Here is a 57,671-nt window from a genome sequence, read left to right as displayed (position 1 = left end):
TATCAGGTACGAATGTAGATATCACTGACTACTACGCTTTTCAAAGCCCTGAAAACAACGACAATCTAGTTTTTGTAGCTAACACTCAAGGACTTCTTTCACCATCTGCTACAGGCGATGCAAACTTCAATTCAAACACCATGATTCAATTTAATATTGATAACAGTGGTGACAATATTGAAGACTTAGTTATTCAAGTAATCTTCGCAGACGGTAAGGCATATGCTTACGGTCCAGTTCAACCATCTTTAACTGGTTTAACCAGTGGTGTTGAATTTGATGCTGTAAATCAGATTTCTGTTGATATCACTCCGTACGGTAGTGAAGCAAATATTGCCTCTGAAAGTGGAATGAAGCTTTTCGCAGGACCAAGAGACGATCCGTTCTTCATGGATTTTGCTCAGTACAATGAAATTATTGCAGGTAATGCCTCTGGTTTCAACAATCCAGGCGATGACACTTTCGCTGGTACAAATGTTATGAGTGTTGTGGTAGAAGTACCTAAATCAGCACTTGGTAGCAGCAGCACGATTAATACATGGGTTTCTTCGAAAACACGTATTAACTAAGCAATCGCACATTTAAGAATTTTAAAATAATATAGACATGAAGATTACAAGACTATTTACCCTTTTATTGCTGAGTGGCCTTACTGCCATGGCATGTAGCACCAGCAGCAACGACGATGACGCTCCAATGACGCCCATCGATGAAAACGCACAATTTTCAACTTCTGACCAAATGGGACGCCCGGCTATAAACACCGTGTTCGTTTCAGCAGATAACAAAAATACATTTAACACAACGTTGCCATCAGAGCAATCAGCCGCATTTTCAAGCGCATTTTTAGCAAAGCTGAATGCCTTAACCGCTGATAAGTACACAACTAATGCATTGGGACAAGATGCTGCAACCTTTACAGGTTTATTAGCAACCGATGTTCTTAATGTATCATTAAACGGTACAACTACTTTCTTTGATGGTCAGAATGTACTAACGGGTCGTGCTTTAGCCGATGACGTTATTAGTGTGGAATTACTACTGATTTTCGGTGGTCCTGCAGGTGATGGAATGCAAGAAGATGGCACAGACTTTTCTGCGCTAACAGATGATAATGTAAGCTCGAACGATAAAGAGTTTCTATCCACATTTCCTTACCTAGCTAGTCCTTGGTAAGCCTGAATTGTTAATCATATAAGAGCCCTTTCGAGGGCTCTTTTTATAAAGAGGAATATTATGAAAAACCTGATACTAACATCCTTACTAACTATAGGCTTATTGACGGCTTGTTCAGTTAGCGATGAATCAAAGAATATTGTAAGCGAGCAAGAAATAAAGCCTTTTCTATCTAGTGAACTATGGGTTCAAAATAGTGGCTTAGATCAAGCAAAAGAAGAAGTTGAGTTCTGGCAAGAGAAATTAGATAAGAACGAGACCCCCGTATACCGAATGAAGTTGGCTTCAGCATATCAGGCACTATTTGGTATAACAAGAGATGTAGAATATTTAGCGAAAGCTGATGCTCAGCTTATGAAGAGCAATGAATTTTATAAAGGCGAAAATGCTGAAGTACTGCAAGCATTAGCTCAAATATCTATTACCAAGCACGATTTTCAGACAGCCATTGATTATGCTGAACAAGCCTTAGTTGTTAAAAAAGACGATTTATATAGCAAAATGATCATTTTTGATGCTAGTATGGAAACGGGCGATTACGAACATGCCCGCCATATTTTAGAAAATGAAATAACCAACAAAGCTTCTTTCAATTTTTTAATCCGAAATACTCAGTTTCAAGATCATATAGGCGATTCTGAAGCTTCATTAAATGCACTAAGAGCTGCACAAGACCGTGTAGATTATAGTAAGAGCTTAGTGGCGTGGACCAGCAGTAATTTAGGAGATAGACTAGGCCACAATGGTGAAGTGAAGGCTTCATACGATATGTTCAAATACGCATTAAATCAGGAATCTTCGAAAGCCTCATATTTACATTCTCTAAAAGGAATCGCTTATATCGCATATGCACATGACGGAAATGTGGCTTTTGCGAAAGAGATTTTAAGCTTTATAGAGCAAAATGTAAGTGCTCCTGATGTTAAATTATTGCAAGCTGAAATAGCTGAGTACGAAGGGAATGATGCCTTGAAAACATCCTATTTAAAAGCCTTTTATGAAGAAGCTTCAAAGGAGAAGTACTATCGCATGTATGATGTTGAACTCATTAAATTAGCTGCTACTGAGTTTGGCGATTATACTTTTGCAGCTTCATTATTAGATAAAGAAATTTCAAATAGACCAAATCCTACCACTTATAGTACTCAAGCATGGATTTTACACCATCAAGGTGAAACTGAAAAAGCTCAAAAAATTATTGAGGAAAAAGTAATAGGCAAAACTTTTGAGCCCGAACCTACTTATATCGCTGGTATAGTATTAGCTAGCAATGGTGATAATGAGAAAGGAACCCAACTCATGAAAGAAGCACTAGAAAGTGAGTTTGAGTTAGGCCCTGTAACAGCGAAAATGATTCGCTCTCATATCCAATAAATCTTAGAAATATGCAGTCAATTTAAGGTAAGTAAATGAATTGGCTGCATAATCTTTAAAGCTGAAATGTCCATAAAGGCGCTCAGTTTCCTCTCCTCCAAATAGATGAAAGCCAAAAGTGGCATCTAATCCATCTTGAATAGCATAGCTAGCTCTAGGGTTTATCCAGAAATCATTTCCTGAATAGTTATATCTACCAAAACTATATAGTGTTAGCTTTTCACGGAGTAAGCTTTTTTGAAGTAAAAGCGTGCTATACACGAAATCTTGTTTCTGTAGAATATCTTCATCATACCCATAGATATGCTCCCAAAATAACTGCGAGCTAACGGTGATTCCAGCAATGGAAGTTTGAAGCCCAATCATGCTAATGCTCCATGGCTTATCCATTAAGTACCCATCATCGTTTGAAGAAAGCTCTACGAATAGCGCTTGTTGCTCAGCAGGGGGTAAGGTTGAGGGATCACCTTCACTAAATTGCTCAGGGAAGTAGTCGAATTGTTTCTCGAAATGAAAGGCCGATTCTGATTTAAGTAACCACGAATCCGAGATTACATAGTTTCCAGAATATGCAAGAATGGGTATTCTCTTATATGATTTGGTTACAATAAAACCAGGTTGAGTTGCAACGGGTTCACCTACCAAAGTGAACTCCTTTTCATAAGCAGGGGAGCTGTTCGCCCACCACATTGCATATATATCCAAATCCCATTTCAGGCTTGAGCGAAGTCCCCATTTAATAGAAGACTGAAATAAGGCTTTAGTATCATCCATGCTTGAGTCGGCATAAACTACATTCGTATTACGATCTAATTCTTTGAATGGGAACCATCGGCTCTCAGGCCTTGCTATCATATCTGATTGAAAGATGGGGGTAGCAATAACCTCTAAAAAGTTATTCCCATAGTATCGAGTATACTTAACTGCAGGTATGCCTCCTTTGATATCTTCTACCTGTTGTGTGAGAAACTCACTCAAATCAATAGGGGAGTGAATGTCGGTGATAAACGCTCCATCTGTTCGGCCTTGGTTAATCACTTGCTTTCCCACTCTCAAATCGCTCTTCGAAAAGTACATATCTATGTAGCCTTCAGAGAAATCGTAGGCATAATTATTCGCGTTAGTGGTATAAGTGTTCAGTATTTCGTTGGATAAAAAAAGCGTTCCGTAGCTTGTTTCGTAGGAGAGGTCGAAGCCCAAACGGTTGCGTCCTACTAGATAATCTTGCCCGTTGGTAGTTAAAAATGCATTATAGTTTCTAAGAAAGCCTGATGTTTGTTGAGCCTGAGCTGTAGGGATCAGTAAAGAGAGAGAAAATAAAAGTGAGATAGCCGAAGTTATTCTCTTTATTTGATATAAAGGCATAAAAATGATTAATTATTAAATTTTGTATGTAAAGAAGATTGAGGCTTAAGCAATTTATCCGTATTTTTGGAGCATAATGGTTAAGTCCTACCTGTATCCGTGAAATTCGGTTCAATAAAAAGATTTTAATCTCAAACGAACACAAGTACTAAGTAATCTATTATGGCGCACGAAAGAATCGAAATTGATTTACCTCTTGCCAAAGTGTATGAGCTATTAAGCAATCCAGTTGAATTCCCTAAGTTCTTGAGTCGTATCGACTCAGTTACTCGAATAAACTCACAAACTTTCGAGTACAAAACCAAGATAGGAAACGAAGAGTTTCAATGGACAACTAATTTGATCGATAATTTACGCAACACTCGTTTTGCGTGGATTACTATCAACGGTAATTTAAACCAAACAGGAACTATTCGTTTTACTCCTCTGGATAACGGCGAGCGCACTCGCGTTGAGTTCTCATTAGACTACCGTACCTTCTTTGGAGAGCCTAGCGAAGACGTGGCTTCTTTCATCGAAGATTCTCCTGCACAATTGGCTAAAGATCTTGAAACATTCAAGAAACTGGCTGAGTCTGGAACTTTTAAAGAGACTGAAATTGAGTCTAAAGAAGAAAGTGAAGAGGTAACTGCGTAGTTATTTTTTAAATACGTATTTTCGATGCGCATCTTTTTAAGGTGCGCATTTTTTTTGTCCAAAAATCTAAGATTTTGAATTTCAGAACATTTCTTGAATCCGAACGAAGTAAACTTTCTCATTACTTACTCATCGGTAATCCTATAAGTCATAGTCTTTCTCCGTTAATGCACAACACGGCATTAGCTCATAATAAAATTGGGGGAGAGTATATCTCAGTTTCAGTGGCAGCAAGTGATATCACCAGCTTAATTGCTCACTGTAATCAACCTGCATTTTTAGGGGCTAATGTTACCATCCCTCATAAAGAGTTACTCTATGAGACGGTAGATGCCCTAAGTGAAGAAGCTATGGAAATAGGCGCTGTAAATACCATTGTAAAAGAGCAGGGTAAATTAGTTGGCTACAATACCGATGCCTATGGATTTATTGAGCCTATCAGGTCTTATGTAGATGACTTATCTGGCGAAAGAGTTATCATATTTGGATCGGGTGGGGCAACCAAAGCAATTGTATATGCTCTTAGTGCAATCGGTGTTCAAGAAATCATTTTAGTATCTCGAAGACCTGAAAACTTTGATGATCATTATGACAACCGAGTTTCCCGTTGTAGCTATGATGAATGGCAAAGTTTTGCGGAAGACGCAACAATGATCGTGAATGCTACTCCTTTAGGTATGACACCCAACACAGAGGCTTCTCCGGTGAAAGACAATGAAGTGGATTTATTAGAAGGAAAAATATGCTACGATGTAGTGTATAATCCTAGAATCACTAAATTTTTACGCCAAGCTGAAGAAGCAGGAGGAACTCCCATTGAAGGTATTGATATGCTCATACATCAAGGGGATAAATCTTTTAATCTGTGGACGGGGTTTAACTTTCCGATTGATATAATTAGATCCAAAATTAATGAAGTCTTACCAGCTTGAAGTTTTATCACCAAAAAAGCTCAACAATCAAAGCATTCAATCATGGTTTACTCTAAAAGGTAAACTTGTTCGTGAAGATGCAAGCATCCATGGCCTAAATCTGGGGTATAACACCGAAGAGAATCCTGATATAATTCGCGATAATCGTGATTTATTAGCTGAATTCATTAATACTCCGAAGCTGAACATTGCATTTGCTAAACAAGTGCATAGCAATGAAATTAGGAATGTAGAGCAAGGCGGCATATATCTAAATGTTGATGGGTTTGTGAGTAAGACGCCTGGTATCGCATTAGCCATTCAGGTAGCCGACTGTGCCGCTGTTTTATTTGCCGATGAGGAAAATGGCGTGATTGGAGCTTGCCATGCTGGGTGGAGAGGAGCTGTAGCAGATATCGTTCTGAATACCATAAAGGAAATGGAAGTTATAGGGGCTACTAAGAACACAATTAGTGTATATATCAGCCCGTGTATTTCTTCTGCGAAATTTGAAGTGGGTGAAGAAGTAGCAAGTCAATTTCCAGATGAGTTCGTGATACGAGAAGGGAGTCGAAAGCCACATATTGATTTAAAAGCTTTTCTGATCCATCAATTAGAAAATGCGGGTATAGCCAATGAACGCATCGAAGCAAATAAGGATTGTACCTACTTAGATTCACAGGCATATTATTCCTATCGCCGCGAGGGTAAAAGAAGCGGTAGAATGATGGGGATAATCAAACTAAATGATTAATGAATAAGGCGGTTTGAGAGTTAGTTACAGTCCGGGTTATTACGCAACCATACCCAATGAGCATATCTTCCCAATGAAGAAATTTCAAGGGTTGCATAGGTACTTACTAGATCAACACATTATTACCGAAAGTGAGGTCATTGAACCCTCTATGGTTGATTTTGTGCATTTGTTTACCGCTCACACTCAACGATATGCCAAAGCTGTTTGGGATGGGGCTTTAGATCGAAAAGAGATTAGAAGGATGGGGCTGCCTTGGTCGAAGAGTTTGGCTATTCGTTCTCGTTTGGCCGTTCAAGGCACCATCAATGCAAGTATCATTGCCTTACAAGATGGGATGGCTGGAAACTTAGCCGGTGGCACTCACCATGCCATGCCTGATCACGGTGAGGGTTTCTGTGTATATAATGATGTGGCCGTAGCTATTAAAATGCTGAAGCAAACCAAGTGGATTAATAACGCCATGGTTATAGATTGCGATGTGCATCAAGGGAATGGAACAGCTGAAATTTTTAAAGACGACGACACGGTATTCACATACTCCATTCATGGTGAGAAGAACTATCCCTTTGTTAAACCACCTTCTACTATGGATGTAGGTCTAGAAGATGGCACCACTGATGAACTGTATATCCGCTCGCTCATTCAAAGTTTAGACCAAGCATACAACCAATTTAAGCCAGATTTAGTGTATTACCTCGGAGGTATAGATATTCTAGAAACCGATCACTTTGGGCGACTATCAATGACATTAGCGGGCTTGAGAGAACGAGATCGAGTGGTAATTGAACTAGCTCACCAAAATGGCATTCCCTTGGTGCTTTTATTATCAGGGGGATATGCACCCTCTTTGAATGAAACAGTAGTAGCGCATTCTCAGATGTTTGAAATAGCCAAAGAATTGGGTTTCTAATTAACCGAATCGAGCTCTATATTCATGCTTCTAAATAAGAGGTTTTAAGATTTGAAATTACAAAGACTGGCGTTACTTGGTTCAACGGGTTCGATTGGAACACAGGTTTTAGAAGTTGTACGCCAACATCCGAATAAATTTACTATTCATACACTTACTGCTAACAGAAACTGGGAAGCACTAGCAGATCAAATCAATGAATTTTCACCCGAATACGGGGTTATTTGTGATTCCTCACATATTGATGATTTAAAGAAGGCTGTTCAAACGAATACAAAAATTCTTTCAGCTAAGGATGCATTGGTTGAGATTGTTCGAATGAATGAAGTTGATACCGTGTTAAATAGCTTAGTAGGTTTTGCTGGTTTTATACCTACCATTGAAGCGCTTAAAGCGGGCAAAAAAGTAGCACTGGCAAATAAAGAATCACTTGTTGTTGGTGGCGAGATTATTCGAGACATCTTAAATGAATATGAAGGTACTTTATTACCTGTTGACTCTGAGCATAGTGCGATGCTACAAAGTATAGTTGGTGAACGGCCTGAAAACATTGAAGAGATTATTATTACGGCGAGTGGCGGACCATTTAAAGATTTCACAGCAGAGCAGATGAAAAGTGTTACGGTTGAACAGGCACTGAAGCATCCGAACTGGGATATGGGAGCCAAGATAACTATCGATTCGGCCACCATGATGAATAAAGGCTTGGAGATTATTGAAGCTAAATGGCTATTCGACATTCCCGTTTCAAAGATTACTCCGGTGATTCATCCTCAAAGTATTATTCATTCAATAGTCACTTTTGTTGATGGTTCTAGCAAAGCACAACTAGGTCCACCCGATATGAAAGTGCCTATTATTTATGCTCTGAGTTATCCGGATCGTTTAGAGCTTGACACTCCTCGAATGAATTGGGGACACACACACGATTTAACCTTTGCGCCCGTTGATTATGCGCGCTTTCCATGTGTGAAATTAGCGATCGATGCTATAGCGGATGGAGGGACTTCGCCAGCTATCTTAAACGCAGCAAATGAAGTGGCGGTAAAGCGCTTTTTGAATAAAGAAATTAATTATATTGACATCCCAAAAGTTGTGGATGTTAGCCTCAATAAATGGGCATCAAATATTGAATTAACAATAGATAATCTGTTAGCGGTAGACAAAGAGACGCGAGCCTACGCCGCACAAATAAATTAATATGGAATTTTTCGACATTTTAAAGACGATCGGCATCTTTGTGGGTGCGCTTATGATCTTAGTATTTATACACGAACTGGGTCATTTCTTGGCAGCCAAATTTTTTGGGATGCGTGTTGAGCGTTTTTCAGTAGGATTCCCACCACGTATATGGGGATTCAAAAAAGGCGATACTGATTATTGTATTGGTGCCACTCCACTTGGTGGATATGTGAAGATATCAGGTATGGTAGATGAAAGTATGGATACCGAACATCTAGAAGCTGAGCCACAACCCTGGGAATATAGAAGTAAACCCGTTTGGCAGAGGATGATCGTGATTACAGCGGGTGTGATATTCAATATGATTTTAGCCTTCTTTATTTTCTCTGGCTTAGTTATGACCAATGGTAAATTGGTAGTACCTGTTGAAAACATTGATGGTATTTATGTTACAGAAGAGTCGATTTTACATGAGATTGGATTCCGAAATAATGACAAGATCATTGGAGTGAATGGGGAAGAGGTTGTGTACTTCAATGACTTAGTTGCCTCTTCAGTGCTTACAGCAGAAGATTTAAGCTACATTGTTATTCGTGATGGTGAGCAAATAACCGTTCCAGTTTCTTCCAATTTCTTGGATAGCTTACAAACTAGAGGATTTATCTCTCCTGAGTTGATACTCCCTAGCATACCTTCCGGTATTGTTGAAGGCTCGCCTGCTTCAGAAGCGGGGCTTCAACGAGGTGATAAAATTATTGCTGTAAATGGTGCCGAGGTTGGGTATTGGATTCAGTTAACATCGTTGATTGAATCGAATCCTGAGAATACGCCAATGGAATTGGAGATTCTAAGAGATGGTGAAGTTCGCACAGTGAGTGTGACTCCATCTAGTGACAACACCTTAGGAATCTACCCACCTGATTTGGATATAGCTGGTGGTATTCGCATTGACTATGGTTTTGGTGAATCATTGGCCGCAGGTTGGGATGAAACTGCAGAACAAACCACTGGTATTCTTCAGGGTTTTGCAAGAATGATTTCAGGTGATATTTCCGTTAAACAAAACTTAGGCGGACCGATTGCCATCGCCAATATGACTCGTCAAGCCACCGACTCTAACGGATGGATTGGATTCTGGACTATCACTGCTTTATTGAGTATTACTTTAGCTATAATGAATATCCTACCAATTCCTGCCCTCGATGGAGGTCATTTGGTATTCTTAATTTATGAAGGTATTACACGTAGGGAACCAACCGAGAAAGTGAAAATCATTGCTCAAAATATTGGGTTCTTCGTATTGGTTTCCTTAATGCTTTTTGTAGTCTTTAATGACGTTATAAAACTATTTTAATTTATGTTCGCACGCGACGGTTATTTTACAATGGCTGCTGCCACCGTAATTACGGCAACAGTCTGTGCCCTTACTTACACTTACGTTGATCATTGGATAGCATACCTTCTGTATGCCGTGGTGTTAGTTTCCTGGGGGATTGTTATTTATTTTTTCAGAGATCCAGAACGAACTACACCTGAGGGAGATAATTTAATTATTTCACCAGCTGATGGGGTAGTAGTTCAGATAAAAGAATACGAGGAAGATGTTTACATCAAAGGTAAGGCTACTCAAATTAGTATCTTTTTATCTCCGTTGGATGTTCATGTAAACAGAAATCCAGTGGATGGTAAACTGGAGTATTTGAAATACCATCCTGGAAAGTATTTAATGGCATGGAACGAACATGCTTCTGAGTTAAATGAGCGGGCAGATTTTGGTGTACTTCACCCAACGGGTACTAAGTTTTTCTTTAAACAAATTACCGGTTTCTTAGCTCGCCGAATTGTATATCATATCAAAGAAGGCGACCAGCTTAAAGCAGGCGAGCGTTTTGGAATGATGAAGTTCGGTTCACGTATGGATGTGATTGTACCTAATAATGTGGTAATCAAAGTTAGAGAGGGCGATCGTACTGTTGCAGGTGAATCTGTAATTGGGGAGATTCTCCTATGAAATACCCTATCCAAAAAAAGTACGGTTCATTCAAAGAAAAGCGAGAGCGACAAAGGCGGAATAAACCTCCTGTAAATCGCAGGATAGCAGTGCCTAGCTTCTTCACCTTGATGAACTTATTTAGTGGTTTCCTAGCTATCATATCTATTGCAAATGGAGAGTTAGAGCGTGGAGCATGGTTGATTGCAGTAGCAGGCCTCTTCGACGTTTTAGATGGCCTTATGGCTCGACTAGCGGACGCTACCAGCGACTTTGGTATAGAACTCGACTCATTAAGTGATATGGTCTCATTTGGGGTAGCTCCTGGTTTTCTAATCTATACGTTCAGCTTACATGAATTAGGAACACTAGGAATTCTAATTAGTGCTATTCCACCATTATGTGGTGCAGTAAGATTGGCGCGTTTCAATGTAAATGCACGCTTATCACCTAAAGCTGATTATTTTATTGGTCTACCAATTCCAGCTCAAGCCATTATTCTTGGTTCGTTTTTCCTCACTTTTAAAGATGAGTTAGATTTATTTCAAGGACTTGATCAAGGGGTAAACTCGGTACTTGTACCAGTTGTTATACTGATCTCATTTCTGATGGTAAGCACGATTCATTTTGATAAAATTCCTCGCTTTGATCGTCGATCTATAAAAGAGAAAAGAGGTCGAATTTTACTGTTAGTGGCCTATTTAATACTGATCATATTCTTCAAAGAATATGGCCTCATGATCGTTTTTATAGTGTTCATCACTAAAGGACTTGTTCTAGGAGCGATTCACTATTTCAGTAATGATTTTGATGTGGACGGAGAAGAGCATTTCCAAGATTACAGCTGATACTTAGCTATCTAGTTAGTAAGTGATCAACAATTTTTTTAGCTGTATTCCCATCTCCATAAACGGATAAGGGCATTTTTTTGGATGCATTCGAAAGAACACGATGTGTAGCTTCAACAATCTTTTTGGGATCTGTACCAAGTAATTCAGTAAAGTCTGAATCTAGAAGCTCCTGACGTTCCGTCTTGGTTCGCAATACCAATAACTTTTTCCCAAGTGCTGCGGCTTCCTCTTGAAGTCCACCTGAGTCAGTTAATATTAAATCACAACGATCTAATAAGTGCTGAAATTCAACATATCCAAGCGGTGATAGAATTTTGAACCGTTCGTTGTTCACTGAAAAGGCTTCAATGCTCTCCTGTAATTTCGGGTTAGGATGTGCAGGGAATAACACGATAATGTTTGGTTCTACTACCAACAATTGATGAATCGCTTTCAATACCTGAATGAATGGCTTCCCGATGTTTTCACGACGGTGAAGTGTAAGGAGCACCAGTTTATCTTCCTGTGAAATGGATGATAAAAGGGAAGGGGTTGAGTTTTGGTAATTAGAAAGAGCACGAATTGTCTTTAGGGCATCAACAACAGTGTTGCCAGTTAGCGTAATGGCATCTTCTGAAATTCCCTCATTCACTAGATTATGTATTGCTTGCGTAGTTGGTGCAAAATGATGGGTTGCAATGGCACTAATTTGTTTTCGATTTAATTCTTCAGGAAATGGATTATGCATATCAAAAGATCGAAGTCCAGCTTCCACGTGATATACAGGTATCTTTAAATAAAACGCCGCTAAGGCACCAACATAAGCAGAAGTGGTATCGCCTTGAACAATGAGCGCATCTAATTTAATCGTACGCAATAGCTTGGAAAGGTGATGAAGTAAATACTCGGTTAGAGCTGCTAATCCCGGTGCATGGTGCATGCTCTTCAGGTTGTAGTCTACCTTAATCTGAAATAGATCCAACATACTTGATGCTAATTCTTCATGTTGCCCAGTGTGAATGACCGTAGTGGGAATTGCTCTGTTTTGTAATTCCTTATAAACTGGAGCTAGCTTAATTATTTCAGGACGGGTACCAAAGAGTATTCCGATATTCATGAGTTCAATACTTTTTGGTATACCGTTAATGTTTGTTTAGCCACTTCAGACCATAGATATCGGGATTGGATATGGTCTCTTAATTGATTGTTTTTCCCTTTCATTTGTGAGGATTCAAGAGCTTCAGAAATGGATGAAGTAGATGTAGGATCAATATATATCGCAAAATCTTTGAAATACTCTTGGGTCCCACCTTTTTCCGTAATTACAATATTTGCACCTGCTAAAGCAGCTTCCATAGCCGCAATGCCAGGCGTTTCAAACAAAGAAGGAAGTACAAAGGTTTTACATGCAGCATATGCAGATGCGAGCATTTCAGAGTCGTGTGGCAATGCATCAATGATAGTAACATGAGCTAAGCTTTCAGCTAGTTGAGTACACTGTTTACTGTATTCGGATTGATCAAAAGATCCTATAATCACCACGGGATGGTTTATGCTTTTACTCGCTTCAAGTAATGAGTATACATTTTTCCTTTTTGAAGAAGCATGACCAACAAAGAGTATGAAGTCTTTAATACCATAGGTATCCTCAAACAAAGTAAGAGAGGCATCCTTGAATCGTTCTTCTACGCCATTGGGAATAGGATCTATTTTATGACTCGGAATGGATAATCCTTCAATAATTAAAGATGCTTCTGCTAAGGTATTAGGAACTAAATGAGTAGCTAAAGTACAAGCTTGCTGTTTGATTCTAAACTCTGAAAACATGCCCTCATGGAGTTTCCCAACCAGGTTTTCTCCTTTCAATATCGACTTTACCGTAGAGGAGGATCGATTGGAATACATCACCGGAGATAGCACTATTTTCTTATCGAGGGCATTTAATTGTCGAAGAATACCAATATTCTCGATGCTCGCACTAAATACGTGGTATAGATCTATATCAAGTTCATTGAGTTGATCCCACGGTGAGACTAAAACAACCTCAACGCCTAGATTTTTCAGATGCTGGGCGGTCATAAGTGCTTGAGTACGAACGCCACCGTTCACCGCAGCAATGGATTGAGGGGCAATGAAACCAACTTTCATAATCGCTCCCTGTTTTTCCAATCTATGATACTAGTTTTAAGTAAAGCCAAACGATTCCCTTTTAATTTGCTTAGCTGTTGTTCTGTAAATGCCTTTTGCGTGGATAAGGTAATCAATTCTCCAGATTCAGTGCTATGCTGTTGTTTAGTCTGAGGCATCACTAGAATGCTATCAACTTTAGATTGAACGCCAAAAAGGAATTTAGAGTCAGATTGAGTGGAAATTGTTAGAGCTCCATTGTGTAGATACGCTTCAAAACTTAGTGAAGCTCGTTCTTGGCAGAATGATGTAATCTCACTAAAACTAAGGGAGGGTAATTTCTTTTCATTTACCCATTTAAATATACTTTTCAGTGCCTCAAGTCCTTTTTGCATAGGATGATGATAGAGCATGAGTGGCTTCTGTAGTCCGATTTGTTGTTCAGCATAGTTGAGAAAATATTCCTCCATCATTGAAGAGGAATATCGTTTTCTACTTAAGCTACCCGTGCAGATAGGGTGAATAGGAATTTGTAAGAACTCACGCTTTTCAATGGAAAGAGTATGCGGTAAGGCGTCATAGCTAATTGAGAAATCGGATAAATAGTGCAGGTCAAAATCTTTGATAGTATCCCACATGGCTTGATTCCAGATACCATAGGGAGCGCAATAACCATTGGGCTTTATCCCATGATCAGATAAAACATCCATACCTCTATTTAAATTAATAGATGTTTTTGCAGGCGAAGAAGAGGTGCCGTGTTCATACCCATGAAATGCTAGCTCTTGGTTTTCGTAGCTTTTTAGGTGATCTAAATATTCCTCATGCTGCTTAACGTGTAAAAACCAGGTCCCCTTTATCTTTTCCGCTTTTAAAAGGTGGTAAAGCTCATCAAGCTTTTCCTTTGTACCAAAATCTGAATCAATTCTAAACCCAAAGTAGGGCTTAGTAGAGGGGGAAGTCCATTTTGTTACTAAGGGTAGATCTTGATTTAAGTGAAGTTGTAGTAAACAGCGGTATACTATGTCTTGCAATACACCTAGAGATAGATTCGCAACAAGTTCATCAGGGTTGGGTTCAATGTGACTTGAAAAGTACTTCCGTGTACTCTGAGCTGTATATTCAATGTTGGAAGCATCGATTCCGATAAAGCCAACATTTGGTTCTTCGAAATGTATTAGTCCACCAAACAAATCTGAATTCGAACATAGAGCAACCGTTTGATACACATCCATATATGGAATGTGATGGAATAACGGATGACTTTCGGTATTCCAAATGCGTTTTACAAAGCGTTGGGTGAGTTTACTCGTAAGAATTTGGCTTTTGGTGGCTATTTGAAGGATGGCTCCATGGTTCGCCTTATACCTATCTATATTCTGAAGCTGTTCGGGGGAGAAATGAGAATCATTTTCAATAATTATAGCCGAATAATGCGACTCCAAATCTTCAAAACTAGAGATCTCTTGGTACCAAACTCCCAAACTGTTTAAGAGCTCTCTTAGAACTACTGAAGGACTGTGAACACCTATGCAGAGTCGTTTTTTCATCGAATGAGCTTTTCTCTTAACCAGTTTAATTCACCAATCTTAATCACTTTAGAATACCAACTGCCCAATGGGATGGTTACCAAAATCAAAAGGTTTGCGATAATGAGATGTGGGTTAAGTAACTCAATAGCAGTAAAGAGTATTCCCCCTAAAACCAGCATGATAAATATTGGGAGTAGGGGCTTGATGAAGATCACTTTTCGGAACCAAAAATAAGAACATAACATTAGGAAACATTCAGCCACAACAACACCTATGGCTGCGGTCATGGTATTGCCAATAAATGCACCGATAATGATAACTAGAGTAGCTAAAACACCACCCAGCACAGTGCTATTGAAATAGGCTTTGTCGTTGCTCGTAGCAAGTAACCCAAATGAAAATAGACTGTTCAAAAAGGTGAAGAAGACAAATAGTGATAAAATCTGAAGTATTGGTGCACTTTCTATATACTCGGTTCCAAATAGGGTTTGAACAATTGGTTTAGCATTTACAATCATCAATAGTGCTATAAGTGTTCCCCCAACAATGATGATGTTAAGCACCATTCGAACTCGCTGTTCTGCTAATTTTTTATCGGAAGTCCAGATTGCAGAAAGGTTAGGTAATAGAAGGTTTACAAAAATCCGATCTAGTAACATGGCTATTAACACTACTCGAAATGCGGCCCCATAGATACCCACATCATGCATGGATAAACTCGCTGCAATGAGGATAGGCGGAAGCAACTGCACTACTTGAGCAAATATACCCCCCACACCAATTAAAGAGCTTTTTTTCAAGAGCTCAGGATAAATACTAGTACCCTTTGATGGCGTAACGAAGGGTTTATCAATGAGAGCAAAGGTGGCCAGTATAACAACGGCGGTAGTTACCCCAAAGGTGTACAATATGGGTAGAAAAGTGACGTCCTCAGGACGTTTAATAAGTAACACTACGAGTATGAAATAGAATATGCCATTCATGAATTTCGAGAATGCCACTTTACCAAACTGCTGCTTCCCATTAAAGAACCATTCAATCATCAATGAATAAGGAATAAGGGAATAGAGATACCCCAATATCACCTGCTTCTGTATGCTTTCAAGTGGTAAAATACTAGTAACAATAGTCGCGATAACTAAAACAGCAGCGCCTAGAAGTACTTTTAAGTTAAAGATGTCTTTGACGCTGAATGCCCTTTGCGCTGGATCTTTGGCTACTTCACGAACACCAATATGAACCAAGCCTAAATCTGCCGCCCAAGTGGTATAACCCAAAACAGCTATAGCTACGGTAATTAACCCATAGTATTCCGCACCTAACACCCGCGCTAAATAAATAGAGGCTAGAAAAGCGAGTCCTCTGGAGCTTAAATCTCCAAAAGCTATTAATGATGCTTTTTGTTTAATTCGAGTCATTTACTTCCTTTAAAAGCTGCTGAATAAGCGCCCACTTTTGCTCTTCATTATCAAAAAGATAAACGTGTTCATCTTCTTCATGTGCTTGCATACAACCTTGTTTTGGCGCAACCACAGGAACCTTCATAGTTCGTGCTAAATGAAAGACCCCAGAATTTAATACCTCTTTGTTATTGATAACGACAAGGTCACTGGCACTAAAAAACGTTTCTACTCCTTGGTCGTCAACAAAATGAGGGTAGATAAAAACTTGATCATGATCATGGGCAAAGGCCTGAATGGTTTTAGCTATTTCTCCATTTCCTTTTTTAATATTTCCAGCAACTACTACTTGAGATTGAGGAGTTTTTGAACTCCACTCTTCTAAAAATGTATCGATTTTCTTGTAATGTGAAATTTGCCCAAAGAGTAGAATAGTGGGTTTGGCTGAATCAAGATTTATCAAATATTCAGTTCGAAGTGTTTGAGTAGCTTTATTTCTTGGCTTTAGATGTACCAAGTACTTTGGGTGCTCGAATACTCGGAATTTGTTGGGGGATACTTTATAAAATTCACTAAGGTCAACTATTACTTGTGCACAATGCACATGGATGTTTGTAGCAAGTTTTGCAAACCATCGATGTATAGATGCATGTAGATTTAAAAACTTTCGGTCGTGGGGAATCTTATTGTGGATCGTCCAGATGATAGGCCCGCCAAACAAGTGGAAGAGGTATAAGCACACAAGTTTCCACGGCATGCCCAATAGTGCTTTAGCATCCTGAAATTCTAGCCAGTGATAGTGCCAGATTACAGGTTTTCGTTTCATTAATGCCCATAACGGACGGAAATGTTCAAATACAGATAAACTCCGCACGGAATAAGTTTCACCGTCTAAGATGAGTTCTTGGTATAAGCAGTATAGGTAGTCTGTACGATAGTGATTGAAATCTATTTTAGGGGTTACGAATACCTTAGCCCCGCTAGGGTATATAGATGAATAAAGCTCTCGTATGGAGTTTAATCGTACCAATAGATTAAAATTTATATTGAAGTCCGATAGAATGTAGGGTGCCGAAGCCTAATTCATATGGTACTAATGCATAATGAACAGACAGTTGATCTAGCAGAAAGCCGGCCCCGAATGAAGTTGAACGAGCTGAATCATCAGTTCTGTATCCACCTGTTAGTTGAACGGATTCGGCAATTAGAAACTGAATACTCATGTTGAAATAATCGGGTAACTCATTCACTACATCACTTCCATTGTTGTTTGAATCAGATTCTAATGGATGTACGAAATCTAAAGATGCAGATAACTCAATGGGTAAATCGGGGCTTTTAGGATGGGTATAACTAAACAAGTCGAAGGCCACACCCGTTCTAAGTTCTTTTGGAAGGGCGGAAGCCGTTTCGTTGAGTTCTTCCATTTCGCCCAAGTTAATTACAGACAGGCCTGCACGTATTTTGTCTTCAGCAAATGAGGTAGCGATTCCAAGATTGAAAGCGAAGCCATTCGCTTGGTAGATATAAGAATCTTCATTTAAATACTGAGCCGTAGCACCAATCGAGAAGTAGTTGAAGTCGTATGCAATTGCACCACTCAAGGAGAGGTAGTTCACGGAGAACTCACCATTGGGGTCGCCAGGGTTATTCCGTTGTTCAAAGCCACTGCTACTATTGTTATACACACCGAATGATATTGCTCGGTTACCCTTCACGAAGTTAATTCCGCCAAATAGGTAATTGGTATCATCAATCCAATGAGAGTAGCTGAGGTCGATGGTAGAGGAAGTATTTAATGACAACAAAGCTGGATTCATATAGCTTGATGCTGCACCTTGTGGGGTTGCTGTAGAAGCCCCAGAGATACCAATTGCAGCCGTATTTGGCGCTTGCTTCAGGAAATTGAATCCTGAGTTTTGGGACTGAGCTATTATTGGGAATACACTCAGAATACATACGAATAAAATCGATTTCATAACTTCAGATTAATTGAAAACATATGCATGTTTGATACTTGATAAGGCTCGGTGATAAAGGCATAGTCGATGGATGGTGAAAATTTATCAAATGGAAGATGTACTGAAAAACCAGTGGATAGACCATTACTATTCTTCTCGGAAAGGTCGTGCACTTGATAGCCGCCGTAGATGGTAACGCGTTCGTGTGCCAACCAAGATCCACCGAATCGTAATTGCTTAGCTGAAGAGCTTATGGTCTCAATAGTTTCAATAAATGTAACTTCACCATTACTTACAAAAGGCTCCTCGCTGTCAACTTCCGATTTCATTGACTGAAGCTCATATTCCACCGATAATGTGTACTTTTCTACTTGGTAAGCCACTGCCCATTTATAGCGTACAGGAAATTTATTAATGACATTTCGAGCATTAGATGAGTTGTATAATTCGGCTGAATTCCATTGGTATTCAGCTAATAAATCTTGAATTACGAACGCGATATTAATTTCCTCATTCAGGTGATAGAGAGTCCCAATATCAATTCCTACCGTTGATGCTGCTTCTAGATCAGGATGGAGGCTAGAATAATTGAGTTTGAATCCAATTCCGGCATTAAACTTAGAACTCAATCGAAGACCGAATGCAGCTAACAACTGATATTCACCAGAATCATAATCTTGCGATGGATACCCACTTTGACTTCGTCCATCAATGTTTGAAACACCTGCATGCAATAGGTTAAAGCTTAAACCAGCGGTAGGAGGTAGATCAAATTTAATCCCAGCCGATTGAAGATTTCGGTCAAAGGCTAATGCAGCTACACTTAAATCTAATTGAGTATAATCGGCTTTAATTGCAGAAAGAGCGGGGTTATAGAATGCATAGCTACCATGTTTTGTATGGGCACTCGATGCATTTCCCATAGCCATACTCTTAGGACCAAAGCCTAACCGAAAGGATGCACCTGCAAAACCACCACTTTGTGCATGAGCCATAGTTGAGGCTACGAGAACTAGTAGTGTTAGTATAGGTATGACGCGTAGTTTCATTCTATCACCGAAATTTTACCATGAACTGTTTGCCCATCAAATTCGATGATATATATATAAGTGCCGTTTGCCACTCTTCGTCCGAAGCGATCTTTACCATCCCAAGTAGTTTCATAATCACCAGGCGTATAATCTTGGTTGGTTAGTTCACTTATTAAGTTCATTCCGAAATCAAATACACGAATGCGTACGGTGCTATTCTTATCTACTTCATATCGAATGCGAGTTAATCCACTTTGGGAAGGCGAAAAAGGGTTCGGGTATGCATAAGTATTTACGGATTTAGCATTGGGTTCATGAATATTTCCACCCTCAAGCGGGAAATTAACCCGATGTACTTCCCATGTAACACCAAGATCATTGGTTGAAGCAATTCCGTCGTTAGTTCCAACCCATAATCGATCGGATGTGGTTGCTAATGAAAGGAATCGAGCACCCTCGCGAATAAATGCATTGGCACTTTTAATAGAAGGGAGCTTTGTCCAACTAGTGCCTCCATTTTCTGAGATATATAATCCATTATCACCGGCGGCTATAATCGCACCATCTTTAAACTCAATACTGTTGATCTTTATACCTTTCAGATATTGGTTGAAGCTTTGCCCACCGTTATCTGTGGATACAATTCCAAACTGCTCGCCTGCGGCACTGTTCACTAACCAGTTTGTCATCCAAACACGATTTGTACCTGGTTCTTGCTCAATTTCTATAATCCAACTCCCGAGCAATCCATCGTCGGCTCCGTTAAATACAATGTGGCGCCATTCAATAGAGTCTGTAGGCGCTGTTAACGCATTGTCTGAAATGTTGATGCCAGCTGCAGTTCCAAGCCACACACGTTGTTGATCATCAATGTGTAAACCGAATGCTTTGAGGTTGTCATCAAAAATGGGGTTGTATTTATTTTCACTTTCAACACATCGGCCATTTTGAGTGCTGTTGCATGTAAACCAAAAATAGTCTTGTTGAGTAGGGGTTAAAACCGAAGCGTTTTCAGGTGGAAGTATTACACGTTCCCAAGAATTGCCAAAATCTGTGCTTCGTAATAAACCTGAGGCCCAATTAGCCGAGAACACAACATTGGATCGGAATGCCACATCATAAGGGGGTGACTGTTCCTTAACGGTGATTCTAGTACGAGTATATGTTTCACCACCATATACAAAAGTGGTATCACAGCTATTGCTTGATGAACACCCTGTTTCTGGCCGGGCATCGAGGAGAAATTCAGAAAATCGCCAAGTATCACCACCATCAATACTAAAATAGTATCCCATTGCAGCGGGGAAATTCCCGTCAGGGGTTTCAGAAGTAAATCCCAGTCCAGCTACTAGGGTATCGGGGGCTAAATCGATTGAGAAAACCGAGCCACGTCCATTAACAAGACTATCTGCGTTTTCGGTTAAATACCAATCGTAGGCATTCCCAATATTTCGATTTAATATAGGACTGATCCATAATGTATCTCCGATGCCTTCCATTGAAGAGACAGAGTTTTGACGTATGGAATTAAATTTTGAATCAACGATATAGGCTTTTTGTGCCCACAATTGCGTCGTAATGAAGAGGCTAGCACCGAAAATAAGTAATGACTTAATGCTCATTTAATTACTAATGATGTTAAAAGGTGCTGTTAAGGTATCGCTACTTAAACCGGCTTTATCTATCGCCCAATAGAGAGCCGTTCGGTTATTAGGGGTGTTACTACTGTCTATAATAAAGGTGCGAGTATACACGGAATCGGCAGCTGTTTCATCACCACTGGTTGAACCACCATCATCTAGTAAGTCGAAGGGAGTAGCGCTTAATAAACTTCCATCTTCATTCCTGAAATTCAAATACACATGATCGATGTTTGATTGTCCATCTAAGTCTTCAACTTTGGCTATAAATTTAACCGTGGTGGTATTACTTCCAGAAGGGATAACTACTTGATTTGGGTTATCAACGAACAAAATTTCAGGGGCATTTACAGGAACGCCTATTTGAGGAAGTGTAGCTAGCGTATAAGATGAATTTTCAGATATACGTTTAGGAAATACAATCACGGTATATTCATCAAAATCGATGGTATTAGTGGGAATATTAATGGAAGTGCTAAATTGGGTTATAGGACTGAAATTAGCAGGGAAACTACCTGTAAGTATGGCTTCTTCATTATCTGAACTAAATACAAGGTAGTTCGGTACAGAATCGACTTCGAAATTATATCCATCAACTTGAAGGGAAATAGTTAATAGTGTGTCCTTTTGGCCATCACTGAGTTCAAATCGAATAGTATCTGGATTAACTTCTAAATTCCGGACATAAGGATTTTCGGAAGTGGGTTCTTCCAATGGTAAAGGGTCGTTGCACGCCACTGTTACGAACAGAGTACTGCAGAGTAGAACCAAGCATGAAAAGTTAGATGAAAGCAATTATCGCAAATTAAATACAAGTTGAGGAATAGTAACGATATAATATAGGCGATGTTCTTATTGGTTCGAGAAGATATTACTCAATCAAAAGGGGGATTTCAAGCAAAGTCTGTAATAGTAGAAGACGGAAAGAATTTTTACAGTCTTTTTTAAAACGGAGGGTAATTGGCGTTGCTATTAAAAGTAGACGCTCCTATATTCGCAACCGTTATGATGAACATGCAACAAAACATTATTTGGTGGTGGCCTAGTGCTTATACAAGCAGTGGGTACGTTGCGTAAATAGTTCAGAGAAAGAAATTTTCACATACCCACTGTTCCTTCGGAAGAGTGGGTTTTTTTTTGCCTAATGAAAAAAGAAACATTTTTAAAATTAGCTCAGTCGTACACAGCAATACCGGTGTTTAAACGCCTATTGGCTGATGTTTTGACCCCTGTGTCGTTATTCATGAATATTCGTGAAAACGCCGAACATCCGTTTTTGTTAGAATCGGTAGAGGGTGGGGAGCAGCTTGCTCGTTATTCATTTATAGGACGGAATCCCTATCAGAAGTTAAAGTACGACGGTAGCCAAACTACTTTAGAAACTAAGGAAGGGACTACAGTAATCGATCAGGATTACTTTGAAGTGCTAAAACATCATACTTCAAAGTATTCAGAGCCCATGGTGCCTGAACTTCCACGATTAACGGGTGGGGCTGTTGGGTTCTCATCCTATGATACATTTCGATTGGTTGAGCATCTGCCAAACATCCCAGAAGATGATCTCCAGTTACCTGATGCCATCTGGTGTTTCTATGATCAGATTTTTGCTTTCGACCATGTTAAGCATCAAGTAGTATTGATCAAGACCGTATTTATAGAAGAGGGTGCAGATGTGGAATCACTCTATGAGGATGCACTTAACGATTTAGATATGATGGAAGAAGCCGCTCTTTCGTCCAATTACAAAGCCAGAGACTTTAAAATTGATACAGATTCTCTAAGCAGTAATATTGAGCGAAATCAATTCACCAATATGGTGAAAACAGCGAAAGAACATATCTATGAAGGAGACATCTTTCAAGTAGTGCTTTCGCAACGATTCGAAGCTTCAATGAGTGGGGATGCCTTTATGTTATACAGGGCATTACGAATGGTAAACCCATCACCTTATCTCTTCTTTTTAGATTTCGATGATTTCCAGCTAGTGGGTTCATCTCCCGAGGTATTAGTGAGAGTTCAGGACACCGAAGTAAGAGTACTTCCTATTGCTGGAACGCGTCCACGAGGGAAGACCCATCAAGAAGATTTAGATCTTGAAGTGGAATTGAAAAATGATCCTAAGGAAGTTGCAGAGCATATTATGCTGGTAGACTTAGGTCGAAATGATCTGTCTAGAGTATGCGTGCCCGGTTCGGTTAAAATGGAACGCAATCAAGTGATTGAGCGCTACTCGCATGTAATGCATATTGTGAGTGACGTTACCGGAACCATCGAGCCGAATCGTACCGCTGTTGATGCCCTCATGCAATGTTTCCCTGCAGGTACAGTAAGTGGGGCTCCAAAGATTAGGGCCATGGAAATAATTGACGATTTAGAGCCAACCAAACGAGGTATTTATGCAGGTGCGGTTGGTTATTTTGACTTTTCAGGAAATATGGACACATGTATAGCCATAAGAACTATGGTTGTAACAGATAGTAAAGTCTATATTCAAGCGGGTGCAGGTATTGTAGCCGATAGTGATCCAGATAAAGAATTCGAAGAAACACAAAATAAAGCAGGTGCTCTTGTTCAGGCACTTAGCGTAGCATTGGATATTAAGTAAATGACTAAAAAAACTATACTTTCAGGTATTCAGCCATCGGGCCGACTTCATATAGGGAACTATTTTGGAGCCATGAGACAGCATATTAATATGCAGGCTGAAGGTGATACCTTCTACTTCATCGCCAATTATCACTCGCTAACTTCTCTGAATGATGGGAAGCAGTTGTATCAAAATACCATTGATGTAACGCTTGATTACCTAGCATTAGGGTTAGATCCCAAAACTGCTACATTTTTTGCACAATCGGATGTGCCACAAGTAACCGAACTATCTTGGATGCTAGGAACGCTTTGTCCTGTGAGTTTAATGGAGAAAGGAGTTTCTTACAAAGACAAAATAGCTGCTGGTTTAAAACCAAATATCGGTTTGTTTAGCTATCCCATACTTCAAGCAGCTGATATCCTTATATATCACTCGGATGTAGTTCCGGTTGGGGAAGATCAAAAGCAGAACATTGAAATAGCTCGCGATTTAGCAGGGAAATTCAACCGTGCGTATGATGGTGAATACTTAAAGCTTCCAGAAGAACATATTGTGAAAACGGTTGCGATAGTACCCGGTATTGATGGTAGAAAGATGAGTAAGAGCTATCAGAACACCATTCCAATCTTTGAGGAAGGTAAAAAGCTCAAGAAAATAATCATGAGTATTCAAACGGATTCAAAAGAATTGGAAGACCCGAAGGATCCAGATACCGACAATGTGTTTGCATTGATTAAGCTCTTTGCTTCAAAAGAACGCCAAGCTGAAATCGCAGATAAGTATAGAGCAGGGGGCTATGGCTATGGGCATGCAAAGTTAGAATTGCTCGATCTTGTGAATGAATACTTCGGAGAAGCCCGTGAAAAACGAAAGGCTCTCGAAAACGATTTAGATTATGTAAAAGACGTACTTAGAGAAGGTGGTAAAAAAGCACGCACTAGAGCAGAATCTGTGATGGAACCGATTCGCGAAGCAACAGGTATCATTAGGAGTTTCTGAGATGGTTCTGATAATCGATAACTACGATTCCTTTACATACAATTTGGTTCATCTAGTAGCGGCACAAACCGATGATTACAAAGTGATTCGGAACGACGAATGTACACTAGATGAAATCAAAGAAATGAAGCCTTCTAAGATTTTGATTTCCCCTGGTCCGGGAAGACCAAGTGATGCTGGAATCAGCAAAAAAGTAATTGAAGAACTTGGGAAAACCACCCCAATTTTGGGCGTGTGTTTAGGGCATCAAGCCATTGGAGAAGTGTTTGGAGCAAAAGTTGACTACGCACCTAACTTAATGCACGGCAAGGTTTCACAGGTAGAACATGATGGCAAGTTTATATTCAAAGATGTTGAACCAAACTGTACGGCTACTCGATATCATTCACTAGTACTAGCTCCGAATAGCATCCCTGATGTGCTCGAAATCACAGCTAAATCTGGCGATGTTATAATGGGGGTGCGACACAAGGAGTATCCTATTCAAGGAATTCAGTTTCACCCTGAAAGTATCTTGACAACAGAAGGACCTAAAATGATCACCAACTGGTTACTGCAATCATGACATTCAAAAGTATATTAAACAAACTTTCCTTTTCAGAAGACCTCACACTTATTGAAGCGGGATGGGCCTTAACACAGATTATGGAAGGTGAAATTGAAGGCGATCAAATAGCGTCCTTTTTAACGGCATTACGTATCAAAGGCGAAACTGTGGAAGAACTCACGGCTTTCGTAAAGGTAATGCGTGAGAAGTCTGTTAAAGTAGACGTTGACGTAACCAATGCTATCGACCTTGTTGGTACAGGCGGGGATAAATCTGGTACGTTTAACATCTCCACAGCTGCAAGTTTTGTTGTTGCAGGTGCAGGAGTGCCAGTTATTAAACACGGTAATAGAAGTGCTTCGAGTAAATGTGGAAGTGCGGATGTTTTAGAACACCTTGGCGCAGCTATAGAATTAGGAAAAGAAGGAGTAGAGCAAGTGTACAATGAGGTTGGAATGGCCTTTATGTTTGCCCCTATGTTTCACCCTGCTATGAAGTACGTGATGCCAACTAGACGATCTTTAGGCTTTAGAACATTCTTCAATATTCTAGGTCCTATGGCGAACCCTGCTGGCGTGAAAAAATACGTTATAGGTGCTTTTGATACCGAAGTAGCCCACAAAATGGCTAATATCCTTGCAAATCTAGAAACCGAGTACGCTTACACTTTTAGTGCAGATGATGGCTTAGATGAAGTGAGTATAACAGGTTCATCCACCATCTTTGAACTCAGTAATAAATCAGTTTCTGCTTCCGAGCGATTTAGCCCAACCTCACTTGGCTTTGAGCTTCATAACATGGAGCAATTGATGGGCGATGATGCCGAAAAAAATGCTCAGATACTAAAATCTATTCTAGCGAATAAGTGTACGGATGCCCAAAAAGATATTGTTCTTATAAATGCCACCTTCGCAATTAAAGCTTCGGGGCTAGTAAGTAGCCTAGAAGAAGCCAAAGAAAAGGCAATAGATAGCCTTGAATCAGGTAAAGCAAGAAAAGTGTTTAATAACTTTATAGATGCTACAAATGATGCAATGGGGGTATTTAAGTACTGATGTCTACCATTCTAGATAAAATTGTTGAACAGACCAGAATTGATCTAAAGCATAGAATGCGAGAGGTGAGCTACACCGATTTGCATTCCATGGAGGGATTCGAAAAAGAACGTATAGACTTTAAAGCTGCATTAGCAAAAGGTTCTGTAAGTGGATTAACGGAAACTATACATCCACCTACCGTAATTGCAGAAGTAAAAAAGGCTTCACCATCAAAAGGTATAATCCGAGAGGACTTCGACCCGATTACTATTGCAAAACAATATGAAGAAGGCGGTGCTTCTGCGCTTTCTGTACTTACAGATCAGCCCTTTTTTAAAGGAAATTTAGCCTATTTAGAAGCTATCTCAAAACAAGTGGCATTGCCACTGCTTCGGAAAGACTTTATCATTGACCCTTACCAAGTTAAAGAAGCAAAAGCTTTTGGAGCCGACGCTTTTTTAATCATTGTTGCCATCACTGATGGGCAGCAGTTGGATGAGCTTTTAGCTGCCGCGAAAGAATTCGAATTGTCAGCATTGGTAGAATGTTATGACCAAGCTGACTTTGATCGTTTAGATTTTGAAAAAGTAGACATCTTAGGAGTGAATAACCGAGATCTTCGAAATTTTGAAGTCGATGTGCATCGAGGCATAAGCATCCTTAAACAAGCACCAGAGGATACCGTTTTAGTATCTGAAAGCGGTTTGTCATCCGGGCAAGACATGGCGCTATTGATGAAAGAAGGCATACATTCGGCACTCATTGGTGAATATTTTATGCGCCAACCACACCCCGGGAAAGCGGTAGGCGAATTACTAACATCGACAAAACAAGTATTTGAAAAGGACCTATTGAATGGCTGAAAGAACGAACTTAAAAATCTGTGGAATTACAAACCTTGAAGATGCTCGATACGCTTCTGGGGCAATGGTCGATTACTTAGGCTTTATATTCTATGAAAAGAGCCCACGATACATCGAACCCGCACAAGCTGGAGCTATCATCAACTGGTTGGAAGGCCCTAAAAAAGTGGGTGTGTTTGTAAACCAGCCTTTAGATGAAGTCAATTCAACAGCCAAACAAACGGGTATTGATTTGGTTCAATTACATGGAAGTGAATCTGTTGAGTACTGCGAACTAATTGAAAAACCGGTAATGAAGGTGATTCACATCACTGAAGAATCGACTACAGAATCAGTGATCGAATCCGTGAATTCCTATGCAGACGTTGCCGATTATTTCTTGTTTGACACCAAATTGGGAGATCAATGGGGCGGAACAGGCACTACGTTCGACTGGTCAGTACTGTCTGAAGCATCTATTCCAAAGCCGTTCTTTTTATCAGGTGGTATAAACGTAGAGAATCTAAAAAGTGCTGTTTCTACTGTTAAGCCCTACGGGATTGATGTTTCATCAAGCCTAGAAGAAGAACCCGGTCTTAAAGATTTTGAAAAAGTAGAAGCATTCATGGATGAAATGCGTTCTATTTGGGATAGCGAAGAAGGCTAATTATCCATCATCAAGAAAGAATATTAATACCCATAAATCACTATGTCTGAATCATTAAAAGAGTATCAACAGCCCGATGAGCGTGGTTATTTCGGTAACTTTGGGGGAAAGTTTGTCCCAGAGATTTTAATACCTGCAGTACAAGCGCTTGAAGCGGAGTACCTAAAGGCCAGCAAAGACCCAGCGTTTAATGAACAGTATGAGCAGTTATTAAATGAATATGTGGGTCGACCAACTAAGCTGACCTTCGCTGATAAACTGACCGAGCATTATGGCAAAGCTAAAATCTATTTAAAGCGCGAAGATCTGTGTCATACCGGAGCCCATAAGATTAATAATGCCATCGGACAGGTGTTATTGGCACAACGTATGGGTAAAACACGCATCATTGCTGAGACAGGAGCTGGTCAACATGGAGTGGCTACTGCTACGGCCTGTGCTAAGTTTGGCTTGGAATGTGTAGTGTATATGGGTGCTGAAGACATGGTCCGCCAAAAGCTGAATGTAGATCGAATGACTTTATTAGGTGCTGAAGTACGCTCAGTAGAATCAGGTTCAAAAACACTAAAGGATGCTACGAATGAAGCGATTCGTGATTGGGTAACGAATGTTGAAGACACATTTTATATCATTGGCTCGGTAGTAGGCCCACATCCATACCCTATGATGGTGAGAAACTTCCACCGTGTGATTGGGGATGAGACCAAGCGTCAATTAATGGAACGTGAAAACCGCCTACCCGACTATCTAGTAGCCTGTGTAGGAGGAGGGTCGAATGCGATGGGCTTCTTTTATCCATTCATAAATGATGAAAGCGTAAAAATTATAGGCGTTGAAGCTGCGGGCTATGGCGTTGACTCTGGTAAGACTGCAGCCACTCTTACAAAAGGAACACCAGGAATTTTGCACGGCTCACTAAGCTATTTACTACATGATGAAAATGGGCAGATTGAGTTAGCACACTCTATTAGTGCGGGACTCGATTACCCTGGAATTGGTCCTGAACATTCATACTTACACGACTCAGGTCGAGTAAAATATCATGCCGTTACCGATGCGGAAGCAATGGAAGCTGTAAAGCTCTTGTCTAAGAAAGAAGGCATTATCCCTGCGCTTGAAACCGCTCATGCTTTTGCATGGTTAGAAAACCTTATGCCATCTACCAAAAAAGATGAGGTAGTGGTTGTAAACCTTTCGGGTAGAGGTGATAAGGATATGGGAACAATTTCAGAAAATTTATAGAATCAATGAATAGACTAACGAAAAAATTCAATGAAAAGGGCTCAAATGAGAAGCTCATGAGTCTTTTCATTACGGCAGGGTATCCCACTTTAGACGCTACTGTGGAACTAGTTTTAGGAATGGAAGAGCAAGGGGCTGATATCATCGAGCTGGGGATTCCATTTAGTGATCCACTAGCAGATGGGCCGACTATTCAATACTCGAGTGATATTGCTATATCAAACGGCATTACCATTGATAAGATTTTTGAAATGGTAACTCAGATTAGAACACAATCTGAAATTCCAATCGTTTTGATGGGGTATATGAACCCGATATTACGCTATGGCGTGAAAGCTTTTTGCGAAAAAGCATCTGCAGTAGGAGTGGACGGCTTAATATTGCCAGATATTCCAGTGGATGAAGAAGGAATTATTACCGAAGAGGCGAAAGCGAATAACATTCCAATCATTTATTTAGTAGCTCCAAACACTTCGGATGAACGGATGCAGCTTGCAGATCAGAAATCAGATGGTTTTGTGTACTGCGTAAGTGTTACCGGAGTAACAGGTGCTAGAGATGGGGATGAAGTATCTAATTCTGTAGATCGGTTCATCGAAAGAGTTCGAACCAATATCACCAAAAATCCTGTTATGGTTGGCTTTGGCATTAAGTCCTACGAGGATGCAACTCGTATCGCATCAAATGCCGATGGATTTATCGTTGGAAGTGCCCTAATTAATGTTATTCGAAATGCTTATCCTGATTCCAATTGGAAACAAGATCTATTTTCGTTTGTTAACACTTTAAAATTTGGAAATAAATAACCTATTATGTCATTAAAAACACATGTCTTAGTATTTACATTAATTCTGTTAGGGGGATTAGTAGCCTGTGATGGTGATTACAGGTCGAGAGCCAAGGGATCTATTAATGAAGTTTTTGTTGTAATGGATTCAACAGCCTGGGAAAGCGAAACGGCAAATGCCATTCGTGAAACCATTGGTAAGTACCAATTCCATATGCTCAATCCAGAGCCTAACTACCGTCTTACCTTTACAGATGTTCGTACGCAAGCACATATGGAACGCATTCAAAGTATGAAGAATGTGATTTTCGCAGGTCCTATCGACGACTCTACTTCTGTATCTACTCAGATACGAGCCTTTTTAGATGCTGGCGTAGAGCAAAAAGTTAGAGCAGGTGAAAGTTTTGCTTTTCCAATCAAGGATCAGTGGTACAAAGATCAGTATGCATTGATTCTGACATCTACTTCTGATTCGGCATTAGCTCAAAAAATTATTAACTCCGAAAGAGCTTTAAATGCTGATATCCTTGAACGAGAGCTTAAACGATGGACAGAAGATGTGTATGAGAAGAAAGAGCTGACTTCACAATTCGATTCATTGTGGACAGAAAATGGCTTCAAGCTTCGAATCCAACATGATTACTACAAGCGTATTGATACTACTGATTTCGTTTCCTTCCGTAGATCATTGCCTGAAAACGACCGTTGGATGTGGATTTGGTGGAAGAACAATGTGAATGATATCAGTTTCTTAGATGATGAATGGATAAATGCTACTCGTGATTCACTGAATCAGCAGTACATCAAAGGTTCTAGAGATGACCAATACATCTCAACGGAATATAACGAACGCATTAAAATGAGAACCAACAGTTTCCAAAAAGGACGTTTATTGGCCTATGAGACTCAAGGTTGGTGGAAAATGATGAACGGCGCGATGGGTGGTCCATTTGTGAACTTTACCTATTACGACCCTGCTACAAACCGATTATTCATGATTGAATATTCTCAGTTTGCTCCGTCTGTACAAAAGAAACTCCCATTTGTTCGCCAGTTTAGAGCAATGGGGCGTACCTTTGAAAGTGATTCTACATTTACCATAAATAATTGAGTGAAAAAGAAGACAAATTTAAGTTTTTAAGAGATGCCCTTGATGAAAGAAGGGCATCTCATCGTCTTCGGGAACTCAAGCCCTTAGCGTTCGAATTTGGTGGGGTAAACATCAAATTCAATGGACAAAGCTATATCAATTTTTCTTCCAACGACTATTTAGGGCTTCGACACCATCCAATGCTTATTCAGCGTGCAAAAGAATACGCGGATAAATATGGGGTAGGTTCCGGCGCATCTAGGCTTGTAACAGGAACACTTACCATACATTCTGAACTGGAAAAGAAGCTAGCAGATGTATTCGGTACAGAAGCCGCATTGCTCTTCAATTCTGGATATCAAGCCAATACGACCGTGCTTCCTGCTTTGGCTGATCGTAATTCGCTGATACTGGCGGATAAAAAAGTACATAACAGCCTCATACAAGGTGCTCTATTAAGCAATGCTACTTTTAAACGATTCAAACACAACAAACTTGATCATCTTGAAAAATTGCTTCAAGAAGCATCTGAAAGTTCCTACAACCGAATATGGATTGTAACAGAAACCGTATTCAGTATGGATGGGGATCGAAGTGATTTAGAAAGCATTACTCAATTAGCTGAGCAATATAATGCTTTGTTATACATCGATGATGCTCATGGGATTGGAGTGATTGGTAAAAACGGGCTTGGTTTGTCAGATGAGCATCATGGTATTGATATTCGTTTAGGGGCGTTTGGTAAAGCCTTTGGTGGTTCAGGAGCTTTTGTAGCCTGTTCCGAAGAGATGAAACAGTATCTCATAAATTATGCTGCGGGCTTTATTTACAGCACAGCTATGGCGCCAACTGTTATCGGGGCTTTACATGCAGCTTTAGAGTTAATTCCAAGCATGAATAAAGAGCGAGCCGAACTGCATGATTACATCGAATATTTTCGCTACGAAGTTGAAAAGCTTGGTTGGGACACTGGAGCTTCTAATAGTGCCATCATACCCGTGATAGTAGGAGAGGAAGAGGAAACATTATCATTGTCTAACTTCTTGCTAGAAAATGGATTATGGGTATCAGCTATCAGGCCACCTACGGTGGAAAAGGGTGCTTCAAGAATTCGGATTACCCTTACAACAAAGCATACAAAAGCACATATTGATCAACTTTTGAAAGCATTAAGAGCATGGAAAAAAAGATAGAGATTTTAGCATATCACGGTTGGGGCTTTGATGCCAGTTTTTGGGATGCTTGGAAAGAGCTGTTGCCCACGGATATTGTATTTAAAACCGCCAATAGAGGGTATTTCGATAAAGCATTTCATCCTCGTTTTGAAGCAGACACGAAATTCCGTGTAGTGTTCTTGCATTCATTCGGATTGCATTGGTGTAATTCAGGGATCTTAAGTAAAGCGGATGTAATGGTGATTTTTAATGGATTTGGTGATTTTCTACCCGATGCTGAAAACCTAAAAACCGTGGCGGAACGAGGTTTAGAGGGAATGATCGATCAGTTCCCTAAGAAACCACAACAAGTGCTAGATCGCTTTTATGGTTCTGCTTTTGCCCCCAATTCAACCGGGAGGGTGCCATCGGGTTCCCCTAACAAAGTACCGCTCTATGAAGATCTTCAGGCCTTACGCTCCACACGTTTTCCAATGATTGACCTCGATTTTGGTTCAACCATGATTGCTCTAGACGGCGACAGGGATAAAGTATTACTGCAACCCCGTGGGGCCGATATCATTGCGCCACATTATTGGACGAAGCATTCAAAGGTTTTTGAAGGAGTTGGACATGCACTTCCTATTACAAAAACTCAAGATTGTTGGTCGTATCTCTGCTCATTGATTCCTATTTTTGAACGCTATGAAAACAATCGTTGAGCCCCCAATTACTTCTTCTATAAAAGATTCCTTTTCTAAAGCAGCCGAGAACTATCATCAGCAAGCAGAAGTGCAGTTAAAGGTAGCTGAAGGAATAATTTCGTCGTTAAGACCTTGGAAGAACACCTTACCTGAAGGACCTATTCTTGAAGTAGGCTGTGGAACGGGCTTTCTCACAGAGCAGCTAATCGCTGAATTCCCTCAAAAAGAGATGCTAATTACAGATGCGGCTGAAGGGATGCTTTCATTTTGTAGAGAACGCCTTACTGAAATTGACCTACTAACAGAACGGATTCAATTTTCAACCTTAGATGTTGATACTGCCGCTATTGAAGAGAATAAGTATAGCTTAATTGTTAGTAATTTTGCGCCACAATGGTTTAAAGATACAGCGCTGGGTTTGGAGAAATTGAGCCAGATGCTAAAGCCCGGTGGATTGCTCCTTTGTGCCTTTCCTGGAAATCATAGTTTCGAACAATGGTATAAATACTGCTTGGCATTGGGATTGCCTTATACAGCTAATGCTCTTCCAGATGTAGAGGAAGTGGTGATCAAGTTGTCTATGGGGCCCGTTCAAGTAGACTATTATGAGAACGATATTTATCAAAATTTTGATCACTCCCTCGACTTTTTCCGCCACCTTAAAGCCATTGGCGCCTCTACAAATACAAGTGGTAAAAAATTGTCAGCCAAGCAATTAAAGCTTTTAACTAATTATTGGAATGAACAACAAAGTGAAGGCATAAAAGTTAAATGGCATGTTGTTTATATAGCCGCTAAAAAAGACGGATAGAATGAAATTACCTAAGCAATTTTTTGTAACAGGAACCGACACGGGAATTGGTAAAACTATGGTTTCGGCCATGTTTATGTCGGCTTTAAATGCCACCTATTGGAAACCTGTACAAGCGGGTTTGGATGAAGAAACCGATACTGAATTCGTAACTCGTGTTGCTGAATTAGATGAGAGTCGTATTATTCCTGAACGATATCGACTCGAAACTCCTATGAGTCCACACGCCGCGGCAGATATTGATCAGGTTCAAATTAAACCAAGTGATTTCGAACTGCCCAATTTTGAAACTGAACACTTGATTGTAGAGGGAGCTGGTGGCTTAATAGTACCCATAAACTGGCAATTCACAGTGATTGATCTCATCAAGCAACTTGATTTACCCGTAGTGTTGGTGGCAAGAACTTCATTAGGCACACTTAACCACACTTTGTTAAGCATAGAAGCTTTGAATAATCGAGGTATTGAGGTATGTGCTGTCATCTTAAGCGGTGATGAACACCAAAGCAATAAAGAAACTATTGAGCACTTTGGGAAAGTACCTGTTTATCATCTTCCCATGCTTTCAACAATCAATAAGGAATCCTTAGTAGAAGCCTTTCAGAATCTATAAATCACTGACCGACTTTAAAGTAAGTCCTATTAGCTATGCATAAAAACATTTGGCATCCATTCACTATCATCAAAGATGCTCCGGAACCATTAAAGGTTAAAAGTGGCAAGGGAGCGTATTTAACCTTAGAAGATGGTAGAGAGATTTTAGACTGTGTGTCGAGTTGGTGGGTTAATATGCATGGACATAGCCATCCCGATATAGCAAAAGCCATTTATGAGCAAGCTTCTACACTTGAGCATGTGATTTTCGCGGGTTTCACCCATGATCCAGCTGAGCAACTGGCCGAGCTTATCACTGCGGAACTTCCTAAAAACCTCAATCGGGTGTTTTTCTCTGATAACGGTTCTACAGCGGTTGAAGTGGCTATGAAAACGGCATATCAGTATTGGGCAAATAAGGGGCAGGAACGCAAAACCTTTATCTGTTTCGAAGGCGCATATCATGGGGATACTTTAGGGGCAATGTCGGCCGGTGAGCGTTCAATTTTTACGGAAGTATTCAAAGACTGGATGTTTGAAGTGGAAGTGATTCCATATCCAGAAACATGGATTGGAGACCCTGAAAGAGCTAACAAAGAAGATGATATCATTGAGACCTTAGAAGGCTTATTAACCGATCATCCTAATAAATATGCCGGAATACTGATGGAACCTTTGGTTCAAGGTGCTGGTGGAATGCGAATGTGTTCAGAGGAATTCTTACAAAAAGTGCATTGGTCTAATCGTCAATTCGATACGTTACTCATCTTTGATGAAGTAATGACGGGCTTTGGGCGTACGGGCGACTATTTTGCCTGTAAACGCGCTCAAGTTGAACCAGATATCATTTGCCTTAGTAAGGGGATTACGGGCGGTTTCATGCCATTATCAATAACCGTAAGCAGTGATGAGATCTATGAGAGCTTTAACTCAACCGATCCTATTAAAACATTCTGGCATGGACATAGCTACACGGGGAATCCTTTGGGATGTGCGGCTGGTATCGCTTCCTGGAAACTGCTAAAAGAAAACGAATGCATCTTCAAAGGAATGGAAACCATTCATTTGAAAAACTTCGAGCGGTTTAAAGATCATCCAAGTTTTGAAAAACTTAGAGTGAAAGGCACCATTGCAGCTATGGATATTGTTACGGAAGAGGAGACAGGATACTTAAATCCAGTTGCTAAGCGCATCAAAGAAGAATGTGTGAATCATGGATTATTGTTGCGACCGCTTGGGAATGTGCTATATCTGATGCCCCCTTATTGTGTAACTGAAGAGGAATTAGATAGGGTGTATAGCACAATCCTTGAGTTGGTGTGATTGGGTTCTGATAATTTTCTTAAATAGTTTAAGTATTCCCTTCTCATAACTATTTCAAAGACATACTAAGAATCATAGGCATAAAAAAAGCCTCACAACAAGCGTTATGAGGCTTTAGAAAATGGGAGGGTGGAATATCAATCGTTGGAGCGGAATACCGACCAAGCTGCGATTCCTAATACAGCCGTTACACTACCTAGAATAATAGCGAGGTTGGCATCACGCTGAATCTTCTCGGCTTTAGCTAAATAATCAGAGCCTAATCCGCGCTTTGCAATGATATTCTCTAGATTTTCAATTTTCTCTTCTAGTTCCTTACGTGTTCTTTCTTTCAAATTCATGAATAGCCGTTTTTGTTGTTTTGGTTTACTTCTTTAAAGCATCATTACATCAATTTGTTTCTAGGATTAATCCTATTAATCTAAATACGATGCTTTCTATAGGTATATGCTTTTGTGAGCTGTTTCATTCCTTCAATGTCTGTTTGATGGGTAGAACTATAGGCTTGTTTAATGGCCTGCAATTGTTGCCGGGTTCGAAGTCCCATTATTGCTGAAGAAACAGCATCAGCATCCAATGCAAAATGTATACTCTGTTGAATGGGGTTGTGGCTGCTATTTAGTTCCTTCTGAACACGCCTTACATCATCTTTAGTATGCTCTAAATACTCTTTGGGTTCTTTATCAATCAGGAGGCCTTTGGCCAGTGTGCCCCTTGTTATGGCTGATATACCTGCTTTCCTCAGAGCATTCAATACCCATTCCTCAGGCCGGCGATCTAATAAACTATACTGAACCATTACGCTATCCATATTGGAATGATCAATCCATTTGTTGATAACATTAGGCCGAATGCTAGAGATACCATAAGCTCTAATCTTGCCTTGTTCTTTTAGCCTTTCAAATGCTTCTACTATCTCATCAAATGGATCGTCTAGAGTGCCTCCATGAAGTTGATAGAGGTCTATATAGTCGGTGTTAAGTCGCTTTAAGCTTTTATCGATGGCGCTTAAAATATACTCCTTGCTAGGTTTCCATTCCCATCCAGATCCATCTGCTTTCCATTGATTACCAACTTTTGTAGCAATGTAGATATCTTGCCGAATGGGTTTTAGTATTTCCCCCAATAAAGACTCATTATCTCCATTATCGTAGAGGTCTGCCGTATCAAAAAAATTGATACCAAATTCGACGGCTTCATGGATTAGCTTATGGTTTTCAGAAGAGTCTAATTCAAGCGACATTGCCCCGAAACCAACTTCACTCACCAATAAATCAGATTTTCCGAGTGAATGATACTTCATAGCTTATCTTTTGCTCGAATCTTATTTATCAGCTTTAGCAATAACCCAAATAGCGTGGATAATCCCAGGGATGTAACCCAAAATGGTAAGAATGATGTTTAACCAAAATGCACCACCGATTCCTACGGTCATAAATACGCCCACTGGAGGTAGGATTACAGCGAGAATGATTCTTAGAATACTCATAGATATAAATTGATAAAGTTTAGAATTAAAACGTTTAACTCAATACCTATACTATTTCAATCGGAGGGTAGTTCCAAATGATTCGAACAAATAATCTTAATAGGCATTTCAATTAAAAAAATGCGTTCAAGCTAATCCTAAAGCTGTAAGCTGAAGCATCAAATGGGGTTTGTTCAGAAAATGAAAGCTTCGTGATTAAATTTCGAGTGAGTTTGTAGCCAATCACTGCGGTAATACGCTCTACGTTATCATCCCATTGAATTTTCTGATTCGATTGTGGATCATCGGCTTCTATGAAATGAAGAAGTTCAGCTCGAATAGCAAGATAAGCTCCTGAGTACCTTGGAGGCTCATATTTGATATCAATGTTGGTGGATATATTGCTGAGTGAATAAGTCTCTAGTTCACCATTCGTAGTTTCTGAAAAAGCTACTCCATTGAATCGTGGAACTTGCCAGTTCGAATAAACTACTTCTCCAACAATCTCGAAATAGGTGAATGAGAGGAGGTAGTCGGTTCCAACTAAGAATTGTGTAAAGGAAGAAAAATCAGTTTGCTCTTGTCCCGATTCGTTGATTGGATCGTCTTGCAAAAAATTACCATATGACAATGATAAACCTTGGTTCCAATAGATATTGGGGTTGAATTGAAGTCGAGCCGTGGCTGCAATATTCCCCAATGAAGATCGCTCTGCTTTACTTATGGGGGTGTTGTTAGTAAGGGCAAAATCTAGAAACCAACGGTCTTGCTGTATTTCCCATAATCCTCCAAGACCGGTAGTATACCCACCAAAATATAAAGTGGTGAGCCCAACATCGCCTTCATCGTATTCCACATTCGTATTGTTTCCAGCTTGTGGCCAATAGCCTCGTATGTCAGAAATATTGGTGAAATAGGTATAGGCTAATGGGAGACGGGTGAACACTCGATCTACGCTTAATGGGCGTTTAGAATAAAGCCCAAATGGAGAGACAAATCGGCCAGCTTTTAATATCAAAGATCGATTGGGATCATCCCATGTAATTGAAGCTAGGGCAATTCTTGGGTCGTTTAAAGAACCATTTCCCCAAGTATCAAGTTGTAGCCTACTTTCAAAAAAGAAGTTCTGGCTAATAGGAGCAATCATGAAAGCATTGAATTGGGTGATGGCCAATTGAGCTTCTTTATATTTTGAGGGTACTCCATTGGTTATGAATCGCGAATCCTCGCCCCCTTGATTCAATTCAAAATCGATGGAACCATTCCATTGAATCTGTGCAAAACTAGGTGCTGCAGTTACTCCCAAAAATAGAAGAGTGCATAGCAGGGTGGTAGTGTTGAAATAAGATTTAATCATAATGTACCTCAACAACATCGAAGTTTTGTGAAAAGCCCTTCATAGACTTAGATAATTTAGAACCGAACTTGAATTTAGTATCTAGATGAAATTTCTGAACTAGTTCCTCAGATATCAGAATCTGATTATCATCGGCTTCCGAACACAGTCGAGCACAAAGATTTACTTCCGGGCCTATAACCGTGTAGTCCATTCGTTCTTTAGCACCCATATTTCCTAAAACCATTTCTCCATAGTTCACTCCAATGCCTAAGCCTCTAAATATCCCATCATTTTGACGATCTTTTTGAAACTGTCGCTGTATAGCAATAGAGCATTTCAATGCACGGTCAATACAATCTGGTCCTGAGAAAAGGGCAATCATCGAATCACCAACGAACTTATCTATAGAACCATTAAACTTTCGTGCACAATCAGCTTGATGACTAAGTGTTTTATTTAGGTGACGTATGAATTCTGTAGGATCCGTTTTCTCAAGTGTTGCTGTAGAACCTCGGATGTCGGTGAATAGTATAGCGAGCTTCTTTCGAGAGCCTCCTAATTTCACTTCAGAATCACTCGTGCTTTTAATCATTTCTAAGGTGTGATCGCCTACATATTTAGAAAGAGCAAATCGTTCACGTAAACCCACAATCATCTCATTAAAAGTTCTTGTGAGTATACCTACTTCATCATCTGTTCTAGGCTGTACTTCGATGTCTAGTTTACCTTGACGAACCTCGAGCATAGCTTTTGTAAGTGATTGTATCGGTTGAGAAAATGCCCTAGCGATGAAGTATGCTAAAGGGATTACGATGGCAATACAGATTAACGCAATAATGATGATGTTCTTCTTTAGAACGTCAAGTATTTGAAACTGCTCTTTTACAGGTACATAGGCGAGATAAAACGCTCGTTCACTTTCACCTAATGGACTCATAAAAGCTAGAATCTCTTCTCCATATAAATTACTTCTAAAAGGTGGTGTAATTTCAAGTGATGAAACTAAGGTGTCGATAGTTGGGGTAAGGGTTTGGGCAAAAGCACGTAAACTTTCAACTTCACGAGAGGTTGTGGAGTAGGCAATAGGTTGATCGTCTAAGTACATTACCACTTCTAACGGGGTGTTTTGCTTTAAAGCACTCGCTTCGGTGTCTTGAAATTTTGAACCCAATGTAGTGGTACCGATAATAATATCGCCTAGGTAAACAGGGATGGATACCACTTGGTATAGTTCACCATCAATAGCCCATAATTCTGGCCAAATGACTTCTATACTTGGTTCTATACCTTGAAGAGCTTGACTTATACTAGGGCGGTGAACTAATGAAGCACCACTTTTACCTGGATTATTTAACCAAGCTAGAACCGTTCCATTTGGGTCGGTGACCACGAATAAATCTGCTTTAATGAAGTAGGCGAACTCTTGAATACTTTGCTGCATAGTAGGGGCATCACCGAGCTCAACATTCGCTTTAAAGGTTGAGTTTTCGCTAATTAAATAGGCCGATTCAACCAATCGATCATACTGTAAACTCTGTTGTTTCCTGAAAAACCCTTGAAGTTGGCTGAAATCCAGAACGATATCTTCGTTAATAGTACTGGAAAACGTATTGTTCACTGCTGAAAGAACGGCAGTGAGAACCACTCCCGTTAGCCCAACTAGGAGTATGATTAATTTGGTTCGTATTCTAAGTTTCATGCTTACCCAACCACGTTTAGCGTAACCGAAGTTTCTTGATTCGACTGTATGGTTACATTCTGAGAGATAATTTCTAAACCTGGGCTAAACACTCTGATTTCGTATTCGCCATCAGGTAGGTTTGGCAACGTAAATGTTCCGTCCTCATTTACTCTGGTAAAATAGGGGGTATCTAAACTTAAGATAGTTGCATTCATTTGAGAATGGATGTCGCAGAATAAACTTATAGGTCCTACTCCAGTAACTTTCCATTTTGGAGGATCTATTTGGCGACTATAGACATCACCAGTTGGTCGCCTTCCAATATTAAATCTTGAACCAGGAGTTAAACTAAACACATTGTGGAAGAAGGGATCATCATTTACAAACTGTACGATCGTGCCAACAGTAACGGGAGTTACATTTGGCGTGAACTCCGCATTTTTTTGCCGAATCGGTGTTTCTTTACCACTGATGTCATCAGGTAGTTCATAAGATACTGGATGCGCACTAACTATGGTATTTACATAGGGGCTTGTGTTTTCATCACTACTATTAGTAGAGTTTGAGCTGCCACCTCGATTTCTATAACCTGAACCTCGAAAGCGTCGAGTATTAGTGTTATTAATAGGGATAATTACTCTACCACTTAAATCACCCGAAGCGGATATATGGATAATTTGAGCGGAAGCTTGTGGGGCGTCATTGGATGTATAGGAGGCTAAGAATCCAGCAATTAGTAAGAGCACCCCTTGAAAAGATATATACTTAAGCATATGAGAATTTTTTCTATAACTACGACTTCTATTGTACCTTGGATTGAATACAATCTAGTTTAATTATCGAAAAAATCTAAGAAGTGCTAAAGTTAAACCGTTTACTGCTCAATCAGCGTAATGGTAAGGGTATCTGAAGCTACACTCCAAGGATTCACTTTATCATACACAACCCAAGCATCTTTGAATACTCGTTTTACGAGTTTGGAATATTCAAGGGCGAAGTCACGATCATGAAAATCACCAACATGAACGCGATAGTAGGGTGTTTTGAAAAAGGTATAGGTTTCGGCTTGGTAGCCAGTTATGGATGTATCGGCCCATGCTCTGAACTGAGAGGCGATCGTATCGGCACGAGTTACACTTTCACCAGAGTAAATTTGAACTCTGAAACCACGAGTTAAATCAACTTCTTCCTCAACTACTTTTTTGATTTCCTTGTATTCAGCTGGAATGTCATTTGAATAAGCAGCGTAAGAATCACTTAAACTGCTTATTAAAGGGGCTGCAGTATCGTTATTACCTTCAGTAGTTTCAGTGGTGTTTCCTTCATTTGCGGAAGGAGAGTCTGATGGAGTGTCAATAGTTTGGCTACTTGAAGAACACGCCAATACCAATACTGATAGAATAAGTAATAAGGAAGAAGTTTTTTGCTTCATTAGAATCCTACGGGATGCCAAGTGGTTTTAGTTTCCTGGAAATCTGTTATGAAATACGGACTTTCATTTTCGTGATCGTACCAATCTTCAATGTTATGGCGAACTACTCGCTTCAGGTTATTTGAAGCTAGTTCATCCATCTGCTTTTTCGACTCTTCGTCAAGAACATCGGTAGCGAACACTGCATTTACATCCATATGAGAGCTAAAATGTTCCAATAATTCTTCACGAAGTCCTGTGATGATGTTTATTACACCGCCCGGAACGTCCGAAGAGTTAAGTACTTCAGCAAAACTAATAGCAGGAAGTGGATATTGTTGAGAAGCTAAAACTAGACAAGTATTCCCTCCAGCAATAACGGGTGCTATTACAGAAACTAAACCTAATAATGGGCTGTTTTCAGGAGCAATGATAGTTACAACTCCTGTAGGCTCTAAAATACTGAAGTTAAAATGTGCGCTTGCTACAGGGTTTACAGAACCAAATACTTGTTGGTATTTATCGGTCCAACCAGCGTAGTAAATCAACCGATCAATAGAAGCATTGATGTCGGCTTGTGCTTCTTCAGCTTTAAAGCCAATACTGCTTAATTCTTTCACAAACTGGTCACGCCGGTTTTCCATCATTTCTGCAATTCTATAAAGAATTTGACCACGATTGTATGCAGTTCTAGAGCTCCAGCCTTTAAATGCTCCACGAGCAATTTTCACAGCATCACGTACATCCTTACGAGAACAACGGCATGCATTCGCTAAAAAATCACCTTCACTGTCATATACTTTGTAATAATGACCAGATTCACTGCGAGGAAAAGCTCCTCCAACATAAGTCTTGTAAGTTTTTTGAACTTCTATTCTATCTGACATCTTTACCTTATTTCAAATTAACGTATGCTGCGAGTCCATGTAAGCCACCTTCACGACCTACACCGCTTTCTTTATAACCACCAAATGGAGAGGTAGGGTCAAACTTGTTGTATGTATTTGCCCAAACTACTCCAGACCTTAACTCTTTACCTACTTTAAAGATCTTAGAGCCTTTGTCGGTCCAAACACCACCAGCTAAGCCATATGGTGTGTTATTAGCTTTTTCGATGGCTTCATCAGCTGTTCTAAAAGTTTGAATGGTTAATACAGGTCCAAAAATTTCTTCCTGTACCACTTTATTACTTTGTGAAACATTGCCTAAAAGGGTAGGGCGAATGAAGTAACCGTTCTCAGGAATACTGCATGAACTTTGGTACACTTCAGCACCTTCTTCAACACCAACTTCTAGGTACTTATTAATAGTTTCAAACTGCTGCTTAGAATTGATGGCTCCAATATCAGTATTCTTGTCCATTGGATCGCCCACGATGAGGGTTTCTAACCTATCTCTAAGTTTCTGCATCACTGTATCGGCAATACCTTCTTGAACAAGTAGTCGAGATCCGGCACAGCAAACATGTCCTTGGTTAAAGAATATCGCATTGATGATACCTTCAACGGCTTGGTCGATAGCGGCATCTTCAAAGATGATAAGTGCACCTTTTCCACCCAATTCTAAGGTGTACTTCTTGTCGGTGCCTGCAAGCGACTTCTGTATAATCTTTCCAACCGTTGTAGATCCAGTAAAAGCTACTTTATCAATGTCTTTATGATTTACAATCTCAGCCCCAGTTTGTCCAGCACCGGTTACAATATTAACCACGCCTTTTGGAAGTCCTGCATCTTTAACTAACTCAGCAAACATCATTGCCGTTAGCGATGTAGTTTCGGCTGGCTTAAGTACAACAGTGTTACCACACGCTAATGCCGGTGCTATTTTCCAAGCCAACATTAGAAGAGGGAAGTTCCATGGAATAATTTGTCCACAAACACCGAGTGGTTCAGGGCTTTTACCTGGGAATGCATAATCTAGTTTATCAGCCCAGCCCGCATAGTAAAAGAAGTGAGCTGCGGCTAAAGGCACATCTACATCTCTGGATTCACGAATGGGCTTTCCACCGTCTAGTGATTCCGCAATTGCAAACTCACGTGCTCGCTCTTGTAACATACGAGCAATGCGGTAGATGTATTTTGATCGACTTTTTGCCGAAATATTCGACCATTCGCCTTCAAATGCTTTGCGAGCCGCTTTAACAGCTTTGTCAACATCTTTTTGGGTCGCTTCAGCGAATTCCGTGAGCTCTTCTTCATTCGCAGGATTTACACTTTTAAAGTAAATACCCTTAGATGGTTTCTGGAATTTACCATCAATGAAAAGCTCATAGCGTTCTTTAATGTCTAAATTTGCAGAACTCTCAGGTGCTGGGGCATATTCCCAAAGCGATGCAAAATCTAACTTAGAGTTCGGTGAGGTCGGCTTATAGCTCGTATCGTTTTTAGTAGTCTCTGACATGAAATCCTCTCAGAATCTTAATCAATTGAAAAATAGTCGGGTCCTTGGTAGTACCCACTTTCTTGTTTAGCAATTTGCATAAGCAAATCATTGGCTAACGAACTTGCTCCAAAGCGGAACCACTCGTTATTCAACCATGCTGATCCAAGTGTTTCTTTAACAAGCACTAAATATTGTAAGGCTTGCTTAGCAGTTCTAATTCCACCCGCAGGTTTCATTCCAACCATTTTGTTGGTTTTATAATAGTAATCACGAATGGCTTCTAACATCACTAAAGTAACGGGCTGCGTTGCTGCAGGACTGATTTTACCTGTAGATGTTTTAATGAAGTCAGCACCAGCTTCCATAGCAATATCACTGGCAAGGCGTACATTTTCATAAGTATGTAATTCACCGGTCTCTAGAATAACTTTGAGGTGAGCATCACCACAGGCTTCTTTGATAGCTGCAATTTCATCAAATACTAGGTTGTATTCCCCTTGAAGAAAAGCTCCACGGGTTATAACCATATCTACTTCGTCAGCACCTTCATCAACGGCGAACTTCGTATCATCAATACGGATATTAAGCGGAGCCATACCACTCGGAAAGGCTGTAGCTACACTCGCTACATTGATCTTAGTGCCTTTTAAACTTTCTTTTGCTGTACGAACCATACTTGGATACACACATACAGCGGCTACTTGAGGGATGTCTTTCAAGTAGGGATGAGGCTGCTTTGCCTTTTGGCACAGCTGTTTTACTTTGCCTTCTGAATCTTTGCCTTCAAGGGTGGTGAGGTCCACCATGCTCAGTGCAAGTTTAAGCGCTTGCATCTTCGATTCTTTTTTAATGCTTCTCTTGTTCAGTCGGCTGACTTTTTCTTCAACCGCCACATGATCTATGGGAACAGTTTTAAATTCTTTAATCAAGGTAATCTTTTTTTGTAAGGAATTAGTCTAATATAACTCTTAATAGGTGTTAACTTAAACCACAGAGGGAGTACAATGCGAAATTTCAGGGAAGATAAGGATTATTCTGTGATTAATGGACCTTTTAAAATAAAAGCTTCATCACGAAATGGTCATACAGCTACAATCGACTTAAAAGTTAATGGAAACCTAATACGAACGGTTTTGCCAGGCCACGATTTAGAGGAAGAATTAGGCACGATTGCAGAGTTATTTGAAGGACAAGAAGAGGTGAAAGTATATGTTAGAAGTTTGGTTAACAATGTAGCAGCCCACCCAAAATCTTTAATAACCATTACCATCGAGAATAATGGCGATACACAAGAATTTATTCATGATGAACCTTTCCAAGATGAAGATGGGGAAGTGCATGATTTAATTCGTTACAAAAACTATTTCAATCTGGTGCGATCATGAAAAAGTTTTATCTATGCTTAGCATTGGGACTATTTTTAATATCCAATGCTACAGCTCAATCCACCGACTCCCTGAAATTCGATGATCTAGTTGCTCCACAAAGCCCGGGGTTTCAAATATTAGGCATCTCACCTCAAAGCATTTATCGCCCAACTTCTACCAAAGCTCTTGGTACCTATTTTTTAAATAATATTGATGAAAGCGCAGGTTTAGTAAAAGATGTAGCCATTGAATTTACCCTTTATTGGCTCAAAGCAAGACCAAATTTAACCTTCCAAGAGTATTTCGAAATCGATAACAACAAAGGAGAGAGTCCATTTTGGGATACCATTAAAAAGACTTTTGTAATCTCTATGGCTACTACCGACTATGAATTTGAGGGAGATTCATTGTCCGGTAGAGCCTGGGGATTCGGTTTTAGAACAATGTTAGTACGCGGTACCCCTCACGTTGCAAAGCGTATTGAGATGCTAGCGAGACTAAGGCAAAGTAACTTTGTAAGTAATATTTATAACAACTTAGATGATATTTTGGATGAAAATGAATTGTCGAGGGAGGAGCTTTTAATAGCTGTTGAGGCACAATTTGATCAGTATATAAATGATCCTGATTTAGTAGTTGGAATAAATGTAGAGGAAATCACATATACCAAAAAAGCTACTTTGGATTACCTAAAAGAGGCATTGCCGAGTAAACAAGCTGATTTTCAAGAGTTTATTTTAGGCATGATTTCCAAAAGTGTAAGTCCGGTTATTCGGGAAATTAGGGATGAAGATTTAAATCGAACGGGACTTCAAGTTCAGTTATCAGGGGCAACTTCCTTACTGATTCCAAATAATAATGTTGAAGGCACAGAAGGTGGTAATTACGGAGTGTGGATCACCGCGTCGCATTCGGTTAGTAAAGAAGGTGACCTACAATTTTTGCTTTTAGCACGGTATCAAGGATCTTTTCAAAATATAGGTGCAACTAATAAAGATATAGGGATTAGCTTAGCGCAATCTAGCGGGAATTATGATATCAGTGTTGAATTGATTCATCGAAGTACAAAAGAAGAATATGAAACACGAGACTTTTCGGGTAATCCTATAACAGCATTTAATAAAGACAATGCACTTCGGTTCACAGCCAATGCTCAATTTAAAATTTCGGATGTAGCTAATTTGAGCTTTAATGCAGGAAAAGATTTCGAATCTAAGATTAGCACAAAAACGAATCTTATTGCATTAATAGGAGTGAATTTTGACTTATTTAGAAACAGTGTGCTCAAATTTTAGGAAGCCCATTATTGGACAGTAATATAGAATTTTGTTAATTCATTGCGGTGCAATAATAAGCCAGAGTAATCTGGCATTAACAAATTGAGGAGAAATAATGGAAGAAGTAATGATTAACTGGTATGCAATAATTGCAGCCACTCTAGTTGGTTTCGTAATTGGCTTTGTTTGGTACGGGCCATTATTTGGTAAAGCATGGATGAAAGAAGCTGGTTTAACAGAAGAACAAGTTGAAAATGGCAACATGGCGAAAATATTCGGCCTAACTGCAATTTTTCAGTTTATTATGGCCTATTGTTTGGCTATGTTTTTTGGAAATGAAATTGATGCAACATCAGGAGCACTTTACGGTTTCTTAACCGGTTTTGCATGGGTAGCTTTAGCGATGGGAGTTTCAGGACTCTACGAACAAAAATCTCTAAAATATATGCTCATAAACGGTGGTTTCTGGACTATTGTATTTACACTAATGGGACTGATTATTGGCGCGTGGAGATAACAGCTTTGTAAAGCTTCTCATATTACTATTCATTGGTACAGGCTTTTGGGCTTGTACCTCAAGAGAAACAACCCCAAGTAAGAACTATAAGATTGCATACAATGTGCTCTACGATGGGTATGCAAACGATTACGAGATTTTTGTGATGAATTCTGATGGTTCAGAGCAAAAAAATGTCTCATTAAGTTCGGGCGTTGATTGGGTATATCACGCACATGGTGATCGACTATACTTCATATCTGACAGAGACACCACATCTAGAAACTACTTCTTATATGAGATGAAATGGGATGGAACAGAAGTACGTCGTGTTACCGACTTTCTAGTTCATGACTCATGGATCGATAGCCGGAATAATGGTACTGAATTAGTTGTAGTACCCAATTTTGGTGAAAACCAGCCACGGAATTTATATCTCATTGACTTAGAAGGAAACATCCTTCAACAACTAACTGATAATATGTTCAATGATGATGATCCTTCTTTTTCTCCCGATGGATCACAAATTGCATTTAGATCCAATCGTGGTGCGAATACCGAAATTTTCATAATGAATGTGGATGGTTCTGAATTACGCCAACTCACTGAATATCCTGCTGATGATACTAGTGCATACGATTGGGAATACCATGCTGGGCCGCCACAATGGGTAGATAGCACTCGAATTACCTACATCTCAAAGCAAAATAATAACTACAGCATTTTTTCTATTTCACCTTTAACGGGCGAAAATTATCAGATGACTCCAGATACTACAGAAGAAGGCTTCCCATCGAATGAGGGATGGCATACTTGGTTACCTGATGGTTCGGAATACACTTATAATTCTACCGATTGGAGAGGTAACTTTGATATCTATGTGATGGAAATGGACTCCAATAATGTTCGAAAACTGACTTACAACGATTTATATGAGCAAGCACCTGTCTTCGTATTCCCAGTAGAAGAATAAGAGACTTATAAGTTCAAATCTAAATCAATCGATTGTACTTCTTCTATGTACCCTAGCTTAGCTAGAGGCACTAGAACTGCTCCTAGCAGGAACACCACTCCCATACTATATAACCCCCAAGCAATTTCATTATGCAATGGTAAGAGGTCTAATGAGGTCAGTATATTCGAAAAATCATGAGCTGATTTAGATAAATTCCCAAGCAGTGGTAACTGCATGAGATTAGCATCTGCACAATAGGCCGCCGTATCCAGAAATGAAAAACCTAACCAGTATAAAGAAAGCTGCATAATTTTAGATTTCTTCGCTCTATAGGTGTACCCAAAAATTAGAATTGGGATTAGAATCTGAAGAAGTGTGCCACCAAGAATGGTTAGAAACCTCCATCCAAATATTCCAAATAGTGTATGCCCAGCTTCATGGATGATTAGTGTTAGGTTATCCATGATGAAGTACACCCAAGAAAAGGGGAAGGGGTGATTATAGTTAACCGCAAAGAATATGTTGTATTCTAAGGCCCACCAGAACTGCTTGAGGATTAACCAACTAAAATAGATGAGTAGTAAAGAAAGCCACCATTTCTTTATAAAACTCCATATTTGATCTTTAGTTGGTTTACGTGCCATTAATGATCCAAATCGTTGAATGTCTTTTGCCCATAAACAAAATATCGCCAAACCAAGATGAAGTTATACTTACCTGTTATTAATTTCGGACGGGGGATTTTGCTATTAGATCGTTTTCTCTGAACTTGGTTTAAGGACTTAAAAAAATGAAGATGAGCCTTAGCAATGGCACCAAATTCTTTAATATTACCTGAAAATAGGGCTCTATACGCCGCTATCACATCTAACTTTAATCGAACTGGGAATCGAAAAAATAACTCATTAGTAGAGTAGTTCTTCCAAAGCATGAACAGGTTATTTCTGAAATTATAATACACTTTGCGTGGCGAGCCCATTGGAAGTGAACCACCCCCTAAGTGATACACTATACTTTCCGGAGTGTAATGTATTTTATATCCTGCTCGATGTACTCTCCAGCATAGATCTATTTCCTCCATGTGGAATTCAAAATCTTCATCGAAGCCCCCTAGTTGCAGGAATAGATTAGATTTTATAGCTAATGCTGCTCCACTCGCCCAAAAGATATTTCTATCTTCATGGTCATATTGTTGATAATCTTTTTCAAGATGATCAAATACTCTGCCACGACAGAAGGGGTAGCCATATTTATCGATGAAACCGCCCGCGGCACCCGCATATTCAAAATAGTCTTTTTGTTGATAGGCCAACATCTTTGGCTGCGCAGCACCAATTTGTTCGTCTTGAATAAATGTACGGTTAAGGGCATTTAACCAATCGGGCGAAACCTCTACATCATTATTCAAGAAGAGCATGATATCTTTGGAAGCGAATTCAGCAGCTCTGTTATTGCCTCCACAATACCCATAGTTGTCGTCGAATGTCTTAATGATTACTTCAGGAAAGTGTTCTGAAACCCATTCAACGGTACCATCTGTAGAGGCATTGTCGGCTAAAATGATCTCAAAATTTGGATAATTGGTAGCACAAACGGATGGGAGAAAGGTCTTTAGGTGATGTAGCCCATTCCAAGTTACAATGATGATGCTGAATCCTTTCAAAGAATGATGTATTTAACTTTTGTGTTAAGCTTTTTGTAGGAGAATTTAAGAAATTGTGTTTTCTTAGTTCCTAGGATATAAAAATAGATGATAGCAAAAAAGGATGATCAAAATAGGGCTTATTTCGGACACCCACGGTTACCTTGATCCCCAGGCATTAGATTACTTTGACGGAAGAGACGAGATTTGGCATGCAGGCGATTTCGGCACCATCAAAATAGCGGACCAACTCAAAGAAGTTGCTCCAGTAATTGGGGTATATGGTAATATCGATGGCCAAGACATTCGTGATGAATTCCCACTACACCAGCGCTTTATGTGTGAAGGAGTGGATGTTTGGATGACTCATATTGGGGGGATTCCAGGGCGTTACTGTATCCCTATTCGGGAGGAAATGGAAAATAATACTCCTGAATTGTTCATCTGTGGTCACTCTCACATTCTTAGAGTAGCACGCGACCAACAACTCAGTAAAATGCTATATATGAATCCTGGAGCTGCGGGTAGGCATGGATTCCAAAAAGAACGCACCATCATGCGATTCGATATCGATCAAGGTAAAATTCACAATGTGGAAGTAATTAACCTTGGTGCTCGAGTAGAAACACAATAGCTATTCGTACCGGTCTATTAATTCAACAGCATTTAAAGCTGATTGAATAGAAAGTGGAATTCCACCACCTGGATGCGTTGAACCACCTACCATGTAGAGCCCCTCAATTCCTCTAAATTTGTTTCGAGGACGTACAAAAGCGGCCATTTTACTATTTGATGAAGTACCATAAATACTACCTTTATTAGAACGATACTTTTGGTAGAAATCTAAGGGTGTTATACACTTTTTGTATACAATATGCTCACTTAGGTGATGTAGCCCACGACGTTCCAGAGTTTTGATAACCAATTTAGTATACACTTCTTCATAATATTCCCAATCATAGTGCTCACTCAAGTAGGGTGCATTCACTAAAATGAAGAGATTGGAACCACCATTTGGAGCATGACCGTCATCACTGTATGAGGTATTCGCAATGTAGATGGTTGGGTCATCGGGCATAACCTTATCAACAAAAATTTGATCAAACTCACGTTTATAGTCATCACTAAAAAAGATGTTATGATGTATGAGTTGCTCATACTTAGTATCAATACCTAGCATTAACACAAAGCCAGAACAAGAAGGTTCTATGCGTTTACTAGCCTGAAGTTTTTTCTCGGGCAAATGAGCTTTCAAGAGTTTCGATATAGTTTCCGTAGCATCGCTATTGGCTATAACTAAATCTGATATAACTATCTCACCATTAGTGAGTTCGACTGAGGAAACACTCCCGTCCGATATATTGATTTTTTCAACATGCGCATTATAAAGGAACTGTACACCTAATGAGCTGGCTAAGTTTAAAAGAGATTCAGCAATTTTATAGAGCCCACCTTTTACATAATACCCACCTTCGCCTAATTCAATATGTGGAATTACATTTAAGGTTGCCGGTGCTTGATAGGGAGACGAGCCATTATAGGTGGCAAAGCGTTTGAAAAACTGTCTGAGCTTATCGGACTCGAAGGTCTTATCAACTCGCTTACTAACCGTTGTGAAGGCATCAATGCCAAGAAAGGAAAAGAAGTTTAGGTCTTTAAGGTCACTGAAGTCATACAGTGGATTTCGTACAAAAGCAGGTGTGGTTTTATGACTTAAATCTTCAGCATAATCTAAAAACTGAAGGAATGCCCCTACATCATTGGGGGCAAAGTTACTGATCTCATCTAAAGTGAGATTGAGGTCTGTATAATTATTAAAAATAGTGCCATCTTGGAAAAAGTATCTGCAGTTTATATCTAATGGCTCGAGTTCTAATTCTTGTTCAATGGATGTGCCACATTGTAGATATAATTCATCTAAGATATAGGGCATTGTGAATAAACTGGGGCCCGTATCAAACCGAAATTCATCAGTTTGAATTTGATTCATTTTACCACCCACATTGTCGTTTCTCTCGAATATGGTAACAGAATGACCTTTTCTAGCTAATAAACAAGCGGCCGATAAACCACCGATACCCGCACCAATTATAGATATTTTCATATCACAAAATACAAAACCTTTGATGAAAGAGAATTTAACCAAAGCAGAAGTAATAGCATTCATTCAAGAGCATGAACATGAAACGGCTGCAGACTTAATGTTAAAGGCTCATAGGTTTCCAGATTTACCTATGAAGGATATTGTGAAGCAAATTGAGGCACGTCAAAAAGCAAAACAGAAGCTACCAGAATGGCATCAAGAAGAAGGGATTCTATTTCCACACAAAACGAATTTAGAACAATCATCCTCTGAAATATCGGCCAAGTTTAAAACCTCTCAGTTAACAGGTTCAACCTTTGTGGATTTAACAGGTGGGACGGGTGTTGATTGTTATTATATCTCTCAAAAATTTGAAAAGGGATTCTACATTGATCCGAATGTTGAGCTTTGTGAATTAGCAGTACATAATTTTGAGATTCTAAATGCACCTATCGAAGTCGTAAATACTACTGCGGAGGATTTTCTAGAGAGATACGAGCAAAAAGTCGATGTCATGTTTATTGACCCATCAAGAAGAGACGAGGCTAAGCAACGAGTGTTCGAATTGGAAGATTGTACCCCAAATATTCTACAATTGATGCCAATGATGTTCGAGTATACGAATACTGTGGTTATGAAGGCCTCGCCGATGTTAGATATTAAATTGGGTTTAAATCAGCTAAAAGTGGTTGATAAGGTGCAAGTGGTAGCAGTTGACCATGAAGTAAAAGAACTTCTTTTCTGGTTAACTAAGGATGGAGATTCAACTGATGCGATCGTAGAAGCGTGGGATATATCAGCTAAACGAGAAGCACAGAGTTTTACCTTTAAATTAGACGATGAACAAGAAGCAATACCGACTTATGATCAAGTTCTCGATTATCTATACGAACCAAATTCCGCCATCATGAAGGCTGGGGCTTTCTCCACAGTGGGGACGTCATTCGATATAGCTAAAGTTCATCCAAATACACATTTATACACTTCTGAACGCCTCATTAAAAACTTTCCGGGTAAGGCCTTAAAAGTGTTGGGAGTTTATAAACCCGACAAAAAGCTAATTCGGAAGTTGGCCCCCAATGGTCAAATTAATGTGATTTGTCGAAACTACCTTATGGGTGCTAATGACGTGAAAAAGAAATACCGCTTGAAAGACGGAGGTAATGAATTCTTAGTTTTTTGTGAAGGAATGGAAAACAAACTGCACATGATCCATGCTTCTTTTACCGATGAGCAGTTGTGATATAATATGTTCGCTGTGTTGGGGTGCCATCTTTGGCAATTACTTCTTCAGCATGTTGCTCATGAGTGATGTTTCTGAAGCCAGCAGTTGATAAAAGTTCTTCTACTTCACTGCATTGATAGTAAGTATACCCTTTTTGGGTGAAGGGGAGTGTTTTCATGAACTCAGCATCCGCATAGCATATTGCCAATTTTGCATTAGGCTTACATACTCTATAAATCTCTTGTGCTAATGGTGACGGATGCTCCCAAAAATAAATCGTATTCACTGTAAATATATGATCAAAAAACTGGTCTTTGAAAGGGAAATGAGTACCATCATACTGTATAAATTCTGCATTTCCCGATTCTACAAACACTGCATTAAGGCTCTGTGCTTTTGCAATCATGGTCTCAGAAATATCTAATCCTTTGTAGCTAAGAGAAGGGAAGTTTCTTAACAAGTCCAGGCAATGCCGTCCATTTCCAGGACCCAATTCTAATACAGATTGGTGCTCATTCAGGGCTAACTGATTCAATGTATTATGAATCATTCCAGCATTGGTCTCATTCATCATATCTGCAATTTCTAACCCGTATTCACCCTCGGGGTTTCTCAAATTGCTAGCAATGCGATCATAATCTGCATTTTCTGATTTCATGAATTAAATGAATACTCGTAGTTAATTAAAGGTTGAATACACCCACTTGCCATTCACTATAGTACCAAGTATTTGCCCATCCCAAAGAGCCTCTGGATTTTGTTCTCCCACATTTAATACATCGATATTCATGATTGTTAAATCGGCTAGTTTACCCACTTCGATGGTTCCTTTTACCTCTTCTTTAAAAGCAGCGTAAGCCGACCAAGTGGTATATGCTCTTAAGGCTTCTTCAGCACTTAATTTCTGTTCAGCATACCAACCACCTTCGGGTTCGCGGTTCTTATTTTTACGAGTGATTGCGGCGTACAATCCATAAAAGATATTATGATCGGAACCTGTAAGATCAGAATTAAAGGTGATTGGGACCTCATGTTCTCTAAAGGTACGCCAAGCATAAGCCCCTTTAATACGTTCACTGCCCACTCTGTCTTCGGCCCAATTCATGTCTTCCGCCATATGTGGTGGTTCCATAGATACTATTAGGTTCAAATCTTTGAACTTCTGAAAGTCATCAGGGTGAACCACTTGAGCGTGTTCAATGCGATACCGATTGTTTTTAAGTGATGGGTTCTGCTCAAATACAGAAGCATAAAAATCTAACATGTCTCTGTTGCCGGCATCACCAATTGCATGAATACCCACTTGGAATCCCTTTTTCATCATTTGAGCAACCAAATCTTGATCAAAACCATAATCATCGCCACTCACACCGCGATGCCCAGCTTTGTCGGAGTAATCATCTATCATCAATGCTCCCCGTTGTCCCAAAGAGGCATCGTAATAGGCTTTCACGGCATTAACCGAAACCATGACTCGGGTATTAACAACGGGGCCTTTAGCAAGCCATTCCTGCATTAACAGGGTATCCGTGGCTTGAATCATGGTATATACTCTTAGTTGGGCTTTATTCTCTTTTTCAAGAGTCAAAAAGGCTCTCATATAATTACTATTAGTACCCGCATCATGCCATGCGGTATATCCTGATTCAGCTAACACTTTCATGCCATACAGAGCAATTTCTTTATAGTCTTCATCTGTTTTAGTAGGTAGAATTTCCTCAATTAGCTCAGCTGCATTATTTACAAATATTCCGTTTGGATCCCCATTTTCATCTTTCTTGATTTCACCACCCACTGGTGCTTCAGTTTGCGCGTTGATATTGGCTAATTCTAGTGCTTTCTCATTCGCAATGGAAGTGAAACCGTGAGTACCAATCACAAATACCGGGTTGTTGGGGAATACTTCAGATAGTTCTGATTTGGTTGGTAGTTTATCAACCGAAAGATTCCCCTCATCATAGCCAAAACCCAACACCCATTCACCTTCGGCTACATCACCTGCCTTCGCTTTTAAGGTATTCAAGAGTACTGTTTTATCGCTGATACCTGTTAAATCAATTTTCCCTAAATCTTCTCCAAAATAATAGGGGTGGGCATGGGAGTCTACTAAACCAGGAATCACAGTAGAACCTTGAACATCAACGATAGATGTATGTTCGTGTTTGTAGCTCAATGCTTCGCTGTTAGTGCCTACAAATAGAATTTCATTGTCTTCAATTACAATAGCTTCAGCATCGGCAATCCATTTTCCATTTTGGAAGGGGGCATTGTTAGCGGGGGTACCATCTAAAGCGGGGTCATCCCAAGCTAAGGTGTATACTTTTGCATTCGTGATGATAATTCGTTCTGACTTCATCTGAGTGCAGGTAATTATCAAAAAACTAAATAGAAGGAGAGAGAGGCGAAATGTATTTGAAAACATATAAAATAGATAAAATTTGAAGGCTGAAAGTCTTCAAAAATATCAATCTAAACAAGATACAATTCAGTGAAGGGTTTGTTTTTTGAGAGAAAACAATTTCATGTTTATCACAAAGTGACCACGACTGATGGGTTCAAATGATTTATTTGAAATGCGAATGTGTGGTTGAATTGCAATCTGCACTTTATGAGCACCAAAACCTAAAACAGGAGCTAATCGAAGAGTGCCTTCTTCAGTATTGGTTAGGTAAAAAAGGTCGATACCCGTGACGATACCCCCATAAGAGATTCTTGAACCAACTACGGGTGCAAAGAGCAGTTCAGTAGTGTTTGCTGAAAGAATGACCCCTGAACTCCAGTTTATAAAATTTGGATGCCGTCCACCAAACCTCGATTTCTCGAATCTAAAATCAAGCAGATGAAAAGACTTGGAATGAGGTTCTCCAAAACTATAAAGGTAACCGACAGAAATAGCCGATTCTTTATAGGCATTAAAGTCGTAAACGGGTTCATGCTGTGCTTCAACGGAAATGGAGAATGCTCCCATTATAAAAATAGATAGGAGCACTCTCATTTCATTAAGAAGATTTGAGTCGTAATTTGGCTACAGCTTCCACATGATAGGTTTGAGGAAACATATCCACAGGCTGGACTTCTAGCACCTCGTACACTTCAGAAAGTTCTTGTAAATCACGAGCCATAGTAGAGCTATTACAGCTTACATAAACCAAGCGAGGTACTTTCAGTTGTTTAAGACGTTCTACAACATCCGGGTGCATTCCCACACGAGGGGGATCAGTTATGAGAACATCAGGAGCACCGAATTCCTCCACCATTTCTTCAGTAAATACATCCTTCATATCGCCTTGCACAAAAGAAACATTATCTACCTTGTTCTCTTCGGCGTTGAATTTGGCGTTTTCAACTGCCACCTCAACCAACTCAATACCTAACACCTTATGGGCTTTTTCGCTCATAAATAAGCTTAAGGTGCCTACACCACAATAGAGATCGTAAACCACATCTCCATCTTGTAAATCGGCATAATTCCTTGCCACTTCATATAAATGTTCAGCTTGCAGCGTATTCGTTTGAAAGAATGCGTTTGGATGAATTTTAAAGCTATGGCCACCAATTTTATCAACTATATATCCTGGTCCGTGCAGTACTTTTTGAATACGACCTACAGATGTTGGGCTTTTAGTATCGTTTATGTTATTTATGATAGTGGATATAATTGGGAATTCTTTAAGCAGTGCATCTGCTAATGGCTGAATGATAGATGGTTCATCAGCATTCGTTACAATGTTCACCATAAAATCTTCGGTATGATGAGCATTCCTGATCATGAGATGACGCATGAAGCCTTCGTGAGTGTATGCATCATAAGCAGGGATATCGTGTTCTACACAATACGAACGAACGTAATCTAGAATAGCGAATGACTCTTTACGTTGAAGATGACACTCATTGAGGTTTAAGATTTTGTCAAATCGACCAGGGGCATGCAAACCCGCTGCAAAAGCTGAGTCATCCACAAATTCATCACTTTGAATCTCAGCTTCCGTTAACCATCTTCGGGTGCTAAAGCTATACTCCATTTTGTTCCGGTAGTAAAGCTCTTGATCACAAGCGAGGGTAGGGTGAACCTTAGTTTCACTTAAACCTGCAATTCTTCGCACATGATCTTCTACCTGTTGGCCTTTATACTCAGCTTGTTTGGCATAGGGTAGGTGTTGCCAGCTACAGCCTCCACATACGTTAGCGTGTTGGCATAATGGTTCAATTCTATCTGTACTTGGCTCAATGATTTCCAGAAGCTTAGCTTCACAAAAACTCTTCTTCTTTTTAATAATGCGACCTCTAACTGTATCGCCAGGAGCTGTTCCATGAACGAAGACGGCCATTCCGTCTACTTTGCCAACTCCTTTTCCTTTAAAAGCTGCACCAGTAATAGTTAGGGTAACTTCTTGGCCTTTTTTAAGCGCCATAATGATCTATAGGTTATTCTTCGTTATTGTTTTCGTAGTAAGCGTCGAACTGCACTTTCAATGCTTGTTCTTGGCCAGCTAATTCTTCAATGGTAAATGTTGCTTTTTCTAATTGACGTAAAGCAATGTTGGTTAAAGTTTGCAGAAATTTCACTGCAATTTGAGGATGTCGGTCTCTTAGTACTTCAAAATCTGGTTGGAAAAAACCGAGAAGCTTACAATCAGTAATACACTTTGCAGTTGATTTACGACGTAAATTATACCCAATGGAAAGTGCACCAAAACTATCAGGTGATTCTAGAACAAAACTGTTGTTATCATCTTCAGACTCGTGCGTTAAGTTTGAATCTAGAGTAAGTTCAATTTTTCCATCCTGAATAAAATACATGCCCGTCCCTGGATCGTTTCGATAGAATACAAACTCACCTTCTTTATAATCTCTTTTGTGGCAAAGCTGCAAAAATTCGTACCGCTCAGCAGTAGATAAGTTTTTAAGAAACTTAGATTTCATCACGATATCTAATTGTTGCTTGAGTAAAGTAAGTTTTCCCATTTTATCCTGATTAAAAAGAGTGACCGATACCAAAGCTAAAGTACAGCTTTTTATTATTGAACCAACCATCTTCAAGGTCGTGTGCCCTGAAAGTAAAATCAAATCGTGCAATTACATATTGCCAATCAAGTCGAAGGCCTAAACCGGTACCAACGGCAATTTGTTTATAGA

Annotated in this window: 60 protein-coding genes (2 of these 60 cut by a window edge); 31 read left to right on the top strand and 29 right to left on the bottom strand. The window is 39.7% G+C overall.

Going from position 1 to position 57,671, the window contains the following annotated elements; genetic code table 11:
* The 3 genes in view from B155_RS0102175 to B155_RS0102165 are tightly spaced (at most 60 nt apart) and all read left to right on the top strand, a layout consistent with a single transcriptional unit that may run on beyond the window.
* Window positions 1-569: the 3' portion of a DUF4331 family protein gene (locus B155_RS0102175; RefSeq protein WP_018126599.1), read on the top strand. The gene continues 94 nt to the left of window position 1, outside the view; 569 of the gene's 663 nt are visible here — the last part of the coding sequence; its start codon lies beyond the left edge, outside the window; the stop codon is at window positions 567-569.
* A 37-nt stretch (window positions 570-606) separates the two neighbouring features.
* On the top strand, window positions 607-1,176 hold the full coding sequence (locus B155_RS0102170) for a DUF4331 family protein (RefSeq protein WP_018126598.1): 570 nt from the start codon (window positions 607-609) through the stop codon (window positions 1,174-1,176).
* A gap of 60 nt (window positions 1,177-1,236) precedes the next feature.
* Window positions 1,237-2,550: a tetratricopeptide repeat protein gene (locus B155_RS0102165; RefSeq protein ID WP_018126597.1), complete on the top strand. Its 1,314-nt coding sequence runs from the start codon at window positions 1,237-1,239 to the stop codon at window positions 2,548-2,550.
* 3 nt (window positions 2,551-2,553) lie between these two features.
* On the opposite strand, the gene B155_RS0102160 is transcribed toward B155_RS0102165, so the two are convergent.
* Window positions 2,554-3,915 (bottom strand): hypothetical protein, encoded by a 1,362-nt coding sequence (locus B155_RS0102160; protein ID WP_018126596.1) that lies wholly within the window; start codon window positions 3,913-3,915, stop codon window positions 2,554-2,556.
* Between the two features lie 162 nt (window positions 3,916-4,077).
* Between B155_RS0102160 and B155_RS0102155 the strand changes: the two genes are divergently transcribed.
* The 8 genes from B155_RS0102155 (at window position 4,078) to pssA (ending at window position 11,149) form a co-directional block, all read left to right on the top strand.
* Window positions 4,078-4,551 carry an SRPBCC family protein gene (locus B155_RS0102155; RefSeq protein WP_018126595.1) on the top strand — a complete coding sequence of 158 codons (474 nt, stop codon included), beginning with the start codon at window positions 4,078-4,080 and terminating at the stop codon, window positions 4,549-4,551.
* Window positions 4,552-4,625: 74 nt separating this feature from the next.
* A complete protein-coding gene (gene aroE, locus B155_RS0102150) occupies window positions 4,626-5,483 on the top strand; it encodes a shikimate dehydrogenase (RefSeq protein WP_040368027.1) in 858 nt (285 codons plus the stop codon).
* Window positions 5,464-6,216 carry a peptidoglycan editing factor PgeF gene (gene pgeF / locus B155_RS12775; protein WP_018126593.1) on the top strand — a complete coding sequence of 251 codons (753 nt, stop codon included), beginning with the start codon at window positions 5,464-5,466 and terminating at the stop codon, window positions 6,214-6,216. Before aroE ends, pgeF begins: the two co-directional genes overlap by 20 nt.
* 13 nt (window positions 6,217-6,229) lie before the next feature.
* On the top strand, window positions 6,230-7,129 hold the full coding sequence (locus B155_RS0102140; protein WP_026167142.1) for a histone deacetylase family protein: 900 nt from the start codon (window positions 6,230-6,232) through the stop codon (window positions 7,127-7,129).
* Between the two features lie 51 nt (window positions 7,130-7,180).
* Window positions 7,181-8,329 carry a 1-deoxy-D-xylulose-5-phosphate reductoisomerase gene (locus B155_RS0102135; protein ID WP_018126591.1) on the top strand — a complete coding sequence of 383 codons (1,149 nt, stop codon included), beginning with the start codon at window positions 7,181-7,183 and terminating at the stop codon, window positions 8,327-8,329.
* A 1-nt stretch (window position 8,330) separates the two neighbouring features.
* Window positions 8,331-9,665 carry an RIP metalloprotease RseP gene (gene rseP, locus B155_RS0102130; RefSeq protein WP_018126590.1) on the top strand — a complete coding sequence of 445 codons (1,335 nt, stop codon included), beginning with the start codon at window positions 8,331-8,333 and terminating at the stop codon, window positions 9,663-9,665.
* A gap of 3 nt (window positions 9,666-9,668) precedes the next feature.
* The gene (locus tag B155_RS0102125) at window positions 9,669-10,322 is read left to right on the top strand and encodes a phosphatidylserine decarboxylase family protein (RefSeq protein WP_040368024.1); all 654 of its coding nucleotides are present in this window, start codon (window positions 9,669-9,671) and stop codon (window positions 10,320-10,322) included.
* Window positions 10,319-11,149, top strand: a complete 831-nt coding sequence (gene pssA / locus B155_RS0102120) for a CDP-diacylglycerol--serine O-phosphatidyltransferase (protein WP_018126588.1) — start codon at window positions 10,319-10,321, stop codon at window positions 11,147-11,149. Before B155_RS0102125 ends, pssA begins: the two co-directional genes overlap by 4 nt.
* A 7-nt stretch (window positions 11,150-11,156) precedes the next feature.
* Here the strand turns inward: pssA and wecB are convergent, their stop codons facing one another.
* The 9 genes from wecB to B155_RS0102075 are packed head-to-tail and all read right to left on the bottom strand — an operon-like array spanning window position 11,157 to window position 21,617.
* The gene (wecB, locus tag B155_RS0102115) at window positions 11,157-12,248 is read right to left on the bottom strand and encodes a non-hydrolyzing UDP-N-acetylglucosamine 2-epimerase (RefSeq protein ID WP_018126587.1); all 1,092 of its coding nucleotides are present in this window, start codon (window positions 12,246-12,248) and stop codon (window positions 11,157-11,159) included.
* Complete coding sequence (locus tag B155_RS0102110; protein WP_018126586.1) at window positions 12,245-13,279, bottom strand: glycosyltransferase family 4 protein; 1,035 nt, start codon at window positions 13,277-13,279, stop codon at window positions 12,245-12,247. The genes wecB and B155_RS0102110 overlap by 4 nt, the downstream gene beginning before the upstream one ends.
* Window positions 13,276-14,808, bottom strand: a complete 1,533-nt coding sequence (locus tag B155_RS0102105; RefSeq protein ID WP_018126585.1) for a polysaccharide deacetylase family protein — start codon at window positions 14,806-14,808, stop codon at window positions 13,276-13,278. Before B155_RS0102105 ends, B155_RS0102110 begins: the two co-directional genes overlap by 4 nt.
* Entirely contained in the window at window positions 14,805-16,208 is a 1,404-nt protein-coding gene (locus tag B155_RS0102100) for an oligosaccharide flippase family protein (RefSeq protein WP_018126584.1), read from the bottom strand. Before B155_RS0102100 ends, B155_RS0102105 begins: the two co-directional genes overlap by 4 nt.
* Window positions 16,195-17,220, bottom strand: coding sequence for a glycosyltransferase (locus B155_RS0102095; RefSeq protein ID WP_169331259.1), 1,026 nt, complete (start codon window positions 17,218-17,220; stop codon window positions 16,195-16,197). Before B155_RS0102095 ends, B155_RS0102100 begins: the two co-directional genes overlap by 14 nt.
* A 4-nt stretch (window positions 17,221-17,224) precedes the next feature.
* Window positions 17,225-18,169: a PorV/PorQ family protein gene (locus tag B155_RS0102090; RefSeq protein WP_018126582.1), complete on the bottom strand. Its 945-nt coding sequence runs from the start codon at window positions 18,167-18,169 to the stop codon at window positions 17,225-17,227.
* Window positions 18,166-19,200: a PorV/PorQ family protein gene (locus B155_RS0102085; RefSeq protein WP_157464701.1), complete on the bottom strand. Its 1,035-nt coding sequence runs from the start codon at window positions 19,198-19,200 to the stop codon at window positions 18,166-18,168. The genes B155_RS0102090 and B155_RS0102085 overlap by 4 nt, the downstream gene beginning before the upstream one ends.
* Window positions 19,197-20,804, bottom strand: a complete 1,608-nt coding sequence (locus B155_RS0102080; RefSeq protein ID WP_018126580.1) for a sialidase family protein — start codon at window positions 20,802-20,804, stop codon at window positions 19,197-19,199. The genes B155_RS0102085 and B155_RS0102080 overlap by 4 nt, the downstream gene beginning before the upstream one ends.
* A complete protein-coding gene (locus B155_RS0102075) occupies window positions 20,805-21,617 on the bottom strand; it encodes a hypothetical protein (protein ID WP_169331258.1) in 813 nt (270 codons plus the stop codon).
* Window positions 21,618-21,966: 349 nt separating this feature from the next.
* Here B155_RS0102075 and trpE point away from each other — a divergent pair, with 349 nt between their 5' ends.
* Genes trpE through bioA form a run of 14 tightly spaced genes read left to right on the top strand, consistent with a single transcriptional unit; the run spans window position 21,967 to window position 35,209 of the window.
* Complete coding sequence (gene trpE, locus B155_RS0102070; protein ID WP_018126578.1) at window positions 21,967-23,427, top strand: anthranilate synthase component I; 1,461 nt, start codon at window positions 21,967-21,969, stop codon at window positions 23,425-23,427.
* Window positions 23,428-24,411 carry a tryptophan--tRNA ligase gene (gene trpS, locus B155_RS0102065; RefSeq protein WP_018126577.1) on the top strand — a complete coding sequence of 328 codons (984 nt, stop codon included), beginning with the start codon at window positions 23,428-23,430 and terminating at the stop codon, window positions 24,409-24,411. It abuts the gene before it with no gap.
* Window position 24,412: 1 nt separating this feature from the next.
* Window positions 24,413-24,976 (top strand): anthranilate synthase component II, encoded by a 564-nt coding sequence (locus B155_RS0102060; protein ID WP_018126576.1) that lies wholly within the window; start codon window positions 24,413-24,415, stop codon window positions 24,974-24,976.
* Entirely contained in the window at window positions 24,973-26,013 is a 1,041-nt protein-coding gene (trpD, locus tag B155_RS0102055; RefSeq protein ID WP_018126575.1) for an anthranilate phosphoribosyltransferase, read from the top strand. Before B155_RS0102060 ends, trpD begins: the two co-directional genes overlap by 4 nt.
* Window positions 26,013-26,858 carry an indole-3-glycerol phosphate synthase TrpC gene (trpC, locus tag B155_RS0102050; protein ID WP_018126574.1) on the top strand — a complete coding sequence of 282 codons (846 nt, stop codon included), beginning with the start codon at window positions 26,013-26,015 and terminating at the stop codon, window positions 26,856-26,858. The genes trpD and trpC overlap by 1 nt, the downstream gene beginning before the upstream one ends.
* A complete protein-coding gene (locus tag B155_RS0102045) occupies window positions 26,851-27,504 on the top strand; it encodes a phosphoribosylanthranilate isomerase (RefSeq protein WP_018126573.1) in 654 nt (217 codons plus the stop codon). Before trpC ends, B155_RS0102045 begins: the two co-directional genes overlap by 8 nt.
* Window positions 27,505-27,546: 42 nt before the next feature.
* On the top strand, window positions 27,547-28,746 hold the full coding sequence (trpB, locus tag B155_RS0102040) for a tryptophan synthase subunit beta (RefSeq protein ID WP_018126572.1): 1,200 nt from the start codon (window positions 27,547-27,549) through the stop codon (window positions 28,744-28,746).
* Window positions 28,747-28,751: 5 nt separating this feature from the next.
* Window positions 28,752-29,552, top strand: coding sequence for a tryptophan synthase subunit alpha (trpA, locus tag B155_RS0102035; protein ID WP_018126571.1), 801 nt, complete (start codon window positions 28,752-28,754; stop codon window positions 29,550-29,552).
* Between the two features lie 6 nt (window positions 29,553-29,558).
* On the top strand, window positions 29,559-30,644 hold the full coding sequence (locus B155_RS0102030) for a DUF4837 family protein (RefSeq protein WP_018126570.1): 1,086 nt from the start codon (window positions 29,559-29,561) through the stop codon (window positions 30,642-30,644).
* Window positions 30,641-31,816 carry an 8-amino-7-oxononanoate synthase gene (bioF, locus tag B155_RS0102025; protein WP_018126569.1) on the top strand — a complete coding sequence of 392 codons (1,176 nt, stop codon included), beginning with the start codon at window positions 30,641-30,643 and terminating at the stop codon, window positions 31,814-31,816. Before B155_RS0102030 ends, bioF begins: the two co-directional genes overlap by 4 nt.
* Window positions 31,801-32,499: a hypothetical protein gene (locus tag B155_RS0102020; protein ID WP_018126568.1), complete on the top strand. Its 699-nt coding sequence runs from the start codon at window positions 31,801-31,803 to the stop codon at window positions 32,497-32,499. The genes bioF and B155_RS0102020 overlap by 16 nt, the downstream gene beginning before the upstream one ends.
* Window positions 32,483-33,292 (top strand): methyltransferase domain-containing protein, encoded by an 810-nt coding sequence (locus B155_RS0102015; RefSeq protein ID WP_018126567.1) that lies wholly within the window; start codon window positions 32,483-32,485, stop codon window positions 33,290-33,292. The genes B155_RS0102020 and B155_RS0102015 overlap by 17 nt, the downstream gene beginning before the upstream one ends.
* A gap of 1 nt (window position 33,293) precedes the next feature.
* On the top strand, window positions 33,294-33,905 hold the full coding sequence (gene bioD, locus B155_RS0102010) for a dethiobiotin synthase (RefSeq protein ID WP_018126566.1): 612 nt from the start codon (window positions 33,294-33,296) through the stop codon (window positions 33,903-33,905).
* 35 nt (window positions 33,906-33,940) lie between these two features.
* Window positions 33,941-35,209: an adenosylmethionine--8-amino-7-oxononanoate transaminase gene (gene bioA / locus B155_RS0102005; protein ID WP_018126565.1), complete on the top strand. Its 1,269-nt coding sequence runs from the start codon at window positions 33,941-33,943 to the stop codon at window positions 35,207-35,209.
* 137 nt (window positions 35,210-35,346) lie between these two features.
* On the opposite strand, the gene B155_RS0102000 is transcribed toward bioA, so the two are convergent.
* From B155_RS0102000 to deoC, 10 genes are all read right to left on the bottom strand, one after another.
* Window positions 35,347-35,550 carry a hypothetical protein gene (locus B155_RS0102000; protein ID WP_018126564.1) on the bottom strand — a complete coding sequence of 68 codons (204 nt, stop codon included), beginning with the start codon at window positions 35,548-35,550 and terminating at the stop codon, window positions 35,347-35,349.
* A gap of 80 nt (window positions 35,551-35,630) precedes the next feature.
* Window positions 35,631-36,512, bottom strand: coding sequence for an aldo/keto reductase (locus B155_RS0101995; RefSeq protein WP_018126563.1), 882 nt, complete (start codon window positions 36,510-36,512; stop codon window positions 35,631-35,633).
* A 21-nt stretch (window positions 36,513-36,533) separates the two neighbouring features.
* Window positions 36,534-36,698, bottom strand: a complete 165-nt coding sequence (locus B155_RS13710) for a YqaE/Pmp3 family membrane protein (protein WP_018126562.1) — start codon at window positions 36,696-36,698, stop codon at window positions 36,534-36,536.
* A 112-nt stretch (window positions 36,699-36,810) separates the two neighbouring features.
* On the bottom strand, window positions 36,811-38,034 hold the full coding sequence (locus tag B155_RS0101985; RefSeq protein ID WP_018126561.1) for a hypothetical protein: 1,224 nt from the start codon (window positions 38,032-38,034) through the stop codon (window positions 36,811-36,813).
* Window positions 38,027-39,715 carry an adenylate/guanylate cyclase domain-containing protein gene (locus B155_RS0101980; RefSeq protein WP_018126560.1) on the bottom strand — a complete coding sequence of 563 codons (1,689 nt, stop codon included), beginning with the start codon at window positions 39,713-39,715 and terminating at the stop codon, window positions 38,027-38,029. The genes B155_RS0101985 and B155_RS0101980 overlap by 8 nt, the downstream gene beginning before the upstream one ends.
* A 2-nt stretch (window positions 39,716-39,717) precedes the next feature.
* Window positions 39,718-40,470 carry a carboxypeptidase regulatory-like domain-containing protein gene (locus tag B155_RS13510; protein ID WP_018126559.1) on the bottom strand — a complete coding sequence of 251 codons (753 nt, stop codon included), beginning with the start codon at window positions 40,468-40,470 and terminating at the stop codon, window positions 39,718-39,720.
* Window positions 40,471-40,571: 101 nt separating this feature from the next.
* Window positions 40,572-41,129 (bottom strand): SPOR domain-containing protein, encoded by a 558-nt coding sequence (locus tag B155_RS0101970; protein ID WP_018126558.1) that lies wholly within the window; start codon window positions 41,127-41,129, stop codon window positions 40,572-40,574.
* Window positions 41,129-41,995, bottom strand: a complete 867-nt coding sequence (locus tag B155_RS0101965) for an aldehyde dehydrogenase family protein (RefSeq protein ID WP_018126557.1) — start codon at window positions 41,993-41,995, stop codon at window positions 41,129-41,131. The genes B155_RS0101970 and B155_RS0101965 overlap by 1 nt, the downstream gene beginning before the upstream one ends.
* 7 nt (window positions 41,996-42,002) lie before the next feature.
* Window positions 42,003-43,508 carry an aldehyde dehydrogenase family protein gene (locus tag B155_RS0101960; protein ID WP_018126556.1) on the bottom strand — a complete coding sequence of 502 codons (1,506 nt, stop codon included), beginning with the start codon at window positions 43,506-43,508 and terminating at the stop codon, window positions 42,003-42,005.
* Window positions 43,509-43,525: 17 nt separating this feature from the next.
* The gene (gene deoC / locus B155_RS0101955) at window positions 43,526-44,419 is read right to left on the bottom strand and encodes a deoxyribose-phosphate aldolase (protein ID WP_018126555.1); all 894 of its coding nucleotides are present in this window, start codon (window positions 44,417-44,419) and stop codon (window positions 43,526-43,528) included.
* Window positions 44,420-44,494: 75 nt separating this feature from the next.
* Between deoC and B155_RS0101950 the strand changes: the two genes are divergently transcribed.
* The 4 genes from B155_RS0101950 to B155_RS0101935 all read left to right on the top strand — a co-directional run bounded on the left by B155_RS0101950 (window position 44,495) and on the right by B155_RS0101935 (window position 47,603).
* Entirely contained in the window at window positions 44,495-44,875 is a 381-nt protein-coding gene (locus tag B155_RS0101950) for a hypothetical protein (RefSeq protein WP_018126554.1), read from the top strand.
* Window positions 44,872-46,152 (top strand): hypothetical protein, encoded by a 1,281-nt coding sequence (locus tag B155_RS0101945; protein ID WP_018126553.1) that lies wholly within the window; start codon window positions 44,872-44,874, stop codon window positions 46,150-46,152. The genes B155_RS0101950 and B155_RS0101945 overlap by 4 nt, the downstream gene beginning before the upstream one ends.
* Before the next feature lie 97 nt (window positions 46,153-46,249).
* On the top strand, window positions 46,250-46,651 hold the full coding sequence (locus B155_RS0101940) for a DUF1761 domain-containing protein (protein WP_018126552.1): 402 nt from the start codon (window positions 46,250-46,252) through the stop codon (window positions 46,649-46,651).
* On the top strand, window positions 46,635-47,603 hold the full coding sequence (locus B155_RS0101935) for a TolB family protein (RefSeq protein WP_018126551.1): 969 nt from the start codon (window positions 46,635-46,637) through the stop codon (window positions 47,601-47,603). Before B155_RS0101940 ends, B155_RS0101935 begins: the two co-directional genes overlap by 17 nt.
* Window positions 47,604-47,608: 5 nt before the next feature.
* Here B155_RS0101935 and B155_RS0101930 read toward each other — a convergent pair whose 3' ends face one another.
* The gene (locus tag B155_RS0101930) at window positions 47,609-48,229 is read right to left on the bottom strand and encodes a hypothetical protein (protein ID WP_018126550.1); all 621 of its coding nucleotides are present in this window, start codon (window positions 48,227-48,229) and stop codon (window positions 47,609-47,611) included.
* Window positions 48,229-49,248: a glycosyltransferase family 2 protein gene (locus B155_RS0101925; RefSeq protein WP_018126549.1), complete on the bottom strand. Its 1,020-nt coding sequence runs from the start codon at window positions 49,246-49,248 to the stop codon at window positions 48,229-48,231. The genes B155_RS0101930 and B155_RS0101925 overlap by 1 nt, the downstream gene beginning before the upstream one ends.
* 103 nt (window positions 49,249-49,351) lie before the next feature.
* Between B155_RS0101925 and B155_RS0101920 the strand changes: the two genes are divergently transcribed.
* On the top strand, window positions 49,352-49,861 hold the full coding sequence (locus B155_RS0101920) for a metallophosphoesterase family protein (protein ID WP_018126548.1): 510 nt from the start codon (window positions 49,352-49,354) through the stop codon (window positions 49,859-49,861).
* On the opposite strand, the gene B155_RS0101915 is transcribed toward B155_RS0101920, so the two are convergent.
* Window positions 49,862-51,331: a phytoene desaturase family protein gene (locus B155_RS0101915; RefSeq protein WP_040368120.1), complete on the bottom strand. Its 1,470-nt coding sequence runs from the start codon at window positions 51,329-51,331 to the stop codon at window positions 49,862-49,864.
* 22 nt (window positions 51,332-51,353) lie between these two features.
* Between B155_RS0101915 and B155_RS12760 the strand changes: the two genes are divergently transcribed.
* Window positions 51,354-52,553, top strand: coding sequence for a THUMP-like domain-containing protein (locus B155_RS12760; RefSeq protein ID WP_018126546.1), 1,200 nt, complete (start codon window positions 51,354-51,356; stop codon window positions 52,551-52,553).
* Here B155_RS12760 and B155_RS0101905 read toward each other — a convergent pair.
* From B155_RS0101905 to B155_RS0101880, 6 genes are all read right to left on the bottom strand, one after another.
* The gene (locus B155_RS0101905) at window positions 52,534-53,193 is read right to left on the bottom strand and encodes a class I SAM-dependent methyltransferase (protein WP_018126545.1); all 660 of its coding nucleotides are present in this window, start codon (window positions 53,191-53,193) and stop codon (window positions 52,534-52,536) included. The genes B155_RS12760 and B155_RS0101905 overlap by 20 nt on opposite strands.
* Window positions 53,194-53,214: 21 nt before the next feature.
* Window positions 53,215-54,891 carry an amidohydrolase gene (locus B155_RS0101900; RefSeq protein ID WP_018126544.1) on the bottom strand — a complete coding sequence of 559 codons (1,677 nt, stop codon included), beginning with the start codon at window positions 54,889-54,891 and terminating at the stop codon, window positions 53,215-53,217.
* A gap of 129 nt (window positions 54,892-55,020) precedes the next feature.
* Window positions 55,021-55,503 carry a hypothetical protein gene (locus B155_RS0101895; RefSeq protein ID WP_018126543.1) on the bottom strand — a complete coding sequence of 161 codons (483 nt, stop codon included), beginning with the start codon at window positions 55,501-55,503 and terminating at the stop codon, window positions 55,021-55,023.
* A gap of 31 nt (window positions 55,504-55,534) precedes the next feature.
* On the bottom strand, window positions 55,535-56,947 hold the full coding sequence (rlmD, locus tag B155_RS0101890) for a 23S rRNA (uracil(1939)-C(5))-methyltransferase RlmD (protein WP_018126542.1): 1,413 nt from the start codon (window positions 56,945-56,947) through the stop codon (window positions 55,535-55,537).
* 13 nt (window positions 56,948-56,960) lie between these two features.
* Window positions 56,961-57,500, bottom strand: coding sequence for a cyclic nucleotide-binding domain-containing protein (locus tag B155_RS0101885; RefSeq protein ID WP_018126541.1), 540 nt, complete (start codon window positions 57,498-57,500; stop codon window positions 56,961-56,963).
* A gap of 10 nt (window positions 57,501-57,510) precedes the next feature.
* On the bottom strand, window positions 57,511-57,671 hold the end of the coding sequence (locus tag B155_RS0101880; protein ID WP_018126540.1) for a BamA/TamA family outer membrane protein. The gene runs 2,248 nt beyond the window's last position; 161 of the gene's 2,409 nt are visible here — the last part of the coding sequence; its start codon lies beyond the right edge, outside the window; it ends in the stop codon at window positions 57,511-57,513.

It is taken from the genome of Balneola vulgaris DSM 17893 (assembly GCF_000375465.1).
In the GTDB taxonomy this organism is placed as follows: Bacteria; Bacteroidota; Rhodothermia; order Balneolales; family Balneolaceae; genus Balneola; species Balneola vulgaris.
Note: the sequence above shows the minus strand (reverse complement) of the source record. Positions and strands in the feature narration are given on the sequence as shown.

Coding starts and splice junctions, on each gene's coding strand:
- B155_RS0102170 (WP_018126598.1), top strand. CDS start 607: ATGAAGATTACAAGACTATTTACCCTTTTATTGCTGAGTGGCCTTACT.
- B155_RS0102165 (WP_018126597.1), top strand. CDS start 1,237: ATGAAAAACCTGATACTAACATCCTTACTAACTATAGGCTTATTGACG.
- B155_RS0102160 (WP_018126596.1), bottom strand. CDS start 3,915: ATGCCTTTATATCAAATAAAGAGAATAACTTCGGCTATCTCACTTTTA.
- B155_RS0102155 (WP_018126595.1), top strand. CDS start 4,078: ATGGCGCACGAAAGAATCGAAATTGATTTACCTCTTGCCAAAGTGTAT.
- pgeF (WP_018126593.1), top strand. CDS start 5,464: ATGAAGTCTTACCAGCTTGAAGTTTTATCACCAAAAAAGCTCAACAAT.
- rseP (WP_018126590.1), top strand. CDS start 8,331: ATGGAATTTTTCGACATTTTAAAGACGATCGGCATCTTTGTGGGTGCG.
- B155_RS0102125 (WP_040368024.1), top strand. CDS start 9,669: ATGTTCGCACGCGACGGTTATTTTACAATGGCTGCTGCCACCGTAATT.
- pssA (WP_018126588.1), top strand. CDS start 10,319: ATGAAATACCCTATCCAAAAAAAGTACGGTTCATTCAAAGAAAAGCGA.
- wecB (WP_018126587.1), bottom strand. CDS start 12,248: ATGAATATCGGAATACTCTTTGGTACCCGTCCTGAAATAATTAAGCTA.
- B155_RS0102110 (WP_018126586.1), bottom strand. CDS start 13,279: ATGAAAGTTGGTTTCATTGCCCCTCAATCCATTGCTGCGGTGAACGGT.
- B155_RS0102105 (WP_018126585.1), bottom strand. CDS start 14,808: ATGAAAAAACGACTCTGCATAGGTGTTCACAGTCCTTCAGTAGTTCTA.
- B155_RS0102100 (WP_018126584.1), bottom strand. CDS start 16,208: ATGACTCGAATTAAACAAAAAGCATCATTAATAGCTTTTGGAGATTTA.
- B155_RS0102090 (WP_018126582.1), bottom strand. CDS start 18,169: ATGAAATCGATTTTATTCGTATGTATTCTGAGTGTATTCCCAATAATA.
- B155_RS0102085 (WP_157464701.1), bottom strand. CDS start 19,200: ATGAAACTACGCGTCATACCTATACTAACACTACTAGTTCTCGTAGCC.
- B155_RS0102080 (WP_018126580.1), bottom strand. CDS start 20,804: ATGAGCATTAAGTCATTACTTATTTTCGGTGCTAGCCTCTTCATTACG.
- trpE (WP_018126578.1), top strand. CDS start 21,967: ATGAAAAAAGAAACATTTTTAAAATTAGCTCAGTCGTACACAGCAATA.
- trpS (WP_018126577.1), top strand. CDS start 23,428: ATGACTAAAAAAACTATACTTTCAGGTATTCAGCCATCGGGCCGACTT.
- B155_RS0102060 (WP_018126576.1), top strand. CDS start 24,413: ATGGTTCTGATAATCGATAACTACGATTCCTTTACATACAATTTGGTT.
- trpD (WP_018126575.1), top strand. CDS start 24,973: ATGACATTCAAAAGTATATTAAACAAACTTTCCTTTTCAGAAGACCTC.
- trpC (WP_018126574.1), top strand. CDS start 26,013: ATGTCTACCATTCTAGATAAAATTGTTGAACAGACCAGAATTGATCTA.
- B155_RS0102045 (WP_018126573.1), top strand. CDS start 26,851: ATGGCTGAAAGAACGAACTTAAAAATCTGTGGAATTACAAACCTTGAA.
- trpB (WP_018126572.1), top strand. CDS start 27,547: ATGTCTGAATCATTAAAAGAGTATCAACAGCCCGATGAGCGTGGTTAT.
- trpA (WP_018126571.1), top strand. CDS start 28,752: ATGAATAGACTAACGAAAAAATTCAATGAAAAGGGCTCAAATGAGAAG.
- B155_RS0102030 (WP_018126570.1), top strand. CDS start 29,559: ATGTCATTAAAAACACATGTCTTAGTATTTACATTAATTCTGTTAGGG.
- B155_RS0102020 (WP_018126568.1), top strand. CDS start 31,801: ATGGAAAAAAAGATAGAGATTTTAGCATATCACGGTTGGGGCTTTGAT.
- B155_RS0102015 (WP_018126567.1), top strand. CDS start 32,483: ATGAAAACAATCGTTGAGCCCCCAATTACTTCTTCTATAAAAGATTCC.
- bioD (WP_018126566.1), top strand. CDS start 33,294: ATGAAATTACCTAAGCAATTTTTTGTAACAGGAACCGACACGGGAATT.
- bioA (WP_018126565.1), top strand. CDS start 33,941: ATGCATAAAAACATTTGGCATCCATTCACTATCATCAAAGATGCTCCG.
- B155_RS0102000 (WP_018126564.1), bottom strand. CDS start 35,550: ATGAATTTGAAAGAAAGAACACGTAAGGAACTAGAAGAGAAAATTGAA.
- B155_RS0101995 (WP_018126563.1), bottom strand. CDS start 36,512: ATGAAGTATCATTCACTCGGAAAATCTGATTTATTGGTGAGTGAAGTT.
- B155_RS13710 (WP_018126562.1), bottom strand. CDS start 36,698: ATGAGTATTCTAAGAATCATTCTCGCTGTAATCCTACCTCCAGTGGGC.
- B155_RS0101985 (WP_018126561.1), bottom strand. CDS start 38,034: ATGATTAAATCTTATTTCAACACTACCACCCTGCTATGCACTCTTCTA.
- B155_RS0101980 (WP_018126560.1), bottom strand. CDS start 39,715: ATGAAACTTAGAATACGAACCAAATTAATCATACTCCTAGTTGGGCTA.
- B155_RS13510 (WP_018126559.1), bottom strand. CDS start 40,470: ATGCTTAAGTATATATCTTTTCAAGGGGTGCTCTTACTAATTGCTGGA.
- B155_RS0101970 (WP_018126558.1), bottom strand. CDS start 41,129: ATGAAGCAAAAAACTTCTTCCTTATTACTTATTCTATCAGTATTGGTA.
- B155_RS0101965 (WP_018126557.1), bottom strand. CDS start 41,995: ATGTCAGATAGAATAGAAGTTCAAAAAACTTACAAGACTTATGTTGGA.
- B155_RS0101960 (WP_018126556.1), bottom strand. CDS start 43,508: ATGTCAGAGACTACTAAAAACGATACGAGCTATAAGCCGACCTCACCG.
- B155_RS0101950 (WP_018126554.1), top strand. CDS start 44,495: ATGCGAAATTTCAGGGAAGATAAGGATTATTCTGTGATTAATGGACCT.
- B155_RS0101945 (WP_018126553.1), top strand. CDS start 44,872: ATGAAAAAGTTTTATCTATGCTTAGCATTGGGACTATTTTTAATATCC.
- B155_RS0101940 (WP_018126552.1), top strand. CDS start 46,250: ATGGAAGAAGTAATGATTAACTGGTATGCAATAATTGCAGCCACTCTA.
- B155_RS0101930 (WP_018126550.1), bottom strand. CDS start 48,229: ATGGCACGTAAACCAACTAAAGATCAAATATGGAGTTTTATAAAGAAA.
- B155_RS0101920 (WP_018126548.1), top strand. CDS start 49,352: ATGATCAAAATAGGGCTTATTTCGGACACCCACGGTTACCTTGATCCC.
- B155_RS0101915 (WP_040368120.1), bottom strand. CDS start 51,331: ATGAAAATATCTATAATTGGTGCGGGTATCGGTGGTTTATCGGCCGCT.
- B155_RS12760 (WP_018126546.1), top strand. CDS start 51,354: ATGAAAGAGAATTTAACCAAAGCAGAAGTAATAGCATTCATTCAAGAG.
- B155_RS0101905 (WP_018126545.1), bottom strand. CDS start 53,193: ATGAAATCAGAAAATGCAGATTATGATCGCATTGCTAGCAATTTGAGA.
- B155_RS0101900 (WP_018126544.1), bottom strand. CDS start 54,891: ATGAAGTCAGAACGAATTATCATCACGAATGCAAAAGTATACACCTTA.
- B155_RS0101895 (WP_018126543.1), bottom strand. CDS start 55,503: ATGGGAGCATTCTCCATTTCCGTTGAAGCACAGCATGAACCCGTTTAC.
- rlmD (WP_018126542.1), bottom strand. CDS start 56,947: ATGGCGCTTAAAAAAGGCCAAGAAGTTACCCTAACTATTACTGGTGCA.
- B155_RS0101885 (WP_018126541.1), bottom strand. CDS start 57,500: ATGGGAAAACTTACTTTACTCAAGCAACAATTAGATATCGTGATGAAA.